Raw genomic sequence first — 57,671 nt, 5'->3', positions numbered from 1 at the left:
ATGTCCTGCTACTGGAGCTGTCACGAAGACAAAAATGATTCCAAGAACCAATCTAGCGCTGAAATAGCTATCAGCAATCCAGAAATACATCAATGCTGCAATCAATATGAACAATACACCAAGTGTGGCGCTCTTGGAGGCTGCGTGACTGCGGCAATATACATCCGGGAGTCTGATTAACCCGATGGTCGTTACTAAGCTTAGAAGAGAACCTAGTAGGACGACAACTCCGATAAAAATACTAATTGTCTCTGTCATACTCGATTATCTCTCCTTTTTGCAAAAACTTAGAAAATGCTACTGTACCAACAAAAGCAATGACCCCTATCAATAGAATGACTTCTAGAAAAGCATCGGTTCTCAAAATGATGGAAGTAATCGCAGTAATGCCAATTAAATTGATGCCAATCGAATCGAGTGCCATGACTCTGTCAGGTACAGAGGGACCTTTAATAACACGATAGACAAGCCCTAGGGTGGAAACGGAAATGATGAATAAACTGATGGTCAGTAAGGCATCGAATGCACTCTCAAACTCCAACATGTTATCTGGTCACCTCCATAATCGCTTTTTCAAAGGTGTTCTTAATTTCAGCCACCGCCTGGTCCGAATCAGGGATGTTCATGGCATGGATATAAAGGATTTTATTATCATCCGAAATATCCATCACCAGTGTTCCTGGTGTCAAGCTGATTAGGAGGGAGAGTAGGGTTATCTCCCATTCACTTTTCAGCTCGGTAGGCATGGCGAAAATTCCTGGTTCGATCGTAAGCTTCGGACGAAGGATGTCACGAATCACTTGGACATTTGCTAAGACCAGCTCCCTTAAGAAAAGGAATAGCAGTTTACCAGCAGCCAGAATCCTTTCAAAGTAGAAGCGTCCGGGGATAAAGCGGCGCATGGTGAAGATAATTACAAGTCCCCAGAAATACCCTACAAAAAAGTCGGCAAAGGCCCATTCGTTCTTCAGAAACATCCAACTGAATGCAATGATTAAGTTTAATAGTATTTGAAAAGCCATGAGAAACTACTCCTTTAAAACTGCTTGGATATAGATGGATGGATCCATCAATGTTTCTGCCGCCTCATATATATACGGATATACGAATTCTGCGCCTAAACCAAGAAATGCAGAAATGGCGATTAATACAACACTCGGATATATCAATCCTTTTGTGGAACCTTTTTCATCTTTTTCTGCTAACACTTCTTCTCTAAAGAAGCAATTCATAAATATTTTCATTACAGAGTACAGAACGAGCAAGCTGGAGAAAAGCATGATTCCGACGAAGACATAATGTCCGGTGTCGAGACCACCTTGAACCAATAGGATTTTTCCTACAAATCCACTTAGTGGAGGTATTCCGGCAAGAGCCAGACATGCTGCAAAGAACATCCAACCAAGAAGTGGATGGCGTTTGATCATACCGCCCATTTTCTTGATGTTATCTGTACCTGTGATGGTGAACATGGCACCTGCCAATAGGAACAATGCCCCTTTGATCACCATATCGTGAATAAGATAATAGATTCCACCGGCATAACCGGTCTCTGTAGCAATAGCTACTCCGTATATGATAACTCCAACAGCTGTAACAATATTGTATATTAAGATCTTCTTAACATCCCAGTAAGCTATCGCTCCAATCGCCCCGATCAGGATTGTGATACCAGCAAGTACAGCAATGATCGAATGGGTAATTTGAGGCTCATGATAGAAAATGAGAGTGAATGTACGATAGATGGCATAGATGCCGACTTTGGTCAATAATGCTCCAAATAGGGCTGTAATAGCATAAGGAGGTGCTTGATAGGATCCAGGTAGCCAAAAGTATAACGGGAATATCCCGCCTTTAAGGCCGAATACCACCAGAAACAGGATTGCCACTACAGTTAGAATATCTTGCTGACCTGCTTGAGCAACTTTATTTGAAACGTCTGCCATATTCAATGTCCCGACAAGTCCATATAAATACGCCAATGCCACAACAAAAAGGGCAGAGGAGATAACATTGACCAGTACATACTTCAAGGATTCACGCAATTGTACTTTTGTTCCCCCAATGACAATCAGAACGTAAGAAGCCATCAGGAAAACCTCAAAGAACACAAATAGGTTGAACAGGTCGCCTGTCAAAAAGGCTCCCATCACACCTGCAATAAGAAACTGGGTAAAGCCATAGTAGTAAAAACTCTCCCGTTCTCGTCCAATGGAGCGGAATGCAAATAGTACACATGTAAAACTGACAATTACTCCGGTAAGTACGAGTAGGCTTGAGAACATATCCGCTACAAGAACAATACCGAATGGAGGTCGCCAACTCCCAACCTCCAATGTCTGTATCCCATCTGTATAAACCATCTGGGCGAGTACAGCCGCGGCAATAGTAGTAAGCGTTAAACTGATGACACTAATCACTTTTTGAAGCTTTATCTTTTTTGGTATCAATAACAAAAGTGTCGCTGTAATTAAAGGGATCAGTATCGGTAATATAACTAGGTTATTCATGATTTTCATTTCCCCTTAATTTATCCATATCGTCTGTCTTCAGCTCCTGGTAAGCTCTGTATGCAAGAACCAGGAAGAAGGAAGTCACCCCGAAGCTGATAACAATCGCTGTTAAAATCAGTGCCTGGGGAAGGGGGTCTGTGTAAGCTTCCGCTTCTTGACCAAGCAGCGGGGCAGCCCCCCTTTTCAATCCGCCCATCGTCAGAAGCAACATATGGGCACCGTGGGCCAGAAGACCAGTACCAACAATAATTCGTAAAATGCTTTTAGATAAGATTAAGTAGGTAGCGGTGGCAATAAGCACACCTGCTACTACTGTCATAATTATTTCCATTATTCACTCTCTCCTATCGTTTGAATAATGGTCATCGCAATACCGACAACAACTAGATATACACCTAAATCAAAAATTAATGTGGAAGCAAGGGCTGTTTCTCCAAGTATTGGAAGTTCCACATAATCAAATGTATGTGTCAAATATGGAACATCGAAAAATAATGCCCCGACACCAGTTAGGATGGAAATCATCAATCCCGCAGCCGCTACCGTCAAAAAATTGAACGGAAAGATGGTATTGATTGTTTTTATATCAAACGCAAGTAATAACAATACAAGGGCTGCAGAAGTCATCAAACCTCCTATGAAACCTCCACCTGGCGTATAATGCCCGGCAAAAAAGAGGTAAATGGAGAAGATGATGATGATAAAAGATAAAAGGGTGGTAACAGTCTGTAAAATTAAATCATTAACTTTCACCTTTTACCCCTCCCTTCTTATCGGTTAGACGCAGCTTGATCATTGCATAAATTCCAAATGCTGCAATGGTAAGTACGGCAATTTCGAAAAGGGTATCCAATCCACGGAAGTCGACGAGAATAACGTTAACCATATTCTTACCGCCAGCTTCCTCATAAGATGCAGCTTCAAAATAGCTTGAAATGGACTCGAACAGTCGTGTGCTGTTTACTGACAGTCCGATAAAAATGACTATCAGTCCGACACCCACCGAGATGACGAAATTCGTCAATCGGAAACGTAATTTGCTAATTTCCTTCGACAGCTCCGGCAGGTGATAGAAGCATAATAGGAATAATGCCACTGAGACAGTTTCCACAATCAATTGCGTAAGGGCAAGATCTGGAGCTCTGAACAGGACAAAGAACAATGACATGGCATATCCTACTACACCAAGGGAAATAATGGCCGTAAGCCTTGATTTTGTGAAAAGAATGGTCAAGGCCGAAATGACCATCACCAATGCAAGGACGACCTCATAGACCCCTACAGGAGCCACATTTGTCAAATTCACATGGAATGCATCAGTTGAGAACAATACAACCCCTAACAGTACAATCATGAAAGCGAAAATCATGACAAGGTAGTCGCGGATAAAGCCTGTCATATGTGATTTGGTAAAAGCGGAAGAACCGCGATCCAATGCTACCAATCCACCATCATATAATTTGTTGAGGGTAAGTCTCTGTGGGAACCATTCATAGAGTTTGCCCCACTTTGCCAAGGTCAGATAAAGAAGAACCCCAACAAGGATGACACCCATTGTCATAAATAGTTCCGTGTTAAACCCATGCCAATGATAAATATCCACTTCCACCGATACTACATCAGAAGGAAGGATGGAGTATAAGGCGGGTTCTATAACGCCTCTTAACACCATTGGGAAGAAACCGAATATAACAACCAAAGAAGCGAGAATGATTGGAGAGATAAGCATTCCAATCGGTGCTTCATGGGGTTTTTTGTCAAGTTTTTCAGGTTGATACTTCCCTGTGAAAGTTTTGAAAACAAGTACCATACTATAGATGAATGTGAACACACTCGCGACCCAAGCAATAACCGGGAAAATCATACCGAGCGTTTCCATATTCCAGGCGCTGATTTCTGTCGCCTGCAACATTCCGGTAAAAAACATTTCTTTACTTAGGAATCCGTTGAAAGGTGGTAAACCGGCCATGGAAAAAGTTCCAATGATAGCAAGGGTAAAGGTAATCGGCATCAGGTTCATCAAACCACCGAGTTTCCTGATGTCCCGTGTACCTGTTTCATGATCGACGATTCCGGCAACCATGAACAGACTTCCTTTAAATGTTGCATGGTTAATTAAATGGAATACTGCAGCAAGTGTAGCTATTGTATAGGCATTTTCATCAATGTAGTTATAGTAGGCTGCAGCACTTCCTACACCTAACAATGACATGATCAAACCAAGTTGGCTGACAGTCGAGAATGCCAAGATCGATTTCAGGTCAGTCTGTTTTACCGCAGAGAAAGATCCCCAGAATAAGGTGACTATTCCGAAGCCGGATACAAGCCAGAACCATTCCGGCGCACCTGCAAAGACAGGACTCATACGTGCAACAAGATAAATACCCGCTTTAACCATTGTTGCGGAGTGCAGGTATGCGCTGACAGGCGTCGGTGCTTCCATTGCATCCGGTAACCAGATGTGAAACGGAAATTGAGCTGATTTTGTGAATGCACCTAGCAAGAACAAAATCAGTGCAGGTACAAAAAACTCGTGACTTGTTACAATATCCACATTCGCAATGGTTTCACGAACACTGAATGTACCAGTAATCAAGTAAAGGAGGATGATACCGGCAAGCATAGCCAATCCACCGAAAACTGTAATCAGCATGGATTTCAGCGCGCCATAACGAGATTTTTCGCGGTGATACCAATAACTGATCAAAAGGAAAGAAGAGATACTTGTCAATTCCCAGAAGGAATACATGACAAGCAGGTTGTCTGATAGCACAACTCCAAGCATTGCTCCCATGAACATGAGTAGATAAACATAGAACGTATTAAGTGCTTCTTTCTCTTTGGAAAGATAATAAATGGAGTACAGGACCACTAAAGCGCCGATTCCTGTAATTAATAAGGCAAAAAGCAGGCCTAACCCGTCCAGATAAACAACAAAATCTATCCCAATGGAAGGAATCCATTTCATTGTGCTTGTGTAAGCTTCCCCGTTCATAGTGGTGCCTAAGTATTGGAGAAAATAAATGAATAAAACGAGTGGCAATATCAGTACAAACCACCCAGTATGTATGCTTTTGAAATACTTATGTGCAAAAGGCACAAGAATCGCCAACAAGAAAGGCGATAGAATCACTAAATGAATCAGTGACAAGACACAAACCTCCTCTGTTTCTTCTATAAATAATAGTCTTCCCTTATAAACATAAGAAAACAACGGCAAATACCACTTTTTTCTAGAGATTTTCACTCTAACTAGTTTGGTACCTGCCTTGTTACATGTCGAAAGGAATAATTATTTGTAAAGAAAAATTACTAAATCAAATTATATACTAAATCATAACCGCTTGCATCCTTGCTGATTGTTAGTATAGACCGATTTTGTCCTGCATATTAAATATGATAGAAACTAGTCAAAAAGCCTTCGAAAAACTTTTTTTCAGTTGCATAAAATGTCGAATTATTAGCCATGCTATACCTAGGTGGTGGTAAATATGGTTAAAAGAAAAGCAGCTATTGCACTTTCCATATTTTCTACTTTATTTGCTGGAGCATGGTGGTTTAATGCGGAGCAAAAAAGGGACTATGTGGAGCATTACCATAATGAGGATTCCTCCATTGTGCTAATCGGTTCAAACCAACATGGAAGCTTGAATGTCATACAGCCATTTAAGCCACGTGAGTATATAAGGATAGTTGTGGCTAAAAAGGAAAAAGAAGAAGTGGAACCGACTTAGAAGCGGACAGTCCTGAAAAAAATGGAAAACGGTTATACACTATGTATAGCCGTTTTCTTATGGAAGTTAGCAGCTTTTGGGTGTGTTGGTCGGTTTTACTTCCTGTAGATTTTCGTTCCAGGTGTTCGCTTTCCGCGGGGCGACCTTGAGCCTCCTCGGGCTGCGCCCTGCGGGGTCTCAAGATTGTCGCTACTCCCCTGCAGGACAAGGAAGGCTACGGCAGCGATACATCGCACGCAGAAAATGCTCGCATTTTCAAGGAGTCTACGCTATTTGCTCCAATCCACAGCTAGAAACAATTAAAAACAATTCGTTTTCAGTTTTTCAGTGCCCTCGCTTTGCCTGCGGGGTCTCAAGTCTACCGCTATCTCCCGCAGGAGTCTCACACCTTGCACTACAATCTACAGGGGATACCACATCACACTGAAGATTTCCGTTCCAGGTGTTCGCTTTTAAGAGGAGAATTTGAGGGGAAATGAAATATTTTAATTGTATCCGCTTACATAAATGGGCAATCCTTGAATTATCGGACGGGATTCTGTAAAGTGAAAATTGGCATGCAAATATGTTTTTGGAGGTTAATTATATGACACATATTCGCTTCGATTATAACAAAGCATTATCATTTTTCGGCGAACATGAAATTACATACTTACGGGATGCGGTGAAAGTTGCCCATCATTCTTTACACGAAAAAACAGGCGCAGGTAACGACTATCTTGGATGGATCGACCTTCCTACGAATTATGACAAAGAAGAGTTTGCACGTATTGTGAAAAGTGCAGATAAAATCAAAAACGATTCAGACATCCTTTTAGTAGTAGGAATCGGTGGTTCCTATCTTGGAGCTCGTGCAGCGCTTGAAATGCTGAACCACTCATTTTATAACGCTTTAACGAAAGAGCAGCGTAAAACACCTCAGGTTGTCTTTGTTGGGAACAACATCAGTTCAACGTACATGAGAGATCTAATGGATCTGTTAGAAGGAAAGGATTTCTCCATTAACGTGATTTCCAAGTCAGGTACAACAACTGAGCCAGCTCTTGCATTCCGTATTTTCCGAAAGCTTCTAGAAGAAAAGTACGGTAAAGAAGAAGCGCGCAGACGCATTTATGCCACTACTGATAAAGCTCGTGGTGCATTAAAGACATTGGCCACAGAAGAAGGCTATGAGTCCTTCATCATTCCTGATGATGTTGGTGGTCGTTATTCTGTCCTTACAGCTGTAGGATTATTGCCGATTGCTGTATCTGGTGCAGATATCGAAGCGATGATGAAAGGTGCTGCAGATGCAAGCGGTGACTTCTCCAATTCGGAATTGGAAGAGAACGCTGCATACCAATATGCTGCGGTGCGTAATGTCCTTTATAACAAAGGAAAAACCATTGAAATGCTGATTAATTATGAGCCGGGCCTTCAATACTTCTCTGAATGGTGGAAGCAATTATTCGGCGAAAGTGAAGGGAAAGACCAGAAGGGAATCTTCCCTGCATCAGCGAACTTCTCGACAGACCTTCATTCCATGGGACAATATGTACAAGAAGGACGCCGCGATCTGTTTGAAACCATTATTAAAGTGGAAACGCCTCGCCATGAACTGAAAGTGGAAGAGGAAGCTTCCGATCTTGATGGATTAAACTATCTTGCAGGTGAAACGGTGGACTTTGTCAATACGAAAGCATACGAAGGAACACTTCTTGCCCATACAGATGGAGGGGTGCCAAACCTTGTGGTTAACATTCCTACAATGGATGCCTACACATTCGGATATCTTGTCTACTTCTTTGAAAAAGCATGTGCGATGAGCGGATACCTGCTTGGAGTAAATCCATTTGACCAGCCGGGAGTGGAAGCTTACAAGGTAAACATGTTCGCTCTACTTGGAAAGCCTGGATTTGAAGAGGTTAAAGCGGAATTGGAAAAACGCCTGAAATAAAGGTTCAGTTAAACACCGCTGTTGATTTCAATAAAATAAAAGAGACCGTTTCCTATACCAAAGGGAGATGGTCTCTTTTTTGTCGTGCATGAAAACCTCTTCATGGGGAAACCTAGCCTTATATATGAATGAATAATAAGGAGGGATTGCCATGATTCCTATTCCATCGAAAATTGAAGGAGCCGAGTTTCAGTTATATAAATTAGAGCAGGAGCTTAAAGCCATCGGGTATTCCATCGGAGGCAACTGGGACTATGACCACGGCTATTTCGATTATAAAATTGATGATGAGGTTGGTTACCAGTTTCTAAGAGTACCTTTTCAGTCTGTTGACGGTCAATTAGACTCTCAAGGGACGACAGTGGAGCTCGGCAGACCGTTCCTGTTAGCGCATAAATACCAGGTAGGATTAGATGACAATGTACATGTATCGAACGCGTCTGCTTCCCTTGACCAGTTTTCTGAGCCGGAAGACCCGGACGCTTCCTTTCCGAAGGAATTCATCGAGCTTGGACATACGCTTGTACATGAACTCGAAGCTTTACTTGGCAGGGATTAGTCTTTTATCACTAGAAGACAGTCATCAGCTTGAATCAAAGTGTAGAGAGGAGGGTTGACCATGGTGTCCCCTCTTCTTTTTATTCCTATCAATAGAATTTTTTTCTGAAGCATCTGGTTGCTAATCGTTTCAAACGTTTCCCCTACAAACCCTCTGTCCGCCTCGAGGTATTTCAGCTTGCTCCCTTTCAACTGGTCAAGCATGCTCAAAAGGGTTCCGGACATTCCATTGGACATCATGCTGTTGGTCATGACATAGCTTGTAAACATATTCGTCTGGATCACCTCATCTGCACCTGCACGCTGAGCATTTTTGACCTGCAAAGAAGTCAGAATCTCGACGATGGTGTACACATCAGGGCTTAATCCTTTTACTGCCAGAAGAGTCAGTACCGAATTCATGTCTGCTTGAACTTCATCCTTGCTTTGGTCTGCTGAAATAACAACAAATGCCGCACCCTTTACATTGGCTCCTAGCAAAGTTTGGTCATAGCAGGGATTTCCTTTAATAAAATGAACGTTTTGGTCATGCAACGGATTCTTTTCTAATGTCTGGTCGATCAAGACGATCGATAACGGTTTTTTACTCATCGAATTAATCTGCCTTAATGTTTCCTTTACCCGCTCATTCCAACCAATGACAATTATATGTTCTGAACCTTTATAATCCACTTTGCCCTCCAAATAATCATTTTGTGTTGCGATGGCACTTGCTGCCAGCGATACAAAATATGTAGTAACAAAACCTGTACCAAATAAAATTAGAATAATGGCTAGAGATCTGCCAGTCACCGTAACCGGTACATAATCCCCATAACCCAAAGTTGCTGTTGTGACAATTGCCCACCAAACCCCGTCGAAAATGGCGGGAAACTCCTCAGGCTCAATAAGATGTATGAATATGCCAAACGTAATATTTATTATGAATATGATGATAAGTATTCTGGCAATCAGTGGCCAATGTACAAACCTGAATATAAGGGAGGTCTGTTGTTTGATTTTTTCCATCTATTTGTCATCCTCTGTGGAGACGAAAGAGAGAACTTCCTTAATGATGGAATTGATTTTCTTGTTCAAAGCATCTTCTCCATATTTCTGTTTCCCGGCTTCAAGTAGCTTGATTACCTCATCACTAAACGAAATGATGGGCTTGTCTTCTTCCGATTCATTATAGAATTCAATAAAACGATCAAGGCTCTCATTCATTTTATCAATTGCTTCACTAAGTTGTTCATTTTCTTCCTGCCGTAACTTCATCTCGTTCACCTCTCTTTTCATTGTTGACAAAATACCGTGAAAATTAAACTTCCAAGGGATAAAATGCCACTGTTTTGGAAAAATAAATGCGAATGTTAGTAATGAATTTTTAATAGGGCAGGAGTGACAACAATGGAAGAAAGACGCGTCAGACAAATATTATCCTCTCCAACAATGATAGATGTAACCTTTGAAGGGACAAAAGTATGGATTGATTCCATCAGCGAGGATGGAAGTACTGCTACGGTTCATTTGCGTGGACCAGGAGAAGAGCGTACGCAAGTATCTGTTTCTGATTTGATGGAAGTGGGCGAATAGTAGTAAGCGTAGGAAGTTCTTACAGGGGTCTTCTTTATGTAGGAAATAAGAAAGGTGGCTCGCATTAAAGGAGCCACCTTTCTCTTATTTTGGAGCTGTAAGTTTGTCTACCGTATTAGCAATGGCACCATCGCCTGTGACATTGCAGGCTGTACCGAAACTATCTTGTGCCAAATAAAGGGCTATCATCAAGGAGACCATGGTGGAATCAAAATCAAGCATGGTCTGTAAAAGGCCAATAGCGGCCATAACGGCGCCTCCAGGTACACCTGGAGCGGCGATCATTGTCACACCAAGCATCATGATGAATGGAAGAACGGTCAATAAAGAGTAGTCCATGCCATTGATAAACATGATGGCCATCGCACAGGAAACAATCGTAATCGTACTTCCTGACAAATGGATGTTTGCCAATAAAGGTACGGTAAAATCGGCTGTTTTCTCTCTTACTCCCATGTTCTTTGTCCGTTGCAGGGTAACAGGGATGGTGGAAGCTGAAGACTGGGTACCAAGTGCCGTAAAATATGCTGCCATCATTGATTTAAGCATAGCAAACGGATTTCTCTTAGATAAGGCACCACTTGCAGAGTATTGTAAAAGCAACATTGTGAAATGTAATAAAATGATAAGAACAAATACTTTAGCAAATACACTTATTATTGTTTGGACTTGTCCTCCGTAGGTCATATTCGCAAAAATACCTAGAATGTGAATAGGCAATAATGGAATAATGACTTTGGAGATAACAAGTTCAATAATAGTTCTAAATTCTATCATGGCAGTTTTTAACGTACTACCCTTGATAGCAGACATCCCAAGTCCCAGTGTGAACGCAATAATCAAGGCGGTCATGACCTCAAATGGTGCTGGAATTTCAAGCTCCAAGAAAGGTTTTAACAAAGCTTCCTCTGGATTTTCCATTGCTCCTGAAAGGCTAGCGCCTTTTAATATGGAGGGATACAAAGAACTTGCTGCGAAATAGGCCAATACTCCAGCCGCAATAGTTGACAGGTAGGCAATGGATGCAGTCAACCCGAGAAATTTCCCTGCTCCTTTCCCGATCTCGCCTATACCAGGCGCGATGAACGCAATAATGATTAATGGAATGGCGAAACCTAAGAAGTTGCCAAATATCTCATTAAAGGTAACGAATATCTTAACAAACCATTCAGGTGCAAAACTCCCTATGGCCACACCCAATAGAATGGCAAGGATAATTCTTGGTAAAAGTCCGAATTTTCTCATGATGTCCTCCCTAAAAAAACAAATGTCTATACATATTGAATATTGTACTATCTTACAAAAACATTTGAAAAAAGAAAAGTACAAAGTGTACTATTTTTTTAAAAATATTTACCAACAACTCTGAACATAATAAATTAATTTTAGCGTAGCAAGAGCTTAACCCTGTTGACTGAAGTGCAAGGTGAGAGACTCCAGCGGCAGGTAGCGGAAGACTTGAGACCCAGCAGGCTTGCCGAGGAGGCTCAAGCACCGCCCTGCGGAAAGCGAACACCTTAAACGGAGAGAAACAATTAACCAGAGAAAAAAATTTCACAAAAATGTTTATAAAAAGTCCCACAATGGGTAAACTACTACAGAAATTCACCATGGTTGCAGCAAATCTTATAAGTCTTCACCCGTAACAAGTACGACTTTATAAATGGAAGTTACTAGCAAAACCAAAAAAAACTTGATTTTTCGTTACATAACCTCTATGATTAAGTTAATTGTTTTTGTTCGGTAAGGCTGATAGAAGGAATTTACTTCAATGTTTTTCGTCTTGAAAGATTATGCAGAGCAAGAATGGTAATACAATTGTGGATTTATCCACTGTAGGAGGAAACATAATGTTAGAAGGTAAAGTAAAATGGTTCAACGCTGAAAAAGGTTTCGGTTTCATCGAAGTAGACGGACAAGACGATGTATTCGTTCATTTCTCCGCTATTCAAGGCGACGGTTTCAAATCTTTAGAAGAAGGTCAAACAGTAACTTTCGAAATCGAGCAAGGCGCTCGTGGACCTCAAGCAACTAACGTTCAAAAGTAATTTTGACGTCAGGAAAAGGCTCTCCATCCGGAGGGCCTTTTTTGCGTACATTTTTTGCTTTCATCTCCAAAATCTCCCGAAATCTTTTTTTCCACCTCCACCAATTCATCATTTTACACACCTCTTAAGTGGTTCCCTACTATACTATATGGAATCTACTAATTGTTACTAGATTTTTATCCGAAACTACCAAACAAAAGAGGGGGAAACATTATGGAAGTAAAAGACTTGTTCGATCTTAAAAATAAGACGGCAATCGTGACAGGTGGAGGCAAGGGGCTTGGAGCTCAGATGGCGAATGCTCTTGCCGAGGCGGGGGCGAACGTTGTTGTGTGCTCTCGTGATCTAGCATCTTGCCAAAAAGTGAGTGAGGCATTGAAACAAAAGGGCGTTAAATCGCTGGCTTATGCATGTGATGTTACAAAAGAAGAAGAGATTCAACATGTCATAGACGAAACGGTAGACCATTTTGGGAAACTGGACATCCTGGTGAACAATAGCGGTACTTCTTGGATGGCGCCAACGTTAGATTTACCTGCTGATAAGTGGGATAAAGTGATGAATGTGAATCTGCGAGGATTATTTTTATTCAGCCAAAAGGCGGCTAGGGTGATGGTGAAACAAGGTAACGGTAAGATTGTAAACATTGCTTCTGTTACAGGTTTAGGAGGAACAGATCCCTCCCTGATGGATACCATTGCTTATAATACGAGCAAAGGTGGGGTTATTACATTTACCAAAGACCTAGCAGTTAAGCTTGCTCCCCATAACATCCAAGTGAATGCAATTGCTCCGGGCATGTTTCCGACTAAAATCACCAAAAGCATTATAGAACATTCTGCTCCTAATCTAAAAGACCAGATTCCCGCAAAACGGTTTGGTGGGGAACACGACCTGAAGGGTGCTGCAGTATTTTTATCTTCTCGGGCATCGGATTACTGTGTCGGTCACATTTTAGTGGTAGATGGAGGAATGACGTCCTTAATTTAAAGTTATGTATTTGAAAATGAGTGAAAGGGTGAACCAGCCATGTTTAATACAGGCGGAAATAAAAAAGAAAGGAACAAACGAATTAAAGTCAAAGCGATACAAGTGGAAAACCAGCTGAATCAGGCGTTAAAGGATGTGCTTAACCGAGAGTCAGTTTTTCGTGTCGTCGGTTTGGAAAGTGAGATCCAAGCAGATAAATTGCGGATGGTTAGAGACCAGGTGGAAGTTTTATCTTTGAAATATAACTTTCCTACAAAAAATGATGTAGCCAACATAGCAAAAATGCTCATTCAGATAGAAGAGAAAATAGATCGATTAGAAGCACAGTTGCATGATGGAAATCTCCAGGAGGACCAAACAGGAAAACAGGACATGAACCAAAAAAAGAAAATGGTAAAAGTATTAATGGAAGATATGGTGCAAAGTCAAGCCATTTTATCAAAATTACCGGGGTATGATGCAAAGGTTGTCCGCTTAAAAGCTGGTGGGCAGGATGGTGGATAATCAATTGGAAACCTGGAAGAAACAGATGATGCATTACAATGAAACGCCATTTAAGGATGGAGTAACGCCAAGGAAACACATTTGGAAAAAGAACAAAGCGACCCTCTGGTATTACAAATCACCTGAGAAGAAATATAACATCCCCATTTTTATTATTTACTCCTTGATTAATCAACCCTTCATATTAGATTTGCAAAAGGGTGGCAGTACAATTGAAGCCCTTGTCCATGAGGGTTATGACGTCTATCTGATTGACTATGGGAAACCCGGGCTTGAGGACAGGGACATGACACTCAATGATTATATTACAAAATACATCCAGTCTGGTGTGAAGGAAGCGATCAAGCACTCTGGTGCAGACCAGATGAGCATAATGGGCTACTGTTTGGGTGGAACGCTTGCAGCCATCTATGCCTCCATTGCAAAAGAACCAATAAAAAACCTTGTCCTGTTTGTTACGCCGATAGACTTCGCTACACCTGCATACTTTGATAAGTGGGTCAATGCTTTGAGAAGAGAGGAAGTGGATAGTTTCAGATATGTGGAGGAGCTTGGAATCATACCTGCTTCACATGTAGAAGCAGGTATACGAATGGTCACTTCCCCTGTTTATTTAACCCCATACCTCTCTCTCCTATTAAATGGCCACGATAAAGCATATGTAGAAAAATGGCATCGGTTCAATACGTGGACAAAGGGGCATATTCCCTTAACAAGTGGGGCCGCTAAGCAGATTACAGAGGATCTGACCAAAGAAAACAAGGTCATAAAAGGCCTTTTTGAAGTTAATGGCCAGAAGGCAAAGCTATCCAACATTAAAGCGAATCTATTGGTGGTTGGAACAGAAGGAGATCGTCTCGTGCCCCTTGATCACATCCTGCCGATAATGGAAAAGGTATCAAGTGTGGATAAACAAACCCATATTCTTCAGGGTGGCCATACTGGTACTTCTGTGCATAACGGCAAGCTGCCAGTCTATCTCCAGAATTGGTTGGCGGAGCGCTCTGATCCGATAGATTCATAAAAAGGGAGGAATTCAATAATGAATGCTTTATGTCAAAATAAGATATGGGAAATCGATCCGTATGTGGAATACATGGGGATAGGTGCAACCGTCTTTAAGCAGTTTTTGTCCTATTTAAAAGAAGAACAATAGAGGAGCTTAATAGCTTTTCTATTTCAGAATGTTGACAAACCTCTAAATACTTTTAAATTTGCATTTAGCTGTTGATCTTCGTTCCAGGCGCTTCGCTTTTCGCGGGCGGTCCGGAAGCCTCCTCGGGCATTCGCCCTGCGGGGTCTTCCTTGTCCCTTCCTCCCGCAGAAGTCTACGCGCCTTCCACTGCGATCAACAAGGTAATCGTATATTCCTAAAGATAAAATAACTTTGTCTTCACACTGCAATAGGGGAGCTTAATAGCTTTTCTATTTTTTTGCCCTAAAAACAAGAGAAGCCATTTGTACATCAGGAGATAAAAATATCGGAAAATCCCACTTGTTTCTGAATATCAATCGCGAAAAAAAACGAGAAGAAAACCTCTAAATTGCAAACCAGCAACTTAGCAATAATATTAAGCTCAAAAGTCCAGAGAAAATTGGACAAAGCCCTATGGTGTTAGTTAGAATGTTAGGTAGAGAGAGTCATTAACAGAATAGTTCAATAATCGAATCCTTTCACTTCACATGAAAGAAATAGATGGAGATTTTTAAAAAGATGAGGCTGTCTATAATAAAATTTTCACATGCACAGGATTTCAGGTACAGATGCAATAATGGAAAATTTAATAATATGCCAACTTCACCTATTTGAAATATCCGTTATATGGGAGGGAATAGAATGGATTCGTTAAGCAATGAATCTTTGCTGGAAGTATATGAAGTAGCTAAGATAAATGATTTGAACGGGGACTTTCTCAAGTTGATATTAGATGAAATTAAGAGGAGAAATATTGAAATACCGTTTGCTCATATATAAAAAGCGCAGATAGTGGCATTTCTTTATGTAAAAAGAAAAAACTAAAAAAGAAGTTTCACAGGATTGTCATGTGTAATAGGAAGTGCCATGGAAGAAGTGTTTTATAATAGAAATAATCATTTTTTTAAGGGAAGGCTGATAGATAATGACAAACACTACTATGGGCAGGTTTAGAATCATGGGATTGATAGAAGGCGGTTCTTTGCTCGTTCTTCTTTTTATAGCAATGCCTCTTAAATATGGACTTGATATTCCTCAAGCAGTAAGTGTGGTTGGAGCATTACACGGCTTTTTGTTTATCACCTATATTCTTTTCATTGCATATATCACATTTAAAATAAGATGGTCCCTAAAGTGGGCTGCTGGTGCTGTGGCTGTAGCTTTCATTCCATTCGGGAATATTGTTTTTGATAACTATTTGAAGAAATCATCTCTTGTGAACTGACTCCGGTAGATTGGGGTCAGTTTTTTTGTGTGTAAGATTTAACGTTTCCCTTCGTAGAGGGATATGTATTTCAGAATATAAAAGATTAATTTTCGCATAACCTCTCATCATTCGTTATAATGAATAGAATCTAGTAAACATACTGAAGGAGTAGTTGCTTTCGTGAAGGTTGGTCGGGTACTTTCGATCGTTGCATTTTTCTCATTATATAATATTTTAATGCTTTATCTTGGTTGGAATGTGCTGGTTTGGCTAAAGGTTATGTTTTCATTTCAACATGAATGGCTCTATTGGTTAGCTATCGCTATTTTTTCCTATTCCTACATTCTTGGTAGAATGGTAAAACCGTTGAACTGGTTATCTGCAATCGGATCGGTATGGTTCGGGGTCATTCAATACGGTCTGCTTTTATTCCCTTTGGCCAATTTTGCAATTTGGGTACTTAGCTTTTCGGGAGTTCCAAGTCAAACAACCATTCCCCTGGTTGGCACATTTACTGCTGTTCTGCTTGCTGTTATTTTCGCCTGTGGTCTTTATAATGCCTATAGTCCGGTGATCAGAAAATATGAAATTAACATACCTAAAAAAAATCAATTTAAAAAACTCCACATTGCTGTAGCCTCTGATATGCATTTCGGTAAACTATCAGGTGTAGCACATGCTAAAAGGCTTGTGAAGACGTTGGAACGTATCAAGCCTGATATCATTCTGCTTCCAGGTGATATTATCGATGACGAGCCCGAACATTTTATCAAAAAAAATATGGGGACTGTTATGAAACAACTCCATGCTCCACTCGGTATTTATGGGGTCCTAGGGAATCATGAATATTACGGTAGAGAAATACCGGCATTTCTGAAAGAGATGGAAAAGGTTAATATCCGTATTTTGATGGACGAAGTAATTCAGGTAGGGGATAGTTTTTATCTGCTTGGTAGAAAAGATAAAACGGATTCAAGGAGACAGTCATTCAAACAACTGGTGTCCAATATGAAACTCGATTCTTCATTGCCTTTGATTGCAATGGATCACCAGCCTGCGGAACTGAAGGAAGCGCAGGAAAACGGTATCGATCTCATCGTATCCGGTCATACTCATAGAGGACAGATGGCACCAAATCATCTTATCACCAGAAAACTGTTCGAATTGGATTGGGGTTATCTGAAGAAAGGTCAGCTGCATGCATTTGTCTCATCGGGCTTCGGTTTTTGGGGGCCACCCCTGCGAATAGGTAGCAGGTCGGAAGTATTGGAGATTGTAGTAGAATTTGAAGAAAAAGAAGGGTACACAAATAATGAATAGAACTTTCCAGAAATTTAATCTTAGCGCAGACATCATCAAGGCCCTGACAAGCCTTAAATATATAAAACCAACAAATGTTCAAGAAGAAGTGATTCCACTTGCATTGGAGAAACGGGATATCATTGTAAAATCACAAACAGGAAGCGGGAAAACGGCTTCTTTTGCTGTGCCACTCTGTGAGCATGTCCATTGGGAGGAAAACAAGCCACAAGCCCTGGTGCTGACCCCAACAAGGGAGCTTGCTGCCCAGGTGAAGGAGGATATAACGAATATCGGCCGCTTCAAACGGATCAAAGCGACCGCCATTTATGGAAAACAACCCTTTCAAAGACAAAAGCTTGAATTGAAGCAAAAATCACATATAGTTGTCGGTACACCAGGCCGGGTACTAGACCACTTGGAAAAAGGTACTTTTGAGGTTGATAAACTGGAGTATCTTGTCATTGATGAAGCCGACGAAATGTTAAATATGGGCTTTATCGATCAAGTGGAGGCAATCATCCAAAAGCTTCCGGATAACAGGGTAACTATGTTGTTTTCTGCTACATTGCCTGAAGACATTGCACATCTTTCCCAACAATACATGAAAGGCCCGGCATTAATAGAAATAATAGATGGTGGTATAACGACAGATAGGATAGAGCATGTATGGTATGAAGTGAAGCAAGATGACAAATTCGCACTGTTGAAGGATATCACCATAGTGGAAAACCCGGACAGTTGTATTGTTTTCTGCGCTACGCAAGATGAAGTGGACAGGCTTTATCGTAGATTGCATCGAGCAGGATATCCTTGTGGAAAGTTGCATGGAGGTTTAGTTCAGGAAGACAGATTTTCTGTAATGAATGCTTTCAAACGTGGCGAGTTCCGTTATCTGATTGCTACAGATGTGGCGTCAAGAGGAATTGATATTGAGGATATAAGTCTGGTCATTAATTATGATATCCCTTCCGATAAGGAACGCTATGTACATCGAACTGGCAGAACGGCAAGAGCAGGGAAATCCGGAAAGGCCATCACCCTTATGACTGCAGGGGAAAGTCACTACCTAGAAGAGGTTGAATCTTATATCGGCTTTAAAGTTTCAAAATCTGAAGCGCCAAGCCGTGAAACAGTTGCAAAGGCTGCGAGTGCTTTTCAGGAGAAAATGGAATACAGACCTAGCAAAAAAGAAGATAAAAACGCCAAATTGGAGCGGGATATCTTGAAGCTCTACTTTAATGGCGGAAAGAAAAAGAAAATCAGGGCGGTGGACTTCGTGGGTACCATCTGCCAGATTGATGGAGTTTCATCTGAAGATATCGGCATCATTACCATCCAGGACAATCAGACTTATGTCGATATTCTGAATGGAAAGGGCCCTCTTGTTTTAAAAGAGATGAGAAATCGCAGCGTAAAAGGAAAACAGTTGAAAGTGCATGAGGCAAGGAACTAAAATATACTTGTAAGCAAAAAAGCTCGCCAATTCCAATTATGGGAAATGGCGAGCTTTTTGTATCTCTAATAAAGTTAAATGAATGCGAAACAGCGGAGTTTAATAGTTCCTTAAAAAAAGAACAAATGCGCTATAAGTGCTGCAACGGGCAATGTGATGATGGTTCGTTGCAGGAAGATGATGAACAGTTCCCAAATGGATAGTGGAATTTTGGATTTTATTAAGAGAATACCGATCTCTGACATGTATATCAACTGAGTCAGTGACATGACAGCAATAACAAATCTAGTAAGCTCCGATTCTATTCCACTCCCGATAACCGCCGGCAAGAACATATCCGCGAATCCTACAATCATCGCAGGTGCAGCAGCCTGGGCTTCCGGAATTTGCAAGAGTTGCAGGAAAGGAATGAACGGATAAGATAAAATGTTGAATACTTCCGTGTATTCCGCCACAACCAAGGCAATTGTTCCAAGGGCCATTACGAGTGGAATGAGTGCCATCCAAATATCTACTACATTATAGATTCCTTTTTGGACAACCTGCTTTGCACTTTTTACCTTTCCAGCTTTTTCTACAGCTTGCTGAAGTCCCCATTTGAAACTCGACACACCGTTTGGAACTTTTTCATCAATTTGTTTACCAACTGCCTCATAATAGGTGTCCTTTTTACGGGAAAGCGGTGGTATTCTCGGACAGATGACCGCCGCAATGATTCCAGTGACGACTACTGTAAAGTAAAAAGGTACAAACATATGATCAATGCCGATGAACTTGGCTATGACAAGACTGAAGGCAATTGATGCAATTGAGAAGTTAGTGGCAACAACGGCTGCCTCTCTTTTCGTATAATAACCAGATTCATATTGTTGTGTCGTCAACAGTACCCCAACCGTCCCGCTTCCCATCCATGAAGCCATTGCATCAATGGATGAACGCCCCGGCAGTTTGAAGAGGGGGTGCATCACTTTTCTGACCAGCGTACCAATAAAGTCCATCAAACCAAACTCCAACAGAAGCGGCATGAACAGACTGGCAAAGAGAAACCAGACGGTTAGAACCGGAATAAGGTCGTAGAGCACAATGACTCCTGTGAATTCAGAAGTAATAACCTCAGGACCGAATTCAGTCAACGTCATAACAGCGAAAGTCGCACCTGAAATCCGCAGTGCAAGCCATAAACCTTCAACATTTAATAATGAATCCAGAAAACTATCTTTTTTAATGAAAGGTATCGGGATGACTTTTACTAGTAGACTACTTAACGCAGAGGCTACTAGAACGAATGTCATGAAGGTTGGGATTGCCCCGCCAAAATTAGTAAGTACCCAATCCGCCATGAAGCCAAGTCCTATGGTTACATTGCCATTGAAGGATAGCGGTATCAGGAAAAGAAGGATTCCGATTAGAGAAGGGATGGCAAATTTCAGTATTTGTGCTGGCGAGTATGATTTTGTGACTGTTTGTTTAGTGTAGGATGTTGTTTTAGCCGATTGTGTACTCATACGTCTTGTCCCCTTTAAAATAAAAGTAAATGATAGAATATAATATTAATAAAAATAACATTATGTGTATTTTTATACAACCCTCTATTTCATAGGCTCTTTTCTCAAAGATTGTTGCTATTCGCTTGTAAAAGTCGGCAATTGGACTTTTTACTGCTTTATCTACTTAAAAATTTGCAGGAAGCCTATTAAGATAGCCAGGAAAAGAGCACGACAGCAAGGATTATAACGGTTGAATGATAAATGCGTAGAAGCAACAAAGTTTAGGAAACAGCCATTTCATATTACCTTTGCCATCGGATTTCAACAGGTGGGAGAGAAGTTTGTAAAGCCAATCTATCAATATGACAACATGAATGCCTGCAGACTCTGGTACCACGATCATGTAATCGGCATTACAAGATTGAACATTTATGCCCTATTCCGGACTTTATGTTTGGCATTGTCATATGCTGGAGCATGAGGATTATGAAATGATACGGCCATATGTGGTGATAAGGTGATTTCATAGATAGGCGGAAATGTGGATGGGTAAAGTCAACAAACAATTGATAGGTGCATGGACACAGGCGATAGGTACGGTGGTTGCTGCCATTGGGAGTACGCCATCCGTGCAAATCGGTGAAAGTGGCAAAAGAGACCTGGGGTTGGTTGGTAATGTACTTCAAGCTACTGGAAATGGGTTAGAAGCGGATGCGCAAAGCGTTCTGACTTTTGGGAAACTCGGGAATGTCATACAAGCAACAGGTAATCTGACAGTCAGTACAGGTCTGGTATTTGATTTTCCAGGGGATGCGGGGGAGCGATTGGTAATAAGTGGTGACCTCATTCAAGCATTGGGGGCTTTAACTGCTCTGGGAAGTGCAAACAAATCATATATAGTTATTGGAAATATTCTTCAGGCGATAGGTAATTCCTTACAGGCAATTGGAGGAGTACGTGAGCTTAAGGAGGAATTTCAATCCGATCTCAGCAATGAGCTTCTTATCGGGATCGGCAGCTGGATTCAAGTCCTTGGTACCATCATATTGGCAATAGGGCTAACGATTGAATGGGTAAAATAATCCCCCATCCGGCGTATATTGATCCGGATGGGGGATGTTTGCGCTCGTGGAATTCTACTTACTTTTATACTCCAATGGATTCGGCTATATTTGTCTGCCTCAGATAGTCCGCCAGCAGTTGTGGTGCCGTCAAAAAGACAAGCCCATTTCCTTCCAGACTCTTTGGATAGCCCAGAGGAATGGTTCTCTTGATGAGCTGGGCATAAAGTTCAGGCTCTGAAAGTGTACGGCCAAATTCTTTTTCGGAAAGTTTCTTTATTAAGGCGAGCGCTCCGGCGACATGGGGAGCTGACATGGATGTACCACTGAAAACGGCATATCTTCCTCCAGGTATGGTGGAAATGATTTTTTCACCAGGTGCTACAAGATCTATTTCGTTATTCGAGTTAGTGAAATAAGAGGATTTGCGTTGAAGATTGATAGATCCGACAGAGATTACTTCCGTATAGGCGGCAGGATAGGAGAACTCTTCGGTATGTTGATTTCCGTCTCCCTCATTACCGGCAGCGCATACGACAAGAATGTTATATTGAATTGCTGATTTGATTGCTTCGTGAAGCTCCGGTACGTCGATAGGACCACCTAGTGACATAGAGATGACATCCACATTTTGTGTTGTGGCATAATTGATTGCGTTGATTATCCATTCATAGGCTCCTGACCCGTTCTTGCCTCCAAGCGCTTTTAGAATAAGGAGCTTTGCTTCCGGTGCTACGCCAATTACACCTGAGCCAGGATTTATCGCTGCAATAGTGCCTGCTACGTGAGTACCATGGCCATTATAATCTGTAAAGTTTTCTGCATCACCATTATCATCGTCCGTGAAATTTCTTCCCCCGATAACCCGTCCTTCAAGGTCAGGATGCTGGACATCGCAGCCGGTGTCAATTACGGCCACCACTATATCTTCCCCTTTGTATCCATCCTGCCAGAGGGCTGGCGCCTGAATGAGTTCAATACCTTCAGGAATCTGATGAGTTTCAAATAGCTGATTTTCCAGTTTGTAAGGGATTAAATGCACTAATTTTTCTCTTTGCATACAAAAACGCCTCCTAATCATTATTTTCAAACAGTGTGAAAAAGAAAGAAGGTGTTGCGTGTAGCAGGTTACTTTCTGAAGATTCTATCAATAAATCTACTATTTCACAAGTGCTTAACCTCCTAAACTTAAAGTAATACATAAAATACATTTTTGGAAATTTATTGAATAAGCTACCAAATGCGTGTGGATGAGTACAATGATACAGTGATTTGAGAAAAATAAGAAATAGGAGGTATGGATTTGGGTTTGTATTCAGAAAGAAGCAGTTCTAGATGCAATGTACCAGGGACAATAAATGTGACTTGTACCAGTTCCAGTACAAGTACGAATGACGGTGGTGGAACTGATGGAGGAGGAGTAGTTCCTGTTGCTGGTCCACAAGGTCCTCAAGGAGAAGCAGGTCCAGCAGGTCCACAAGGTGTGTCTGGTCCAGCTGGGCCGGCAGGAGCGCAGGGTGTAGCTGGACCAGCTGGACCAGAAGGACCAGCTGGCATACAGGGACCTACTGGGCCAGCCGGACCAGAAGGAGCAGTCGGACCAGAGGGGCCAGCCGGACCAGCTGGACCAGAAGGAGCAGTTGGACCAGCCGGACCAGAAGGAGCAGTCGGACCAGAGGGGCCAGCCGGACCAGAAGGAGCAGTTGGACCAGAGGGACCAGCCGGACCAGAAGGAGCAGTCGGACCAGAGGGACCAGCCGGACCAGAAGGAGCAATCGGACCAGAGGGGCCAGCCGGACCAGCCGGACCAGAGGGACCAGCCGGAGCTGATGGACAGAGCGCTATAATTCCCTACTCATCCGGTACACCAGTGGTACTGACAACACTTTTGGGCGACTTAATAAGTACAGGTGCCGCAATCGGGTTCGGAAGCTCATTCGAGGGTGTTAACATTGATGATGACACAATTAATGTATCAGGTGGCGGACCTATCCTTAACTTTGCATTCCCTCTACCTAGAGAAACAACTGTCACAGATATTAGTGCGTACTTCACCGTCACTGCAGAAGTTTCTCTAGCAACTCCAGTTTCAGTAATTGCATCGATTTTCAGTGCACCCCCAGGGGATACTCTATTTTCGGAAACGACCATTACCGTTACATTAGAGCCGGAATTAGATGGTGTAATTACTATAGGAGAGGTCTTAACTGGATCAAATACCGGCCTATCGGAAACCTTCCCACCAGGTACGCGGCTTTTAATGGTTTTTTACACAGAGTCAGACACAGCCTTGGCTTCTGTTGTTACTGGGTTTGCAAGTGCCAGTATTGCAATTAATTAATAGCTTCTAAGCATAGTTGATTTCTGACTATGCTTTTTGTTTGTTTAAGTAACTATGTACGGTCTTATCCTCAATAAGCCCCAAGTCCTATTACAAAATATGGCTCAGGCTCATTATACGAAACCCCAAGCGAAGGTAAGATAAAGACATAGAAGGGAGGAATAACAAATGAAAAAATTTGGTTTGTTTTTAGTAGGTGTCATTGCATTCTTTGTGTTGCTGGCGAATATTGGTCCACTGTTAGGCTTGGCGGTCAGCTTGGTAGTCACCTATTATGCAGTGAAGGAGTTTATGCGCACCGACTCAACTGGTACAAAGATATTGTGGGGATTCATCGCTTTCATTGCCATCGCATTTTCCATTGCCAATGTTCCTGCTGTACTAGCAGTAGTTGCGGCGTACATCTTATATGTCGTCTATAAAAACTGGAACAAGGCGAAAGAAAGCAATGACATTATCGAGGCAGGCGATCCATTCACCAACTTCGAAAGACAATGGAATTCTTTAAACAAATAACCTTTAAAGGAGAGGGATTTTAAAATGGCTAACTTATTTTCAAGAATCAAACAGACGATATCTGCAGACTTTCATGAGGTGTTGGATAAAAAGGAACAGAAAAATCCGATTGCCATGCTGAATCAGTATTTGCGTGATTGTGAGCGGGAAGTGGAGAAGGTCCGCACACTTGTGGAAAGACAGAACTTGCTGAAAGAAGAGTTTGTTAGGGAATACCACCAGGCAAGCAGTTTAGCTGACAAACGTAAATCCCAAGTTGCTATCGCTGAGAAAGCGGGAGAGGTGGAACTGTTGGAGTTTGCGAACCGCGAGCACCAACAATATGAAGAACGAGCACACAATCTGAAGCTTTCTTTAGAGAAGGTTTCCCAGGATCAATCAAGTCTGGAACTAAAATACGAGGAAATGAAACACCGTCTGAAGGATATGTATATTAAGCGGATGGAATTGATGGGAAGGGAAAATGTTGCCCGTGCCACTCACCGCATGAACCAGGTAGTGGATTCCAACAAAGGGGAGCACTCCTACACGAAATTCAATGAAATGGAAAGTTACTTAGATCGCTTAGAACACCAGGTCAATGCCGAATATCATCGCAATACGATCGATGCGCGCATTGCAGTGCTTGAAAAAGAATTTAACCAATCTGAAGAGAAAACTCATTCTCTTTCCCAGTGAAAACTGCTATTCTAAAAAGGCGTGCATGATACGCCTTTTTTGGCTGCATGCATATTACGACCATATAAAGGGAGGTGCAAGGCGCATGTTGAACAGAATGAAATCAGATTACCTTAGTTTCATCATCTTTATGGGAGCTTTCATATTCATCTTGGAGATCCTTTTTTTCAATACGGGCCTTGTGTTTTCCTTTCTCTTTTCCGGGTTTCTTATGTATATCGGGAAGCGGAAATGGCATTGGTTAGTGGGGAAAGTCCTTTTTGTTATTGGCTTGCTCTCCATTTTCTTTACTGTTTTCAATACTATGACTTTTAATTTTCTAATAGTAGCGACGGTATTGTATGTGTTATATCAATACATCCAGGCCAAAAAGAACCCGGTAATGGTGAAGCCGGAAATTGGGCCGGAACGACAGGAGTCCGTAATTAGACAACCACAAAAATGGTTCCAGAATAAATTGTTCGGACTTCAAAAAACACCAGAGCATTCTTATACTTGGGATGATGTCAATATTCAGTGTGGCATCAGCGACACAACAATTGATTTAAGCTACACTGTACTACCAAAAGGGGAAGCCACCATTTTTATTAGAAATGTGATAGGTAACATCCAGATTCTGATTCCTTATGAGGTGGAGCTGAATGTCCAGCATTCCGTTATGGTTGGTTCCACAACCATTCTGGAGCAAGAGGAGAAAAGCATCTTTAATCAGACGGTTCATTTCCATACAGAAAACTATAAAAAAACTACCCAGAAAGTGAAGATTGTCACCTCTGTCTTTGTCGGAAGTTTAGAGGTGAAAAGAGTATGAGTGTATTAATGCGCCAAGTTTTATTTGCAGCACTTATTTCGTTCACTAGCTTCCTTGTGCTGGCTGCTGTAACCTTTTTCTTTTTCCCAGTAATCAGTCTGGAAGCTTTATGGGTTGTCAGAGTGTTGGATCTTCCTTTTGTGTTATTTGTCACGATAGTAAGTTTAGGATTGGGAGTTATCTTCGGTTTATTTTCTGGGTTATTTTGGAAAAAGCAATTAGGCATGGTCTATGATGAATTAAAAGCAGTAGAACAAGGGAAGAGTTTACGGGAAGCAAAAGCTAGCAGTGTACAGGAGATATCTTCCATTGAACATGTAATCTGGAAGTTACAAAGTCAGATTCAGGAACAAACAAAGCTTTCCCAAAAAATCGCAAATGAAAAGGCGGAAGACCTAGAAAAACGCATTCAGGAAATTGTTTCACAGGAAAGAAACCGGCTTGCAAGGGAGCTTCATGATTCTGTCAGCCAGCAGCTTTTTGCCGCTTCCATGCTCATGTCCGCATTGACGGAAACGAGAGAGGGAAAGGATTTGAACGAAACTAAACAACTCCGTCTGGTAGAAGAGATGATTCACCAATCCCAATTGGAAATGAGAGCATTGCTACTACATTTACGTCCTGTTGCTTTAAAAGGAAAAACGTTGCAAGAAGGTGCCGAAGAACTGTTAGTAGAGCTTATGCAGAAGGTTCCGATGAGCATAACCTGGAAAATAGAGAGCTTTTCCATCGATAAAGGGGTGGAGGATCACCTGTTCAGGATTCTGCAGGAAACCCTGTCCAATACACTACGGCATTCCAAAGCAAACACGGTGGAAGTACTTCTTATTCAACGGGAGAACCTGATTATTCTCCGAGTGGTGGATGACGGAATCGGCTTTGATGTCGAACAGGCAAAGGCGGGATCATACGGGTTGCAAAATATGCATGAACGCGCCGTGGAACTTGGCGGTACATTGAAAATAGTCAGTGTGGAAAACGAAGGAACAAGACTTGAAGTAAAAGTTCCAAAACTAGATGTAGAGGAGGCTTGACCCATAATGATTAGAGTGTTGTTTGTAGATGATCATGAAATGGTGAGGATTGGTGTAACAGCTTATTTGACTGCTCAACCTGATATTGAAGTCATCGCTGAAGCGGACGATGGTTCCATTGCAGTAGATCTTGCTCTTGAGCATAGACCGGATATAATATTAATGGATCTAGTAATGAAGGAAATGGACGGAATTGAGGCTACAAGAAGAATTATTGAACAGTGGCCGGATGCGAAAATCATTATTGTCACAAGTTTTCTTGATGATGAAAAGGTCTATCCAGCTCTTGAAGCAGGAGCCACCAGCTATATGCTGAAAACCTCCAAAGCAAGTGAGATTGCCAATGCAGTCCGCTCCACCTATAAAGGACAATCTATCCTAGAGCCAGAAGTGGCGGGCAAAATGATGCAAAAAATGCGCAGAAAGACAGAAATCCTTCCTCATGAGGAGCTGACCAACAGGGAAATGGAAATTCTTCTGCTCATGACTCAGGGAAAATCAAACCAAGAAATTGCCGATGAACTGTTTATTGCTATCAAGACAGTTAAGGTTCATGTAAGCAATATCCTCGCAAAACTTCAAGTGCAGGACCGAACGCAGGCGGTCATCTACGCATTTAAACATTCATTAGTGAACTAATGGGTGTTTTTTGTTCCTTACAGAATTCTCCTTCACTAAGCTTTTTATGATACTATTTAAGGCAGATGTTAAAATACATCAAGGGAGGAACACCAATGAATAAACAACTCATCGTCTACTCAGCCCCTGGCTGCAGGGATTGTGAACTCGTAAAGGAATTCCTTAAAGAACATCAGGTAGCTTTTGAGGTCAGAGATCTCCTTGCAAACAGGGAATACCAACAGGAAGTGGAAAAATTCGGCTTCATGGGAATCCCGGTGACAGCTGTGGGAGACCAAGCGGTAAAAGGATTCAACCCGGGGGAACTAAATAGGCTGATTGATCTTGTGAAGTGAAGGTCGGGGCAAAAAGAGGATGAACGATATTGATAGAGCAAAGCAAGCCGGCATTTATTTATACGTATGCATATAGCAAGGAAGAGCGCTCCCTGTGCCATTTAGAGATGCGTTCTTTTTTTGACAAAGCAACAGATGATAACATTATCAAAAGTACAATAGAAATTGATCCGAGCAGAAGCCCTTTTATCCGTGAAAGAATTGAAGTGGTCCATGAAGGGGCAACATTGCAGGATATTTTGGATCAAGTGAAGGAAATAAAGATGGGGGACCAAACTTTCAAGGTTATTTTCTCAAAAATAAATGACCGTAACGCCCCCCATACGATTGAATATCAAGAGCGTCGAGAGATTGAACGTGCTGTAGGATGGGTTATTGAAGGCGAGGCTGATGTTCATCATCCCGATCATATTTTCGGCATGGCCACTGTCGGTGAACGCTGGTATTTCGGTCATTATTTGAAAAGTGAAGCGGTATGGCTTCAGCATACGAAAAAGCCCAGGGAATATTCAACAGCTTTAAGCACCCGTGTGGCAAGGGCTGTATCCAATATTGCCGTCCCGAATCCTCAGGGAATCAAATCCATAGATCCTTGCTGTGGGATAGGAACTGTTCTTGTTGAAGCGTTATCCATGGGTATTGATATGGATGGAAGAGACATAAACCCGTTGGTGGTAGACGGTTCAAGGGAAAATATTGAACATTTCGGTCTAACAGGAAATGTCACGCTCGGACCTATATCGGAAGTAACAGATAGCTATGATGTGGCAATTATTGATATGCCATACAATCTATATACTCATGCAACTCCGGAAGACCAATTATCCATATTGAAGCATGCACGCCGCTTTGCAAAGAAAGTGGTCGTTATCACCATTGAGACGATGGATAACATGGTGGAGGAAGCTGGATTCAGCATCATCGATCGCTGTGAGACACATAAGGGCTATTTTACAAGAGAAATATTGGTTTGTGAATAACGGGAAAAGAGACCGATTGCGTGGGGCAATCGGTCTCTTTTGCCTGTTTTGTAAACCATGTTATTGGCAATAAAGTATGACCGTTCCTTTTCGCTGCAGTAACTCGCTTTCCGCGGGGCGGTGCTTGAGCCTCCTCGGCAAGCCTGCGGGGTCTCAAGTCTACCGCTACCTCCCGCCGGAGTCGAGTGACTTCCGCTCCAATCCACTCATTTGTCTAAATCTTTCTATAAGTAATAAACTTTGCGAAAACAGCCTCTTCTACTTCAGTAACCTATTTTTGACCAATCAAAAAGTTCCCCGGGGTCGCTTTTACGGACAGGGGCGTATTCGTGGTGGCCGATGATGTGTTCCCTGTCATTCTTGATTCCGGGATTTCTGATTAATATATCTTCCAACAGCTTATTCAAAGCGATATACTGCTCCTCCGTGTATCCCATATCAAGCGGATCGATAGAGTCATAGACTTCTTCAGGTATTGTTGATAGCATTTCCTCTTTCGTTCCAATTGCCAGTAGTTCAATTCCAATCGAATAATCATTAAGTCGGGTACTGTACTCCTGATAGTTTAAAAGGTGTCCTTTTCCCGCATGAAAGGCTGCGCGTTCTTCCGGAACTAAAAGGTAGATATCGCCTTCTCTGTCTATCATATAATGAGCCGATACCTCGTACTCTTCAAAAAGTGCATAGACCTCCTCAATATTATAAGGGTCTTGTGGTGCACGGAGCGCATTATTTATAAAATGGAGCATAATGTGAGTAATCGGGGCCCCTCTCACTCTTGAATTCTTCTTTGGAAGAAGCCATTCTTGCATCTCCAAACTGGATGGTTCGGGAGGAACAACTAACATAGGTTCTATGATTGGGGTTGTTTTATCCAATTGTCTTTCCGTTTGAACAGTCGGTTCTGAACAACCGATTAATAAGAATAAAGAAATAAATAGATAGGTAGTTTTGATCATCTTTTCTCCTTTTTGTGCAAGCTTCTCTTATTGTAATTCTTTTTGGAGCGTAAAAATCCTTCTTTTCCGTTTAATTGCAAGGAGAGGGGGTATTCTAGAAAAATAGAACATATCAATAAAGGAGGAGTGTAAGATGCCTTATGATTCTCTAAAGGACCTGCCGGATGGAGTAAGGGATAACCTACCTAAACATGCCCAAGAAATCTACAAAGAAGCGTTTAACTCTGCCTCAGATCAGTATGATAAAGAGGAAACGGCACACAAGGTGGCATGGAGTGCGGTGAAGGAAAAATATAAGAAAAATGAAAATGATAACTGGGTAAAGAAATAGATCTGGAGAGATACCAGGTCTTTTTTTATGCCACGAAGTATAGTTCAAAATTTTCAAAATAGTTAAAATGTCACACGCACAACATGACAAAATACTACTTTAACAGGACTTATGTGGTATAGACATCTATACGTTTTATTCCATAAACTAGAATAGTAGATAAATGTAAGCCTTTTCAAAAAATACAAAGTGTGAAGGAGGAACTATGAAAAAGAAGACGGTTTCCATCGCGTTAACAGCTGTACTAACCACCTCGCTGCTAGGGGTACCATTAAGCAGCCCCATTTTAGCGGAAGGAGGAAAGAACAAGACAGAAATGAAAGAGTCCAAGATTGGTAGCTCATCAGTACATCCTGCTTTTACTTGGAATAATCCCGGACCTTCATCACCTGTGCTTCATCCTGGTTCTGCCAAGGGAGCTGGGATGTTACAGGCAACGCTGAATAAAATCGATCCGTTGATGGAAGAGATGATACAAGGTCGTGTCATGCCTGGGGCAGTGGCATTGGTGGCAAGAAGCGGACACATTGTCAAGCATGATGCATACGGAGATGCGTATCGCTATACCGATGACCAATTTACGGAATCAGATTCACCGGTTGCAATGGAGAAAAACACCATCTTTGACCTCGCATCCATCAGTAAGATTTTCACCACTACAGCTGCAATGATTTTGTATGAGCAGGGGTTATTTGAATTGGATGATCCTGTAGCTTCACACCTTCCTGAATTTGCAGCCAACGGAAAAGAGGATGTTACGATAGAACAACTTATGACACATACATCCGGATTTACCGCATGGGTTCCTTTATATTCACAGGGAGAAAGCAGAGAGGATAGATTGGCCATTGTCCTGAATCACCGATTGGCAAATGCTCCGGGAACGACCTATACATACAGTGATTTGAACATGATAACATTGGGCGTTCTTATTGAACGGTTATCCGGTCAACGTTTAGATGAATTTGTGAAAGAACACTTAACGGAACCACTCGGAATGAGTGAAACAATGTACAATCCGCCGGCTTCCTTGAAGCATCGTATTGCAGCGACGGAATACCAGCCTGCAATTGGACGAGGACTAGTCTGGGGGGAAGTACACGATGAAAACGCTTGGTCATTGGACGGTGTGGCTGGACATGCTGGAGTCTTTTCCACAGCTGAAGATCTTGCGAAGCTTGCACATATGTTCGTTAAGGATGGGCGCTATGGTGAGCAACAAATTTTACAACCGGAAACAATCAAACTTCTTTCGGAAAATAAAATTCCTGAATTTCCGGGCAATGATCATGGACTTGGCTGGGAGCTGAACCAGGGCTGGTTTATGGATGCCTTATCAAATGAAGGAGCACTTGGGCATACTGGTTACACAGGAACATCCATCGTAATCAATCAGGAAAATGATACGATCGCCATACTTCTAACAAACAGGGTTCATCCTTCAAGGACTACGGTAACCACCAATGTTGTAAGGCGACCTTTTGCAAGACTTGTGGCCGATTCCATCCCAGTGAAAATGGACCGTAAAGAAGAAGCCTGGTTCTCTGGATATGGCGATCAATTAAAACGAAGTCTTATTGCCGAAGTGAGTTTAAATGATGCCGCCACCCTATCCTTTGATACGTGGTACCACATAGAGAACCAATCGGATTACGGCCATATACAAGTATCAAAAGACGGCCAAACTTGGACAGACGTTCAATCCCTGACAGGAACCAAAGAGGAATGGACACAAAAAGAAGTGCATATTCCAGCTAATACAAAATACATCCAGTTTCTATATAAAACGGACGCTACCGTTAATGGTCGCGGCTGGTATGTGAAGGATCTTCAGCTGCTCTCGGAAAATGGGAAAAAGCTGCAAGCCGACTTCACTGGAGAAGGATGGGTACAGAGAAATCATTAATAAATAATGGAGGTTACACGAATGAAGAAGACCTTAAAAACTTTTGGTTTATCGGTTCTCGTCATGGCAATCATCATTTCTGGGATTCCCATGAAAACCGTAAAAGCTGAAAGTGAAATGAAAGATCTGATTCTATATCAAAATGCTCCTCAAGTGGAGTTGAATAATGTTGGTGAAGAGTTCCAATTAAGGGCGCTGAAAGTGTTTGAGGAAGGTCACTACCTGTTTACAAAAGAGAACTTAAGTTGGGATTCATCCAATAAAAACGTCGCCCAAGTTGATGGGGATGGAAATGTAACACTTACGGGAAAGAGAGGGAGAACTTTCATAACAGTGACGGATGGAACTTATTCCGACCGAATTGCTGTTGACTTCAAAGTATCTCCTAAAGATAAAGGAAAGAAAGAACCTAAGGCTGCTCTTGTAAAACAAACTGGAGAGCGTTATGACCTGGTAGGACACGCCATAAGTAAAATGACCCTTGAAGAGAAAATCGGTCAGATGCTTATGCCGGACTTCAGAAATTGGAACGGCCAGAATGTGACGGAAATGCTTCCGGAAATTGAGCAACTCGTAAAAGACTATCATCTTGGCGGAGTAATTCTTTTCCGTGAAAATGTCGTTACAACCGAACAAACGACAAGACTTGTTGCAGACTACCAGGAAGCGGCAGAAAAATATGGCCTTCTGATGACGATCGATCAGGAAGGTGGAATCGTTACTAGACTTCAATCTGGTACAGATATGCCAGGGAACATGGCCCTTGGAGCAACAAGGTCCCCGGAAATCGCCCATAATGTCGGGAAAGCAATCGGGGAGGAGCTTCACTCTCTTGGAATCAACATGAACTTTGCACCGGTTATGGATGTTAATAATAATCCGGACAACCCGGTAATCGGGGTTCGCTCCTTTGGAGAAGACCCTGAATTAGTAGCACAAATGGGTGTTGCCTATACAGAAGGTCTTCAATCCACAGGTGTGGCAGCAACAGCGAAACACTTCCCAGGACATGGGGACACAGCGGTAGACTCTCATCTTGGTCTTCCTGAAGTCCCTCATGACAAAGAACGCCTAATGGAAGTGGAACTGTATCCGTTCCAAAAAGGAATGGAGGCTGGTATTGATGCCATCATGACGGCTCATGTTACCTTCCCGAAAATTGATGGATCAAAAGCCATTTCCAGAAAAACCGGGGAAGAGATTGCGATTCCTGCTACTCTCTCTCATACCGTGTTGACGGAATTGATGAGAAATGAAATGGGCTATGAAGGAATCATCACGACAGATGCGATGAACATGGCTGCCATTGCCGATCACTTCGGGCCTGTGGATGCTGCTGTCAAAGCAGTTCAAGCGGGAACCGATATCGTTCTTATGCCGGTAGGACTAAGTGAAGTAAGACAGGGACTTTTACAGGCTGTTGATAATGGGGACCTGACAGTGGAAAGAATTGAAGCATCTGTGGAGAGGCTCCTATCATTGAAAATTAAGCGTGGAGTAATCAAAGAGGAAACACCAATGCCGATTGAAGAAAAAATCGCGAACGCTCAAGCTGTTGTAGGTTCTGCTGAACACAAGCAAGTGGAAAGAGAAGCGGCAGAACGCTCCATCACACTTGTGAAGAACGACCAGACACTTCCGCTGAATCCAAGCGCGGAAGAAAACATAGTGGTCGTAGGGAGAACGAACCTTTCTGAGTTAAGCCAAGCTGTCAGGCAGCAACATGAAAATACTACAGTAGTGGAGGTGGCAGCAAACTTCCGTTTAACAGATGCGCAGCTTGAGCAGGTGCGAAATGCAACGGCCGTCATTGTGGGAACCAGTACGTTTAATGTGTCTGGAAGATCTCCGCAAAATGCCCAAATGCAACTTGTTCAAACGTTGACGGTTGAAACGGAAGCACCGGTCATCGCGGTGGGAATCCGGAATCCGTATGACATCATGGCCTACAATGAAGTGGATGTATACCTAGCCCAATACGGTTTCAGACCGGCGAGTTTTGCCGCAACTGCAGCAACAATCTTTGGTGAGAATGTACCAGGAGGCCAGCTTCCGGTTACGATTCCTGGGTTTGATGGCGGTGTATTATACGAGTATGGGCATGGGTTGACTTATTAAGTGTATGCTCTGTTAAAGAATATCTTATATTTCGGTAGATTCCACAGCTGTTGATTGAAGCATTGGGCGAAGACTCCACAGGCATAGCGAGGCCACTGAAAAACTGAGAAACATATAGTATTTAATGGTCCCTAGCTGATGATTGGAGCAAATGGCGTAGACTCCAGCGGGGGAGTAGCGACAATCTTGAGACCCCGCAGCGTAGCGAGGAGGCTCAAGGTCGCCCCGCGGAAAGCGAAGCCATTTGCGGAGATCAACAGCGGTGTTTAACCAAATCCTAGAATTAAGTACTTTTTCAGTGGCACAGGCATAGCGAGGAGGCTCCGCAAGCGCCCCGTGGAAAGCGAAGCCCGGTGCGGAAATCAACAGCGGTGTTTAACAAGACCTAAGATTAAAAAGCGGGAGGGGAAAAAGATTGAAAAAATGGTTGATAACTTTATTAACAGCGGTTTTGGTTCTATCTTCGTTGTCCGCGGTTTTTGCAGACAATGGAAACGGCAAAAGCAATGGCAAAGGTAAAGGAAAGGGGAAGAAGTTCGAGCTTGGTGTGGAAGTTCTGTTAAATGAAGAAAAGCATCTGATTGAAGGGAAACGTGTGGGGCTAATTACAAACCCTACAGGAGTCGATCAGGAGCTGAACAGTATTGTAGACACGTTGCATAATGATCCTGATACTGAGTTGACAGCCCTTTATGGACCTGAGCATGGGGTGCGTGGAGATGCCCAAGCAGGTCAATATGTTGACTTCTATATCGATGAAAAAACAGGTCTTCCGGTGTACAGCCTATACGGACCGACAAGAAAGCCGACTCCGGAAATGCTGGAGGATATCGACGTATTACTTTTTGACATTCAAGATGTCGGAACCCGTTTCTACACGTATATCTACACAATGGCATATGCGATGGAAGCTGCACAGGAAAACGACATTCCTTTCGTAGTATTGGATAGACCGAATCCATTAAGTGGATTAAAAGTAGAGGGACCAGTGCTTGATATGAAGTATGCTTCCTTTGTAGGGAACTATGCCATTCCATTAAGACACGGAATGACAGTAGGGGAACTGGCAAAATTGTTCAATGAAGAATTCGGAATTGGTGCAGACTTAACGGTTGTAGAAATGAATGGTTGGAAACGAAACATGTATTACGATGATACGCCACCTGAGTTTGTAATGCCATCGCCAAACATGCCAACCTTAGATACTGCACTGGTATATCCTGGAGGTGCACTTATCGAAGGGACGAACGTATCTGAGGGACGTGGTACTACTAAGCCATTTGAACTGATTGGTGCGCCGTTCATGAATGCGGATGATGTGGCGAGTACGTTAAATGACTTAGAGTTGGAAGGAGTGACCTTCAGAGCAGCCTCCTTCACACCAACATTTTCAAAACATGCAGGAAGCCTGTCACACGGGATTCAAATTCATATAACGGATAGAGACGACTTCAAACCGGTGGAAACAGGATTGCACATCGTCAAAACTATCCATGACATGTATCCAGAAGATTTCGCATTCCGTGCAGAAAACAGTGCCGGTATCTCTTTCTTCGACAACCTGATCGGGAACAGTTGGATCCGTAAAGGAATCGAAGAAGGAAGGTCCGTAGAAGACTTAGTCTCCCAATGGCAGGGTGAATTGAGTGAGTTCAATAAAGTTCGCAAACAATACCTAATCTACAAATAATAGAAGCAGGGAACTTGAGGTGGAAAAGCCTCGAGTTCTTTTCCCTTAATATGAAAAATCAACAGCGATGTTCAACAAAACCAAAAAATAGATAACTAGACCACTAGGCATGTACTAATGTCGTAAGCGATTACATATTCTTTATTAAATCAGAAGAAAAGAGGTGCTTATTCATGTTTGGTTTTTTACAAAAAATAGGTAAATCACTAATGCTTCCTATCGCGATTATGCCTGCAGCTGCCTTGCTCCTACGTTTAGGACAAGAGGACTTATTAAATATTCCTTTTATCTCTGCAGCAGGAAATGCTGTATTTGGAAATCTTGCATTATTATTTGCCATCGGAGTCGCAATCGGGTTCTCAAAGGATGGTAGTGGAGCGGCGGCACTCGCTGGAGCAGTAGGTTATTTCGTACTGACCAATGGTGCCGCTGCCATAAATGAATCTATTAATATGGGAGTGCTAGGTGGAATCATCTCGGGAATAATAGCAGGTCTTCTCTATAATAAATACTATAATATCAAACTCCCGGACTGGCTTGGGTTCTTTGGTGGCAGACGATTTGTACCAATCATCACCTCTCTCGTCATGCTGCTCCTTGCCTTTTTATTCGGTTATCTATGGCCACCTGTTCAGTTATTCATCGATAGTATCGGAGAATGGATTATTGGTGCAGGTGCAACGGGAGTGGGGATTTTCGGATTCTTGAACCGATTGTTGATTCCATTAGGACTTCATCACATCCTTAATACTATCGTCTGGTTTGAATTCGGGGAATTTACCAATGCAGCCGGAGAGGTAATAAAAGGGGATCTTTGGCGATTCCTTGCCGGTGACTCGTCTGCAGGCATTTTTATGGCCGGATTCTTCCTTATCATGATGTTCGGTCTTCCAGGGGCAGCCCTTGCAATGATTGCAGCAGCCAAAAAAGAACGAAGAAAAGCGATGACTGGAGCCCTGATCGGCTTGGCATTTACTTCCTTCTTAACAGGGATTACCGAGCCAATCGAGTTTTCGTTCATGTTCTTATCTCCAATTCTCTACCTGATACATGCATTCCTGACAGGTACAGCGATGTCAGTAGCCTATCTGCTTGATATCCACCATGGATTTGGTTTCTCGGCAGGGGCCATAGATTATCTGTTAAACTTCGGAATTGCCCAAAAGCCTATCCTTCTTGCAGGTGTGGGTCTATTGTACGGAGGGCTGTACTTTGTCATCTTCTATTTCCTGATCAAAAAGCTCGACTTGAAAACGCCGGGACGTGAAGATGAAGTGGCAGGAGAATTTACACAAAGTGCTACAAAAGGGAACTACGCGGAACTTGCTGATGGTTATCTGGCAGCACTGGGTGGAAAAGAAAATGTCTTAGAAATCGATAATTGTGTTACCAGACTCCGCCTGAAAGTAAATGATTCCTCATCAGTTGATGAAGCAAAGCTAAAGGAACTTGGAGCGAAAGGAATCGTCAAACTGAGCAAAACAAACATGCAGGTCATCGTTGGAACGGATGTAGAGTTCCTGGCTGATGAGCTGAGGAAGAAATAAGCAAAGCAATTGTGCCTAAACGAGTTACTCTCTTTCATGAGGACTTGTTTGGGCATTTTTAGTTGCTTCATGAATTTTTTTATATACATAGCATTTTTCTGTTAATATAGTAGCAATGAAAACTGCGGGAGGATTCACGTATGTTGAAAAAGTTGAGACTGAGGCCTCTCATTATATTGCTCGTTTGTCTGGTTGTCGTGTTATCTCTATTAATAACGGATATATTGGTAAATCAGCATGTAACCAAAACAATAAAGGAAGATCAAGAAGAAAAAGCTAAAATAATAGCCAGGATGGTGGCAAAAGATGATAGGGTAAGGCAGGGGCTGATATCTGAAAAAGAAGCTTCCGATATACAGCCCTATACTGCAGAGGTTTTGGAGACGACAGGAGTATTATTTATTGTCGTAATGGATATGGATGGTATCCGGAAGTCGCATCCAAATGAAGAGAATATTGGCCTTCCTTTTGAAGGTGGAGACGAAAAAACGGTACTCGAGGGGAAAGAAAGTACGTCCATTTCCAAAGGGACAATGGTGACTTCTTTGAGAACCTTCACTCCTGTTTATGATGCACAAGGGAGTCAGGTTGGTGCTGTAGCAGTTGGAATCTCACTTGAAAAGGTGGAAGATTCAGTTTTTGCAAGTCATTTGAAACTACTTATCGGTTCTTTCATCGGTTTAATGGCCGGATTGATTGGTGCCATATTGATTGCAGCCTATATTAAGAGGACATTATATGGCTTGGAGCCATTTGCCATAGCTAAAATCCTGCAGGAAAGGGACACGATGCTCCAATCTGTACGGGAAGGGGTTATTGCTGTAGATAATGAGGCCAGGATTGTTCTCGTCAATAAATCTGCTCTTGCTATATTCCAAAAGGCAGGACTTGAAGGAAATCCGGTGGGAATGAAAGTAAGTGAGTATATGCCGAGTTCCCGTCTTGATAAAATACTCGACTCTGGAACGCCTGAATTCGACGAAGAACTGGAAATAAACGGGGTATCATGCCTGGTCAACAGGGTTCCACTCATAGTGGACGGTCATGTAGTAGGTGCCATTTCAACCTTCCGTGATAAAACAGAGGTGAATTTCCTTGCTGAACAACTGACAGGTGTTAAATCATATGCGGAGGCTTTACGGGCTCAATCCCATGAATTTATGAATAAGTTGCAAGTCATTTTGGGCATGGTGAGAATGAAAAATTATGACCAACTCACAGGCTTTATTAATGAAACGGTTCAAAACCGCCATAAGGAAATCGGCGTTGTCACGACCAAGATTGATAATCCGGTGCTATCAGGCTTCATTCTTGGCAAGCTAAGTTATGCCAGGGAATGTGGAGTGCAACTGACAATAAACACCGAAACGTCGATTCCGGAACCTGTACAATCAAATACCATTCATGAACTGATTACAATACTCGGAAACTTAATCGATAATGGCATCGAAGCGCTCAAAAGTAGTGAAGTTAAGAAAATAAATGTCGGGCTATCTCTTAAAGAACAAAGACTTACCATTGTTGTGGAGGATTCCGGTACCGGAATAAGGGACATGGTTCTTAAAAATATCTTTTCAAAAGGATATTCAACAAAAGGGCCGAACCGTGGATACGGGTTATTTCTCGTGAAAAAAAGCGTCGATAAATTAGGTGGGACGCTTGTAGTGGATACGTTCCAGAACAAAGGAACAGTATTTCATATAGAGATACCATTGGAGGTGAACAGCAATGATTAAGGTATTAATTCTGGATGATGATCCAATGGTAGCGGAATTCAACAAACGATACCTTGAAGAACTGGACGGCTTTATTTTGGTGGACATTGTTCACACGCCTGATGCAGCCCAGGAAGTTTTGCAGAATAAAGAAGTGGATCTCATCTTGCTTGATAATTTCATGCCCGGGCAAACCGGTCTGGAATTATTGCGGAATTTAAGAGTAATCCAAGCCCGGACGGACGTCATTTTTATAACAGCTGCATCTGATGCTCAAACAATTCAGTCGGCTTTAAACTATGGAGCTTTCGATTATCTCATCAAACCTTTTGAATTTGATAGATTCAAGCAGGCTCTTCTAAGATATAAAGAGAAATGGACGCTTTTATCCGAACAAAAGGTTTTTAGCCAAAAAGAACTTGATCAGCAGATACTCCACCAGCAACATCAAGCTATGGAAATGGATAATCTCCCCAAAGGATTGACAAAGGCGACCTTAAAAGTGGTGATGGATGCAATACAACTAAAAAAATACGATTCCTTTTCCACGGAGGATATTGCAGAAATCACCCAAATATCGAGAGTTTCCATCAGAAAATATTTAAAATTCCTAAAAAGTATCGGTGTACTTGGTGAAAGAATGACCTATGGCACCATCGGCAGGCCCATCTATCAATACGTCTACAAGGAAATGAATGTGGATATTCTTTCAAAGTACTATTAAGAAGTGACCAAACATGGTCACTTTTTTTAATTACAAAACTCATATATTAGTTTATTAATCTATGAATAGCCAATCTTTCCAAGTAGGATGAAAAAAAGTGAAAGCGATTTCTTAAAGGAGAGATGGAAATGAAGGGAACAAATTTGAAAGAGAAAGCTCTGAATCTACACCGTGAGCACGCTGGAAAAATAGCTGTTGTAAGTAAAATAGACATCCATACAGAGGATGACTTGAGTTTAGCTTACACACCTGGTGTAGGAGACGTCTGCAAGGAGATTGCAAAGGATCCAAGTAAGATAAATTCATTGACATCACGAGGTAACATGGTTGCCGTTGTGACAGATGGTACTGCAGTGCTTGGTCTCGGAGATATCGGTCCTAAAGCTGCGATGCCGGTAATGGAAGGGAAAAGTATCCTGTTCAAGCAGTTCGCAGATATTGACGCATTTCCCATCTGTTTGGATACAAAGGACGTGGATGAAATCGTCTCTATCGTTAAAGCACTTCAGCCAACCTTTGCGGGTATCAATTTGGAGGATATTGCAGCACCAAGATGCTTCGAAATTGAAGAAAGACTTAAAAAAGAGCTGGACATTCCTGTATTCCACGATGATCAGCATGGTACCGCAATCGTTGTATTAGGTGGTTTGATTAATGCATTAAAGCTAGTAAAGAAACCGATGGAAACGACTAAAATCGTCATTAACGGAGCTGGTGCTGCCGGAATTTCCATCGCAAAGCTGCTGCTGACAGCCGGATTTGCCGATATCACCCTTGTCAGCTTGGAAGGAATTGTTTGTGAAGGGCTGGATTGGTTGAATGATAGTCAAGCTGATATATCTAAAAGAACCAATCTGCATCAAATTAATGGAACGCTTAATGAAGCAATTTCAGGTGCAGATGTATTCATAGGTGTTTCCGGTCCCGCAGCTTTGAATCAGAGCCATATTATGAAAATGGCAAAAGATCCGGTTGTCTTTGCTCTTGCAAATCCTATACCTGAAATCTATCCGGAAGAGGCACTTGCTGCAGGGGCTGCCGTGGTTGGCACCGGGCGCTCTGATTATCCTAACCAGATTAATAACTTATTGGCTTTTCCAGGTATATTCAGAGGAGCTATTGATTCCGGAGCTACCAATATCACAGAAGAAATGAAAATTGCTGCTGCATATGCCATTGCAAAAATGATCCCTGAAAAAGAATTACGCGCAGACAATATCATTCCAAGAGCATTGGATAAGCAAGTGGCAGTGGAAGTATCAATGGCTGTCGCAAATATTGCAAACAAGAAATCCGACCGGTCAAGTTCTGTATCCTAATTGATACAGAACTTGATGCTCAATAATTTGAAAAAGGGAGTTGTTTTAAATGGAGCAAGCTGTAAAAAAGACCACAGAAACTCTATCTTCCAAAAACGATACCAAAATCTATTCCATTCCCCAAAAACAAGGTGTAAGCATTTTTAATATACCCATTCTTTGGTTCGGGGTATTCCTTGTTCTGACAGCTCTGGCTGTGTACACGGATAATCTCCCAACTGGTATGATAGGTGCTCTTCTAGTCATGGTAGTGTTTGGTGAAGCTTTGGGATGGATCGGCGACCGTCTGCCCATCATCAAGACTTTCCTCGGCGGAGGAGCCATTGTAGCCATTTTTGGTTCCGCTTACATGGTCTATAGCGGTTTGTTACCTGAAAGTGTTTCTACTTCCATCAATGGCTTTATGACAACAGGTGGATTCCTTGATTTTTATATTGCAGCCTTGATTACTGGAAGTATTTTAGGAATGAACTCCCAAATGCTTGTAAAGGTAGGCGTTCGATTCTTCTTACCGATTATTGGTGCGGTGCTTGGCGCAATGGCTATCGCCGCGATGGTCGGAATGATGGTCGGATTCACACTCCAAGAAGCGGTGTTAGTGATTACCTTGCCAATCCTTGGAGGGGGAATGGGTGCAGGAGCAGTACCTATGAGTCAAATCTATTCAGAACTTTTAGGAAACAGTCCGAGCTATTATATATCTATTCTAGTGCCAGCATTAGCCCTCGGTAATGTATTTGCCATTGTACTTGCAAGCGCATTGAATGTTTTGGGGAACAAGTTGCCAAGTCTCTCAGGTAACGGGGTCTTAATGAAAGGTTTTACGTATGAAAAGACGACACCAAAATATGAAATAGGTAAGATGGGTGCCGGAATGGCTGCAGCACTGACTTTCTTTACAATCGGGTACTTGCTTGATGTATGGATGCCGTTACATCCATATGCTATCATGATTATTTTGATTGCCATCGTAAAAATAGCAAACCTTCTTCCATCATCGGTTGTAGAAGGAGCGAGCCAATGGTATCAATTTGTCGCAAAAAACTGGACCTTGGCATTACTATTTGGTATTGGTGTAGCATACACAGACCTTGATGCAGTTCTAAATGCACTGAGCGTACAATACATTCTGATTGTAGCAGGTGTCGTGGTTGGAGCTGTCATCGGAGCGGGAATTCTAGGGAAACTGGTAGGGTTCTATCCAATCGAATCAGCGATCACCGCCGGCCTATGCATGGCAAATATGGGCGGAACAGGGGATGTTGCAGTACTATCAGCTGCAAAGAGAATGGAACTGATGCCATTTGCTCAAATCTCTTCAAGGCTTGGAGGAGCGTTGATACTTCTTGGTGCTGGATTGATTATTCCTTTGTTTTTATAGTAATGAAGAAAAGCCCGGATGAAGATCGCCGGGCTTTTTTCATCTATTTACTCTGAATTGTAAAGTTTTTTTAAAAAAAGAGTACGGATTGATGTTATTTTGAAAGAAAGTGTAGTATAATCAAATAAATAATTCTTTATAAAGAACGATAAGAGGGGTGAAGGAGAGGGATAAATTGTAAAATAGAATGGAAATTTATTTTTTTTTAGCATAATGTTCTTTATAACGAATAATGTATGTGGATATATAGCAAGGGAGATGCCAAAGGGTTTGATTTATACAGATTCAAGTAAACTGTTTTAGGAGGATATTATGGACGATAGAATGAACCTGAAAAAATTTATTCAAGTTTTAAAACGGAGATTCAAAACGATTATAGTAACTTTCCTTTGCCTTTTTTTACTCACAACAATTGTATCTATATTCATTGTTAAACCAACCTATGAAGCTACCTCTACCATACTTGTCGGAAAACTGGAGAGAGAAGGAGGGGCACAGGGAGAAATCAATATGCTTCTGGCTTCGACAATGGACTTGCTGAAAAGTCCCATTGTACTGAATGAAGTAAAAACTAAAATGAACCTTACAACCGACCTTGAGGAAGAGGTTTCCTTACAAAATAATAAGAACTCGCAGATCATCAATGTGCTTGTGAGGGATCACGATCCGGAAATGGCGAAAAAAATTGCGACCAGTATCTCTTCAACAGCAGTGACGCTCATGATGGAGTCCTTCAATGTAGCAGATATTCAAGTATTGAACGCAACAGAGATAGAGCCCGAAGAGGTGGGGAGCCTTACTTTGAACCTGGGAATCGGCTTTGTAGTCAGTGTCTTCTTAGGAGTGGGGATGGCAATGCTTCGCGAAGATCTTGATGATGCCATCAAACATTCCAAAGAAGTGGAAGAAATGATAGGCATTCCAGTTCTGGGAACAATCAATTTAAAGCAGAAAATGCGAATTCCTTTAGTGGTGGATGAGAGAGGCCAAACTAGAAAATTAGTGAAATCGAAAAGCAGGAGGGAAGTACGTGTTTAAAAATAGATGGGGCAAAAAACTATCACTGAAGGAAAACATGATAAGTACGGATCAGATTAGAATCATCCGGACCAATATTGAAGATGAATTGGAGAAGGACAGTATATTACTGACAATAACTTCTCCCAATCTGGAAGAGCAGAAGGCATTGATTTCTGCCAAATTGGCAATTTCATTTGCTGAATTGGGTAAGAAGGTACTTTTGGTAGATGCCAATATAAGAAGGCCCTCCCTCCACAAGTACTTCAATGTCTACAATTCCAGTGGATTGGTAGATGTCATTAAGGAAAAAGGGAGTATCAACTTATTTGCTAAAATGACTTCAACACCCGGACTTTTCCTTCTGCCGGCAGGCGCATCTAAAGAGAACGTTTCCAATACCGGTCTCCTTAATAGAGCGGGAGAGCTGATGACGGACTGGAGCCAATTTTTCGATGTAATCATACTTGAAGCTCCCTCTTTCTTAAAGTCATCCGATGCCCATATCCTATCCAGAAAATGTGATGGCGTCATCCTTGTGATAAAAGAGCACAGTACTAAAAAGGATGATGCACTTCAAACGAAGCACTACCTTGAAAGGTCGAACAAAAAAATTGTAGGTGTGATCTATCAAACAGCTTAGTGGCAGAAAAGCTGTGACCATAAGGGGCACAATAAGATGAAACAAAAAGGTAACTCCATCTCGACCAATATCTTTCACTTGTTCTACAGCACAGCCCTTAGCAGTGTACTGAATGCAGGGGCACTTATCATACTTGCCTACTACCTGCAATCCTATCATTATGGATTATTCAGTGTGGTATTGGCGTTCGCGATGATTATGTCATATTTCACGGATGCGGGATTGAGTGATATCGTGCTGAGGGAAGGTTCAGTAAAAGGGGCGGATGTCTCTGTTGTCATTTCCTCCTACATAAAAATGCGCGCAGGGTTGTTAATAGTGACTTTTGCTGTAGGTTTTCTATTGATAGAGATCCTGCATGGCAACAACGCAGAATTAATACGGACCGCTTACTTTCTTGTGCTTCCCATGGTTACCGGAGTTGCCATGCAAAGTATTGGTATTACCTATTTTCAATTGAAGGAAAAGATGCAATATTGCGGACTGATCCGTATTATCTCAGCTATATGTTTAGTCAGTTCCATACTAATCGGAATGCTCTTTTCGTTGAGTCCTGTTACCATCTCTTCCCTTTATGGTTGTTCTTACTTGGCAGGCGGGCTATTCGGGATAGCGATGCTTATAAAAAGCATGAAAATTAACTTTAGGGGTAAGTTCCATAAAGGACTACTACAGAATCTAGGTTCGTTCACTCTTGGAGGACTATTATTTGTCCTACTTCCCCATCTTGGTCCTCTTGTTTTAGAAAGAACACTTACGTTGCAGGAAGTTGGTTTATTTGCTGTTGCGTATCGGATTCCGCAAGCACTGCAACAGATTCCTTTCATTGTGGCGGGTGCCTATTATCCGGTTTTATTCCAACATTTCAACCACCAACGATTAAAAGAACACCTATCTCTGTTGATATCTCAGACCAAGATCATGGCTTTGATAGGCATGGTGATGACTATTCCTTTTTACTATTTGTCAGAGATTATTATTGGTCTATTGTTTGGGGAGAATTGGCTGGAGGCGGTCTTGCCTTTGAAAATACTTTCCATCCTGTTAACTCTGCAAGCAGTTAATATCTCGCTTGCAGATGGACTGACTACTAGAGCCCGTCAACTTTATCGCACTTCTGTTCAATTGGTCGCTGTGATTATAGGGATTATTCTTTATGTATTTTTCAGCAGTCAATTTGGCTTAATTGGAGCAGCCTTTGCCGGAATCACCATTGAACTTGTTACACTTATTGGGTTTTGGCTATTTACAGCAGAAAGAGGGGAGGTGGCCAGAAAGGTATTAGTGCCATACTTGACCTTATTCATGGTATTACTTGTCCTTTTCGAGTATTTCTTGCACATCTATCCAATCCTAGCCGTGATTTTGCACCTTGTCAGTTTATTTTCGTTTCTTATCCTAGATAAAGAACTAAAAGAGAAGCTGAAGCTTTTTATAAAAATTGCACTTCAAAAGAAATGGAAGAAGCAGCATGAAAATGAAAGGGGGATGGAAAATGGATAGTAGTCTTCAAATAAAATCTCAACCGTACCGGTTCACTATTTTTTTGATGATACTGCTAGTTACTTTGGCGAGATATAGTATTCCATTAGGCTTTTCATTAAAGCCTTATATGGTTTTTCTATTAATATTCATTTTTATCCATCTGTCATCTTTCTATTTTCAGCGTCTGCAATCTTTTGAGGTGGCGATGCTACTCTTTTATTTCATCTATTGCTATTCGGGAGCTTTTGCTTTACATCCTGAATCCAGTCTAAGAATAATATTGGGAATCACGCTTTATTTAACATGTTATTTCATCATGAAATCCATATTGAGCTATTCCAGTCCCAAAGTGATTGAAGAGGGAATATCCTATGCAGGAATTATCTTCAACGTTGCAAGTCTGATCTTTTACGTATTAGGAATTAGAAGTGCAAACGTGGAATTTGAGGGTGAAAGGGTATTAGAATTTGGAGTGATGGTAGACCGGAGCTACCCTAGGTTAATCGGGCTGTTGGAAGATCCCAACTTTTTTGTATTCTATAATACTCTCTTTTTTGCCTACTATATATGTAATCCACACACTTGGAAGAACAGATTAGGATTAATGCTGTGTATTACAGCAAATCTTCTTACTTTTTCAAGGGGGGGATTAGTGGCGTTGGTAATCATGTTTATCATATACCTAGTATTGAACAAGCCGGTAAAACAGATCAAAATTCTGTTAGGTTCCCTTCTATCGTTAAGTCTGTTGGCATACATCGTCATAGTTCAACTGAAATTCGACATGTTGGGAATAATCGATTCAAGGTTTGAAGATTTTGCAAATGATGGAGGAAGCGGTAGATTCGAATTATGGGAGAGGGCATGGGATTTCTTTTCCAACAATATGATTTTGGGAATAGGAGCCTTCAATTTTTCGAACTACAATCTTTTTCACCATAATGATACGCTGACAGTCCATAATACATTTCTGGATATTTTATCTGAATCCGGACTTGTGGGTATTTCTTTTTTCCTAGTATTTATTTACTTGGTTTTTATTCAATTATGGAGATTCAATGTTCACCGGGTAAAACAATATTTATTCTTAGCATATATCGGTTTTGTCCTTCAAATGATGTTTTTATCCGTCATTATCAATGATATGTTTTTCATGTATATTGCTATTCTTTCGACCTTTCTGCATTCCATTCAACGAGAAAGGTCCAATAAAAAGGATGATATCAAACATCAATTAGAGGCTTATCCACCCTTGAATAAACGTATCAGTTAGTAAAAGGAGGTGTGAAAAATGAATGTACTAATTGTCACAGATAAGCTGATTATGGGTGGTGCGGAAAATTATTTTTGTAAGTTGGAGAATGAGCTCTCCCACCCTCATTTAAACTTCTACTATGCTTCAGCCACTGGAGAGCTTTACAAGAACATTCAGGAGAAACAAAGATTTACTTTGCTGCATAAAAAAAACCACTTTCGAAATCTATGGATATTGTGGAAATTAATGAGGAAAAAGAATATCAAAATCTATCATGCAAACAGTTTGAGGATGTTATTCTATGCTGCTGTATTAAGTTGGATTATCAAAAGTAAGATCAGCATTATTTATACAAAGCACAATGTGACTTTGCTGGAAAAATACTTTCCATTATTCTTTAGAAAGTTTCTTAATAAGTACACCAGTAAAATAATCACTGTAAGTGATTTTGAAAAGTATCAGTTAATAGATCTTGGTATTGAAAGCAGAAAAATATGTACGGTCTACAATGGCGTTGATCTGAAACAGTTTGATTATCGCCGTAAAAAAAACCTCCCTCATAAAAAAGTTGGTATTCTCGCAAGGATTTCAAAGGAAAAGAACCATGACTTCTTTTTGGAAGTGGCAGATGCTTCCCGCAATCATCCCAATATAACTTTCCACATTGCAGGGGATGGGCCGGATGCCCATGTGCTGCAGCTACAGATCGAAAAGCTGGGCCTACAGAAAAAGGTACAGATGCTAGGAGCGGTTAATTACCCTGCAGAGTTTCTTTGGGATATGGACATTCTTTTGGTTACGTCGCATAGAGAGGTTTTCCCCATGGTGGTTCTCGAAGCGATGGCTGTAGGTACCCCGGTCGTATCTATTGATAGAGGCGGAATAAATGAAGCGATTGAAAATGGCAAAAGCGGTTACTTGGTTTCAACACATTCCAAGGAAGAGTTTTGTAACAGAATAGAGTATTTACTTGCCAATGAGTTGATAAGACTGCAACTAATTAAAGAGGCACGAAAAAAAGTGGAGTTGAATTTTTCCTTAAATAAGATGATAGAGTGCACTTTGGAAGTGTATTTACAAGTCGCTGGAGAGAAAATCGACAGCCAACCAAAAGGATTGTCCACTCAAATAAAAAAGCGCTCTATGGTTATGGAGGTGCCGAACCATGATGGATAAAAGAAAAATGATTCGCTTTGCTATAACCATGAAAGGAAATTGTCTCGAACATTGGAAGTTGGATTGTATCAAACTATTAATGACCATGCCGGAAGTGAAGCTTGCCATGATAGTAGAAACTCCGGAAAAGCCTGTTGTAAGAAAGCAGTCTCCGCTTTACAAGATGTATCATTCGTTTGTCAGATTAAGAAGCAAGTTGTTTAAGAGGGTTCCACCTCCAGATAATTTTGGAAAGGTTCCCAAGATCCATTGTACAAACTTTGCAGACCTTGAAACCCCCTACAGTAAAGAGGATGTGGAATTCATAAAGGGGATGGACCTCGATTTCATTCTTCATTTAGATGAAACAGGGATTGATGGAGAACTCCTAAACGTGACCAGATATGGTGTTTGGACATTCCGGTATGGCCAATCCGAGAGATGTCCAAAAGTTCCTGGAGGTTGGCGGGAAATAAGGAATAATGAACCTGTCACTGAGGTAGGCCTCTATCGATTAACTGGTAATCCGCAGGAATGGATTCCTTTGAGGAAGGGATACTTCGCCACTGTATTCCATTCTTTTCGAAAAAACAAAGAAATGCTTTGTCAATCTATATTAAATTGGCCTGCTCTTGTATGCAAAGAAATTTTTGATTATCCAAGTCAACACAAGGAAAAAAGCATCCAAGTAATCCCAACAACGATATCAGAGAATGAATACCTTACATCAACAGTTGAAACAGTCAAATTTATTGCTGCTACTTGGAAACATAAAGCTTGGAAATTGTATAGGAAGCTCTTCTGTTATGAGTTTTGGAATGTTGGTATTGTGCATAAGCCAATCCATTCGTTTCTAAACGATAAGCATCCCATTATTGACTGGTTAGTCCCTGAGAATAATTGTTACTTTGCAGATCCGTTCGGATTGAAAGATGAAGACGGTATCCATATTCTAATGGAGGAAGTTGATCATAAAGTGGTCAAGGGCTATATTTCCGGCGTCAGTATGAAAGGGGAAGTCAGAGGAAGAGTTGCTCAAGACTGGAGCCGTTCTGTGATGAAACTTGAAAGCCATATGTCCTATCCGTATTTATTGGAGTACGGTGGGGAAGTGTACTGTATTCCGGAAACATCCGAAGCAAGGGAAGTCGCGGTATATAAGAAGGTGAACGGAAAATGGGTAAAATTCAAGACAATTCTTAAGGAGTTTGCGGCTGTGGATTCCACGATTATTCATCATGGTGATTACTGGTGGTTATTTTGTACAAAGGCAGGTTCAAGCCCGCAAAGTGATAATAGTGAACTACACATCTATTTTGCAAAAGAACTATTTGGAGACTGGAATCCACATCTTTCTAATCCGGTTAAAGTGGATATTCGTTCAAGCAGACCAGCAGGGACGCCATTTTTACATGACAAACAAATAATACGTCCAGCCCAGGATTGTTCAAAAACCTATGGTGGGAGAATTGTACTTAATAAGGTCACTGCCCTGACAATTGATAAGTTTGAGGAAGTTACCGTTTCCCCTGTGGAGCCTAGAGACGATAGCATGTATCCCGATGGTGTCCATACTATTTCATCGGTCGGTGATATAACCGTATTGGATGGGAAGAGGTTTGACTATAGCATGTTTCATCTTTTCAAGAAGCTCTATAAATACAAACCGATGAAGGAAGTGTCATAAGGAAAAATATTTAACTTCGCGTTCGTTATTGAGCACAAAATGATCCTTTTTCGATAATTAAAATGAATTATTATTGTACAGAATCTCCCCTCATGTAAAGAAAGGAGTTTAGTGAAATGAATATCCATTTCAGTAAACGATTAGAGAAAACGCTATTGATTGGGATGGATGTATCCATATTGTATTTTGGGTACTTCCTTGCTGCATATTTCTATCAACAATTAACCGGTTTTGAGCCGAACTCCAATCATACCTTTTTGTTAACTACATTATGTATCCTTACCTTCTACTTGTTCGACCTGTATTCAGACTGGAAGAGGAAAAGCTCGAGTAATCTATTATTCACTATTTTCCTTGGCATGATGGTCTTCACCTTTTCAACATGGATGTTTACATTTTTTCTTCCACACGTGGTGGACGCAAATGTATTGTTGACTGCTTCGTTTCTTCAATTTTTTTTAATAGTGACTGCAAGAATTAGTCTTTGGAATTTTAATAAGGTCAGATATGGGAAGAAAAATGTATTAGTAGTTTCCAAATCTAATATGGATGGACAAAAGGTGGCAGAAAAATTCCGTCATCATCACAAAGGGTGGTTTCAAGTGTTGGAAATTGTCACAACCCAAAATAAAGGCTCAATCAAAAAATATCTAAGCCAAATTGATGTTGTAGTTATCAGCCCAGAGGTGCCAAGAAGCATGCAAGCCAGTGTTACCAATTTGTGTATGAGACATGGAAAAGAAGTATTGATTGTCCCCGAGATGTTTGAGTTTGTTTTGATGGATGCTCAAATGCAGCAAGTGGACGATATGATGGTATTTTCGATACCTTCCACCAAGATCAATGGTATCCATAAATTTTTTAAGCGAAGCATGGATATTGTTATTTCTATTAGCATGCTGCTGTTTTTTAGTCCTATTTTGTTGACATTGTACCTCCTGATTCCTTTTACATCAAAAGGACCAGCTTTCTTTATACAGGAAAGAATCGGAAAGGATGGAACACCGTTTCGAATTGTAAAATTCAGGAGCATGATCGAAAATGCTGAAAAAATTACCGGACCAGTATTGGCATTGGAAAAGGATCCTAGAATCACACCTCTTGGAAGGAAGATCCGGGCTCTTAGGCTAGATGAACTACCGCAATTGCTGAATGTTTTAAAAGGAGAAATGAGCCTTATCGGACCAAGACCCGAAAGGTCATTTTTCATCAATCAATTTAAAAAGGAAGTTCCTGAATACGTGGAACGATTTACAGTGAAACCGGGAATAACCGGTCTTGCACAGGTAAATGCATACTATAGTACGACGGTGGAGGATAAGCTTCGATACGATTTAATGTATGTCAGGAATAGCTCCATTATCCTCGACATGAAAATACTATTGCAGACTATCCGTGTTGTGCTACAGCGAAAACAAGCCATGGGTGTCACTGTGAAAGCGGGAGTGGAACGTAAATCGAGTTACAGTGGTATTACGATAGCAAAGCATAATTGATCGTAATTGGAATCATAAAATATGGAGGAAGAGGGATTAGAGATGAAAACAAATTCAAAGGATTTAGTTTCTATTGTCACCCCAACCTACAATGCATCTAAGTATATACTTGATACCATACGTTCTGTCCAAGCTCAAACTCATACAAATTGGGAAATGCTTATCGTGGATGATTGTTCCAAAGATAATACCAAAGATATCATTCGCGAAAAGATGAAGGGGGATTCCCGGATCAAGCTTATTGAATTATGGAAAAACGGTGGACCAGCGCATGCCAGAAACACTGCCATAAATGCATCGGAAGGGGAGTATGTCGCATTCCTTGACAGTGATGACTTGTGGCACCCAAGCAAGCTTGAACGGCAACTGATTTTCATGAAGAAACACGATAGCGCCTTTTCTTATACCGCCTACCGTATCATGAAAGAGGATGGAGAAAGGACGGATGTGGTTTTTCCAGCCCCTCCATCCATCAACTACAGAACGTTACTGATGAATACGGCAATCGGGACCTTGACAGTAGTTCTGAATAAGACGAAGTTGGGCTACTTCCAAATGCAATTGTTCAGGGATTGTTCAGAAGATTACGGGCTTTGGCTTTCCATCTTGAACAAAGGAGTTACTGCCCATGGGTTGAATGAGGAGCTAGCAGTTTACCGAAAATGTGAAAACTCTTTATCGAGCAACAAAATCAAATCCGCCAAAAAGACATGGAACACCTATCGAAAGATTGAAAAGAAGAATGTTGTCGCATCATTCTGGTATTTGATGAATTATTCATTCCATGCCGTCAGAAAGCATTCCAAAACAATTTAGAGTCACGTACCACAGAGGAGGATCCGAAAAATGGCAGCATCAGAAAAAGGTAGAAAACTTTCCATTTTACAAGTTGCTAGAGTCTGTGCCATTTTGCTTGTTGTAATCGGTCATGTGAATGTGTTGTTTTATCGTAATTTTGAATATGACTGGTTTGGACTGGGACGTTGGGAGAGGCTCGGCGGGGTGGATTTCTTCTTTGTGGTTACGGGATTTATGATCTATTATATTTACCATCGTCATTTTGGAGTAGAGGGGAAGGCTAGGGAATTCCTCATAAAGAGGGTTATTCGAATCTTTCCCTTATACGGGCTGTTCACCATAATTCTATTTGGTCTTGCCTTGCTATTCCCGATGTTACATGAACCATACAGCTGGGAACAAATATGGAAATCATTGATACTCTTTCCATCCCAGCCCATTCTTACTTCCGCTTGGTCTTTGAGTCACGTAATCTTTTTCTATTTTATGTTCAGCCTTGTGATAGTAAAGCCAAAAATATTTAAACCTATTATTGGTATATGGGTGCTCACCACCATTCTGTTAAAATCAGACCTCTTTTTTCAATGGGAAACGTTCTTGTTCAGTTTTTCTACTTTGGAAATAGTTGCCGGCACTTTTATCGCTTATGTGTCCATTCTCTATAACATGAAGCAATACGCCAACACATTTCTTACTGTCGGTGTAATTGGTTACTTCGGAATATGGGTAAATCATATCTATAATTGGTTTTCTTTTTATACTCCTATCTTCTATTGCTTCTTTGCTTTGTTGATAGTTTTGGGAATAGCAATTAAAGATCGTATAGAACGAAAAATCCCACCGAGTCTTCTCTTCTTAGGTGATGCCTCATATTCGATATATATTGCCCATGGACCGTTTCTCGTTTTTTACATGCTTTTGTTCAGAGAAACACTTCTTATCCACTTACTTGGATACACTTTGTCAATGGTAATTATCACTACCATGACAATAGTTTCTTGTAGCTTCGTCTTTGTTTGGATTGAAAAGCCGATGAATGGTTATTTAAGAAAGGTGATGATAAAGGAGCGGGAAGAGGGTGCGGTAAGCGTGGGGAAGCAAGAACGGAAGGGAGCCTGAATGGAATAAAGTATATAATTAAAGGTTAAGCGCATAGAAAAAGGCACCACTACAAAGTAGTGGTGCCTTAATTATGGAGCGGATGGGATTCGAACCCACGACCCCTTCGCTGCCAGCGAAGTATTCTCCCACTGAACTACCGCCCCAGTAAGACTGAATTCATTTTACCAAAAAATCTTTCTTTTGCAAACAATTTTAAAAATGTTTTTAATCCATGTTTTCCACTTCGGCCTGGATGACACCTGTTAGTGACTTCAGTTCATAGTAGACATCTGTGGTGTACACGATTTTCTTGGTTGTGATGATGCAAGTTAGAACAATATCGTCTTTTTCCTCTTTTACCTTGACTCGTTTAATCGCCAAGTTTTTATAATGGATTTCCTTCATGACTATGGTCAGATCGACATCTTTTTCGAGGTAGATCTTCACTTTAATTTCTTTTTCTTTCAGTTTCTTCGGTCCGATCTTATCAAAAAGAGAAGGGATGACCTTCACACCAAGGATGATAAAGATAACACCGAAAGCACCTTCGATGAAGAATCCTGCGCCGATTGTAATTCCCAATGCTGCGGAAGCTAATACCAATGCCGCTGTGGTCAAGCCGGAAATGGCTTCATTACTTCTGCGGAGAATCACGCCTGCTCCCAAAAATCCAATACCGCTAATTACATATGAAGGAATACGTCCTGGATCCATCGGTCTGGAATATTCCTTGGAGTAGAGGAATGCGGATTCATAGGAAACAATCGTCAAAAGGCAAGCCATAACCGAAACAATGACACAGGTTTTTAATCCGAGAGGTTTGCCTTTCAATTCCCGTTCCAATCCTATAATAATTCCAGCTACAGTCGCGAAGATCAATTTTACTACGAAATCGTATTTGTATATATATTCTAAGAATAATTCCATAACGCCCCTCCTGAAAAAATACTATAAAATTACTTTAATAATAAATTATATGTTAGAAAATTATAGCAATATTCTGTACAATTAGAAAGTATAATTGAAAAACTCTGATACTGTGGGTGAAGGTTAATGAACAAGTGGTTTAATCCATACGTTGCTCTCGCGGTAGGTGTGGTTACTGTTTCCACATCCGCAATTTTTGTCAAACTGGCGGATGCCCCTGCGGGAGTAATAGCTTTCTATCGATTACTTTTTTCTGTGATAATTTTATTACCCATATTTTTATATAAATATGTGGGGGAGCTGAAAAATATTACGAAACGGGATTGGCTTTTCTCAGGTCTGGCCGGTGTGTTTCTGGCGTTTCATTTTATTTTATGGTTTGAATCCCTGAACTATACTAGTGTAGCAAGTTCGACTGTACTTGTGACCCTTCAGCCTCTGTTCGCCTTTATTGGAACCTATTTATTTTTCCAAGAAAGACTTAGCAAGAAAGCTATAATTAGTGGAATTATGGCGATAGTTGGGAGTGTCGTAATCAGTTGGGGAGATTTTCGAATAAGTGGAATGGCTCTTTTTGGTGATATTCTGGCATTGGTAGCATGTGCGCTTGTAACAGCATATCTTCTGTTTGGGCAGGATGTCAGGAAAAGGCTCTCTTTAATCACCTATACATTTATTGTTTATGGATTTAGTAGTGTTACTTTATTCTTATATGTACTGGTCATGGGTGATTCCTTCACAGGATATGCCTCATCAGACTGGGGTTGGTTCATCATGCTTGCTATCTTCCCGACTTTGTTGGGGCATTCTTTTTTCAATTGGGCAGTCAAATATATCAGCACCAATGTCATATCCATGAGCATTCTGTTCGAGCCAATCGGTGCTGCTATTCTTGCATATTTTGTATTGAGTGAAATAGTGACCTGGACGCAATTTTCAGGAGGAATGCTTGTAATGCTAAGTGTTGGTTATTTCTTAAGAGATAATCGTAAAAACAACCAGGTGGAAATGGTTTTGCCTAAATTGATAAAAGGGGAGGAATAGTATTGGAGATAAGATTAGCGGCACCTGGAGATGAATCTGCTATTGCACATGTTCACGTGGAAAGTTGGAGAACTACCTATAGGGGAATCATTGAAGATAGCTATTTACAAGATATATCTAAGGATAGAAGGCAGCAAATGTGGAAAGGTGCCATTGAACAGGGGTATGAGAAAAGCTGCCTGTTTGTTGCGGTGGACGAAGGGGAGATAGTTGGATTTGCCAATGCAGGACCAGAAAGAACAAATGGTTATGGAATAGATACAGAACTTTTCGCAATCTACCTTCTCAAAGACTATCAAAAGAAAGGGATAGGTAGAAAGCTTGTTGAGCAGGTCGCTAGGTTTCTACAGGAAAAAAACTATCAGTCCATGCTTGTGTGGGTCTTGACGGACAATCCTGGTCGGCAATTCTATCTTTCTCTTTTGCCGGAAAAAGTGGAAACTAAACTGATAGGTATCGGTGGAGAGCACTATGAAGAAATTGCATTCGCTTGGAGGGACCTTAAAGAGTTACTCTCCAAGTTAGATAAGTAAACAAGCCGACATTAATGATCGGCTTTTTTTACTATGTATTTTTCAGTGGAGCCTGGTGGCCATGATCGCAAAAAACATCGCAAGAGAAACACTCGCAATGAAACCTTCTCCACGTATCTTTCCTTCTTCATTACTTATACGCAAACCTTCAAAGTATGAAAATAAAAACAGACCGAGCGAAGTTAACAAAGCTACTGAAAATGCTGCGTATTTTATCATATCCATATTTTATCCCCCTGCTTTATTAATTAGGCTCTGTTAAAGCAGAATGTTAATAATTTAGACATTTTAGTTGTTGATTGTAGCACAGGGCGAAGACTCCGGCGGGAGGTAGCGCTTAGGGGAGACCCCGCAGGCTTGCCGAGGAGGCTCCACAAGTGCCCCGCGGAAAGCGAAGCCCAGTGCGAAAATCAACAGTGACGGTTAACAGAGCCATTAATTAATAGATTATATGAGACTGTTTAATAGAACATTCTAGTATTTTTACACATTAAAAAAAGCTGACCATGGTGGCCAGCTTAAGCAATGGAATTATTAAAGGTGAATATACGTGGTACTGTTTTAATTAATAAGACCGTCACAATAGTTGCAATAACAAAGCTAGGCAGCATGAATGATCCATTATAAAGTAATGAATAAAGCCATACTGGCTGTCCGTCCGGTGCGAGATATCCGAAATAAATTACTCCTGCGGCATAATGAGCTATGAATCGAAGAAAGCATCCAATAAAGGAAGCAATAGTTACATAAATTACAAGCTTCTTTAGATTGTTTTCTTTCGCAGAGGTTACAACTTGTTTTGCTAAGATTCCAGCAAATCCAAGCGAAGTGAATGCTACTACATAATCAAGGAAAATTTGCACCGGATTAATTCCCAAAAATGTACCGGTTACAATCTGAAGTAGCCCTAGAATAAATCCGGATAAAAGGCCACCTTTCATTCCCCAGCGAAATGCCATAATAAATACTGGCACCATGGAGATAGTTATTGCACCACCTTGCGGCCAAATCTGTAATGATAAGACTCCGGCCAACAAGTCTAGTAAATAGCCAAGTGCTCCAAAAATGGCAACTTCTACAAGAAATAACGTGTTATTTTTCTTCATGATAATCCCCCTAAAAAATACAAAATAAAAAAAGCAATAAAGGAGGGCTCCTTTATTGCTTAAGTAGAATAAGTAATAAATACGCCACATCCCTACGATAGTACTAACTAACAGGTTCAAAGGGTCAGAACATCAAGTTCACTCTCAGCCATAAAGGCTCCCCTCGTGGAAAAAATTCGTTTGTCACTTATCATCATACATAAACTTGTATTAAACGACAACCTTTTTCAACCTATGCTATTATCCTGAAGTCTCATAAGGAGCATAACAATTACCTGCAGGGAGGGCTGATAGAAGTCAGCTTTCTTCTATGTTATTATTAGAAATGAAAATTCTAACTTTAATTAGATTCTCTAACTTGAAAACATTTCAGAAAAAGTATTGCAATATAGTTGTTGGGATGGTATATTTAATCTTGTCGCTTCGAGCAGTCGACGTTGATATAGCAACAAAGCACTTCTAAAAATAATTAAAAAATCGCTTGACTTTAAATGTACAAGTTGTTATGATTAGGAAGTCGCTTTTAAGCGAAACTTGTAAAAAAATGATCTTTGAAAACTAAACAAAACAACAGCGTCAAACGTTGATCCTACGGGATTAACAAATGAACGAAAAGTAAGACAAGCTAGCAAATTTTGAGCAAAAGCTCAAACTCTTTATTGGAGAGTTTGATCCTGGCTCAGGACGAACGCTGGCGGCGTGCCTAATACATGCAAGTCGAGCGGACTTCTTAAAAGCTTGCTTTTAAGAAGTCAGCGGCGGACGGGTGAGTAACACGTGGGCAACCTGCCTGTGAGACTGGGATAACTTCGGGAAACCGGAGCTAATACCGGATAA

The 57,671-nt window shown here is 41.3% G+C and carries 58 protein-coding genes, 1 tRNA gene, 1 rRNA gene and 1 riboswitch (1 of these 61 running past the window's edge); of the genes, 43 read left to right on the top strand and 17 right to left on the bottom strand.

The features are described 5' to 3' along the window. The 7 genes in view from mnhG to AB685_RS06760 are tightly spaced (at most 6 nt apart) and all read right to left on the bottom strand, a layout consistent with a single transcriptional unit that may run on beyond the window. Window positions 1–258: the 5' portion of a monovalent cation/H(+) antiporter subunit G gene (mnhG, locus tag AB685_RS06790; RefSeq protein ID WP_047969844.1), read on the bottom strand. It extends 114 nt beyond the left edge of the window; only the first 258 of its 372 coding nucleotides appear in the window; its start codon is at window positions 256–258; its stop codon lies off the left edge, out of view. Beyond that, on the bottom strand, window positions 242–544 hold the full coding sequence (locus tag AB685_RS06785) for a Na(+)/H(+) antiporter subunit F1 (RefSeq protein ID WP_047969843.1): 303 nt from the start codon (window positions 542–544) through the stop codon (window positions 242–244). The genes mnhG and AB685_RS06785 overlap by 17 nt, the downstream gene beginning before the upstream one ends. Window position 545: 1 nt before the next feature. Further along, window positions 546–1,022, bottom strand: a complete 477-nt coding sequence (locus AB685_RS06780) for a Na+/H+ antiporter subunit E (protein ID WP_047969842.1) — start codon at window positions 1,020–1,022, stop codon at window positions 546–548. 6 nt (window positions 1,023–1,028) lie between these two features. Next, the gene (locus tag AB685_RS06775; RefSeq protein WP_047969841.1) at window positions 1,029–2,510 is read right to left on the bottom strand and encodes a Na+/H+ antiporter subunit D; all 1,482 of its coding nucleotides are present in this window, start codon (window positions 2,508–2,510) and stop codon (window positions 1,029–1,031) included. Continuing rightward, on the bottom strand, window positions 2,503–2,844 hold the full coding sequence (locus AB685_RS06770; protein WP_047969840.1) for a Na(+)/H(+) antiporter subunit C: 342 nt from the start codon (window positions 2,842–2,844) through the stop codon (window positions 2,503–2,505). Before AB685_RS06770 ends, AB685_RS06775 begins: the two co-directional genes overlap by 8 nt. Continuing rightward, window positions 2,844–3,266, bottom strand: coding sequence for a Na(+)/H(+) antiporter subunit B (locus AB685_RS06765; RefSeq protein ID WP_047969839.1), 423 nt, complete (start codon window positions 3,264–3,266; stop codon window positions 2,844–2,846). Before AB685_RS06765 ends, AB685_RS06770 begins: the two co-directional genes overlap by 1 nt. Continuing rightward, window positions 3,256–5,664: a Na+/H+ antiporter subunit A gene (locus tag AB685_RS06760; RefSeq protein WP_047969838.1), complete on the bottom strand. Its 2,409-nt coding sequence runs from the start codon at window positions 5,662–5,664 to the stop codon at window positions 3,256–3,258. The genes AB685_RS06765 and AB685_RS06760 overlap by 11 nt, the downstream gene beginning before the upstream one ends. A 340-nt stretch (window positions 5,665–6,004) precedes the next feature. Here AB685_RS06760 and AB685_RS06755 point away from each other — a divergent pair, with 340 nt between their 5' ends. From AB685_RS06755 to AB685_RS06745, 3 genes are all read left to right on the top strand, one after another. Then, complete coding sequence (locus AB685_RS06755; protein WP_047969837.1) at window positions 6,005–6,247, top strand: hypothetical protein; 243 nt, start codon at window positions 6,005–6,007, stop codon at window positions 6,245–6,247. Between the two features lie 586 nt (window positions 6,248–6,833). Next, window positions 6,834–8,183, top strand: coding sequence for a glucose-6-phosphate isomerase (locus tag AB685_RS06750; protein WP_047969836.1), 1,350 nt, complete (start codon window positions 6,834–6,836; stop codon window positions 8,181–8,183). Window positions 8,184–8,334: 151 nt separating this feature from the next. Next, the gene (locus tag AB685_RS06745) at window positions 8,335–8,742 is read left to right on the top strand and encodes a YugN-like family protein (RefSeq protein WP_047969835.1); all 408 of its coding nucleotides are present in this window, start codon (window positions 8,335–8,337) and stop codon (window positions 8,740–8,742) included. Here the strand turns inward: AB685_RS06745 and AB685_RS06740 are convergent. Together AB685_RS06740 and AB685_RS06735 are read right to left on the bottom strand one after the other, a co-directional pair. Beyond that, window positions 8,739–9,749, bottom strand: a complete 1,011-nt coding sequence (locus AB685_RS06740) for a potassium channel family protein (protein WP_047969834.1) — start codon at window positions 9,747–9,749, stop codon at window positions 8,739–8,741. The genes AB685_RS06745 and AB685_RS06740 overlap by 4 nt on opposite strands. Then, window positions 9,750–9,998, bottom strand: coding sequence for an atypical membrane-integrating protein (Mistic protein) (locus AB685_RS06735; RefSeq protein WP_053073744.1), 249 nt, complete (start codon window positions 9,996–9,998; stop codon window positions 9,750–9,752). 132 nt (window positions 9,999–10,130) lie between these two features. On the opposite strand from AB685_RS06735, the gene AB685_RS06730 reads away from it, so the two are divergent. After that, window positions 10,131–10,316 (top strand): H-type small acid-soluble spore protein, encoded by a 186-nt coding sequence (locus AB685_RS06730; RefSeq protein ID WP_047969832.1) that lies wholly within the window; start codon window positions 10,131–10,133, stop codon window positions 10,314–10,316. Between the two features lie 84 nt (window positions 10,317–10,400). Here AB685_RS06730 and AB685_RS06725 read toward each other — a convergent pair whose 3' ends face one another. After that, a complete protein-coding gene (locus AB685_RS06725; RefSeq protein WP_047969831.1) occupies window positions 10,401–11,561 on the bottom strand; it encodes a dicarboxylate/amino acid:cation symporter in 1,161 nt (386 codons plus the stop codon). 605 nt (window positions 11,562–12,166) lie between these two features. Here AB685_RS06725 and AB685_RS06720 point away from each other — a divergent pair. From AB685_RS06720 to AB685_RS06685, 8 genes are all read left to right on the top strand, one after another. Beyond that, on the top strand, window positions 12,167–12,364 hold the full coding sequence (locus AB685_RS06720; RefSeq protein WP_047969830.1) for a cold-shock protein: 198 nt from the start codon (window positions 12,167–12,169) through the stop codon (window positions 12,362–12,364). A 213-nt stretch (window positions 12,365–12,577) separates the two neighbouring features. Continuing rightward, window positions 12,578–13,354 (top strand): SDR family oxidoreductase, encoded by a 777-nt coding sequence (locus tag AB685_RS06715; protein ID WP_047969829.1) that lies wholly within the window; start codon window positions 12,578–12,580, stop codon window positions 13,352–13,354. 39 nt (window positions 13,355–13,393) lie between these two features. After that, a complete protein-coding gene (locus tag AB685_RS06710; RefSeq protein ID WP_047969828.1) occupies window positions 13,394–13,858 on the top strand; it encodes a hypothetical protein in 465 nt (154 codons plus the stop codon). Further along, window positions 13,848–14,882, top strand: a complete 1,035-nt coding sequence (locus AB685_RS06705; RefSeq protein WP_047969827.1) for an alpha/beta fold hydrolase — start codon at window positions 13,848–13,850, stop codon at window positions 14,880–14,882. The genes AB685_RS06710 and AB685_RS06705 overlap by 11 nt, the downstream gene beginning before the upstream one ends. Window positions 14,883–15,695: 813 nt before the next feature. Beyond that, window positions 15,696–15,833 carry a sporulation histidine kinase inhibitor Sda gene (sda, locus tag AB685_RS06700; RefSeq protein WP_047969826.1) on the top strand — a complete coding sequence of 46 codons (138 nt, stop codon included), beginning with the start codon at window positions 15,696–15,698 and terminating at the stop codon, window positions 15,831–15,833. A gap of 145 nt (window positions 15,834–15,978) precedes the next feature. Beyond that, complete coding sequence (locus AB685_RS06695; protein ID WP_047969825.1) at window positions 15,979–16,278, top strand: DUF3817 domain-containing protein; 300 nt, start codon at window positions 15,979–15,981, stop codon at window positions 16,276–16,278. Between the two features lie 219 nt (window positions 16,279–16,497). Beyond that, window positions 16,498–17,580, top strand: coding sequence for a metallophosphoesterase (locus tag AB685_RS06690; protein ID WP_047970339.1), 1,083 nt, complete (start codon window positions 16,498–16,500; stop codon window positions 17,578–17,580). After that, the gene (locus AB685_RS06685) at window positions 17,570–19,015 is read left to right on the top strand and encodes a DEAD/DEAH box helicase (RefSeq protein WP_128755831.1); all 1,446 of its coding nucleotides are present in this window, start codon (window positions 17,570–17,572) and stop codon (window positions 19,013–19,015) included. The genes AB685_RS06690 and AB685_RS06685 overlap by 11 nt, the downstream gene beginning before the upstream one ends. 110 nt (window positions 19,016–19,125) lie before the next feature. On the opposite strand, the gene AB685_RS06680 is transcribed toward AB685_RS06685, so the two are convergent. After that, window positions 19,126–20,520, bottom strand: coding sequence for a YjiH family protein (locus AB685_RS06680; RefSeq protein WP_082153540.1), 1,395 nt, complete (start codon window positions 20,518–20,520; stop codon window positions 19,126–19,128). A 232-nt stretch (window positions 20,521–20,752) separates the two neighbouring features. On the opposite strand from AB685_RS06680, the gene AB685_RS32045 reads away from it, so the two are divergent. Next, complete coding sequence (locus AB685_RS32045; protein WP_047969823.1) at window positions 20,753–20,983, top strand: hypothetical protein; 231 nt, start codon at window positions 20,753–20,755, stop codon at window positions 20,981–20,983. A 64-nt stretch (window positions 20,984–21,047) separates the two neighbouring features. Further along, window positions 21,048–21,584, top strand: coding sequence for a hypothetical protein (locus AB685_RS06670; protein WP_047969822.1), 537 nt, complete (start codon window positions 21,048–21,050; stop codon window positions 21,582–21,584). A 64-nt stretch (window positions 21,585–21,648) separates the two neighbouring features. Here the strand turns inward: AB685_RS06670 and AB685_RS06665 are convergent, their stop codons facing one another. Further along, the gene (locus AB685_RS06665; protein WP_047969821.1) at window positions 21,649–22,623 is read right to left on the bottom strand and encodes a S8 family peptidase; all 975 of its coding nucleotides are present in this window, start codon (window positions 22,621–22,623) and stop codon (window positions 21,649–21,651) included. A gap of 243 nt (window positions 22,624–22,866) precedes the next feature. On the opposite strand from AB685_RS06665, the gene AB685_RS06660 reads away from it, so the two are divergent. From AB685_RS06660 to AB685_RS06625, 8 genes are all read left to right on the top strand, one after another. Then, window positions 22,867–23,904 carry an exosporium glycoprotein BclB-related protein gene (locus AB685_RS06660; protein ID WP_053073743.1) on the top strand — a complete coding sequence of 346 codons (1,038 nt, stop codon included), beginning with the start codon at window positions 22,867–22,869 and terminating at the stop codon, window positions 23,902–23,904. Window positions 23,905–24,072: 168 nt separating this feature from the next. After that, window positions 24,073–24,420: a hypothetical protein gene (locus AB685_RS06655; RefSeq protein WP_047969820.1), complete on the top strand. Its 348-nt coding sequence runs from the start codon at window positions 24,073–24,075 to the stop codon at window positions 24,418–24,420. A 24-nt stretch (window positions 24,421–24,444) separates the two neighbouring features. Next, window positions 24,445–25,098 carry a PspA/IM30 family protein gene (locus AB685_RS06650; RefSeq protein ID WP_047969819.1) on the top strand — a complete coding sequence of 218 codons (654 nt, stop codon included), beginning with the start codon at window positions 24,445–24,447 and terminating at the stop codon, window positions 25,096–25,098. An 85-nt stretch (window positions 25,099–25,183) separates the two neighbouring features. Beyond that, window positions 25,184–25,909, top strand: a complete 726-nt coding sequence (gene liaF / locus AB685_RS06645) for a cell wall-active antibiotics response protein LiaF (RefSeq protein ID WP_053073742.1) — start codon at window positions 25,184–25,186, stop codon at window positions 25,907–25,909. Further along, complete coding sequence (locus AB685_RS06640; protein WP_047969817.1) at window positions 25,906–26,943, top strand: sensor histidine kinase; 1,038 nt, start codon at window positions 25,906–25,908, stop codon at window positions 26,941–26,943. Before liaF ends, AB685_RS06640 begins: the two co-directional genes overlap by 4 nt. A 6-nt stretch (window positions 26,944–26,949) precedes the next feature. Beyond that, window positions 26,950–27,582, top strand: coding sequence for a response regulator transcription factor (locus AB685_RS06635; RefSeq protein WP_047969816.1), 633 nt, complete (start codon window positions 26,950–26,952; stop codon window positions 27,580–27,582). A 95-nt stretch (window positions 27,583–27,677) separates the two neighbouring features. After that, window positions 27,678–27,917 (top strand): glutaredoxin family protein, encoded by a 240-nt coding sequence (locus tag AB685_RS06630; protein ID WP_047969815.1) that lies wholly within the window; start codon window positions 27,678–27,680, stop codon window positions 27,915–27,917. A 29-nt stretch (window positions 27,918–27,946) separates the two neighbouring features. Next, window positions 27,947–28,897, top strand: coding sequence for an RNA methyltransferase (locus AB685_RS06625; RefSeq protein ID WP_047969814.1), 951 nt, complete (start codon window positions 27,947–27,949; stop codon window positions 28,895–28,897). Between the two features lie 263 nt (window positions 28,898–29,160). Here AB685_RS06625 and AB685_RS06620 read toward each other — a convergent pair whose 3' ends face one another. Then, window positions 29,161–29,856 (bottom strand): N-acetylmuramoyl-L-alanine amidase, encoded by a 696-nt coding sequence (locus AB685_RS06620; protein WP_047969813.1) that lies wholly within the window; start codon window positions 29,854–29,856, stop codon window positions 29,161–29,163. Window positions 29,857–29,989: 133 nt separating this feature from the next. On the opposite strand from AB685_RS06620, the gene AB685_RS06615 reads away from it, so the two are divergent. The 18 genes from AB685_RS06615 to AB685_RS06530 all read left to right on the top strand — a co-directional run bounded on the left by AB685_RS06615 (window position 29,990) and on the right by AB685_RS06530 (window position 53,242). Continuing rightward, window positions 29,990–30,187 carry a ChaB family protein gene (locus AB685_RS06615; protein WP_047969812.1) on the top strand — a complete coding sequence of 66 codons (198 nt, stop codon included), beginning with the start codon at window positions 29,990–29,992 and terminating at the stop codon, window positions 30,185–30,187. A 205-nt stretch (window positions 30,188–30,392) separates the two neighbouring features. After that, the gene (locus tag AB685_RS06610) at window positions 30,393–32,093 is read left to right on the top strand and encodes a serine hydrolase domain-containing protein (RefSeq protein ID WP_047969811.1); all 1,701 of its coding nucleotides are present in this window, start codon (window positions 30,393–30,395) and stop codon (window positions 32,091–32,093) included. Window positions 32,094–32,114: 21 nt separating this feature from the next. Beyond that, a complete protein-coding gene (locus tag AB685_RS06605) occupies window positions 32,115–34,211 on the top strand; it encodes a glycoside hydrolase family 3 protein (protein ID WP_047969810.1) in 2,097 nt (698 codons plus the stop codon). Window positions 34,212–34,626: 415 nt separating this feature from the next. Continuing rightward, on the top strand, window positions 34,627–35,901 hold the full coding sequence (locus AB685_RS06600; RefSeq protein ID WP_047969809.1) for a DUF1343 domain-containing protein: 1,275 nt from the start codon (window positions 34,627–34,629) through the stop codon (window positions 35,899–35,901). 173 nt (window positions 35,902–36,074) lie between these two features. After that, on the top strand, window positions 36,075–37,448 hold the full coding sequence (nagE, locus tag AB685_RS06595; RefSeq protein ID WP_047969808.1) for an N-acetylglucosamine-specific PTS transporter subunit IIBC: 1,374 nt from the start codon (window positions 36,075–36,077) through the stop codon (window positions 37,446–37,448). 140 nt (window positions 37,449–37,588) lie between these two features. After that, entirely contained in the window at window positions 37,589–39,184 is a 1,596-nt protein-coding gene (gene dcuS / locus AB685_RS06590; protein WP_047969807.1) for a DcuS/MalK family sensor histidine kinase, read from the top strand. Continuing rightward, on the top strand, window positions 39,177–39,887 hold the full coding sequence (locus tag AB685_RS06585; RefSeq protein ID WP_047969806.1) for a response regulator: 711 nt from the start codon (window positions 39,177–39,179) through the stop codon (window positions 39,885–39,887). The genes dcuS and AB685_RS06585 overlap by 8 nt, the downstream gene beginning before the upstream one ends. A gap of 128 nt (window positions 39,888–40,015) precedes the next feature. Beyond that, on the top strand, window positions 40,016–41,206 hold the full coding sequence (locus AB685_RS06580) for an NADP-dependent malic enzyme (RefSeq protein ID WP_047969805.1): 1,191 nt from the start codon (window positions 40,016–40,018) through the stop codon (window positions 41,204–41,206). Between the two features lie 49 nt (window positions 41,207–41,255). Continuing rightward, window positions 41,256–42,587 (top strand): 2-hydroxycarboxylate transporter family protein, encoded by a 1,332-nt coding sequence (locus AB685_RS06575; RefSeq protein WP_047969804.1) that lies wholly within the window; start codon window positions 41,256–41,258, stop codon window positions 42,585–42,587. 312 nt (window positions 42,588–42,899) lie between these two features. Next, on the top strand, window positions 42,900–43,625 hold the full coding sequence (locus tag AB685_RS06570) for a Wzz/FepE/Etk N-terminal domain-containing protein (RefSeq protein WP_047969803.1): 726 nt from the start codon (window positions 42,900–42,902) through the stop codon (window positions 43,623–43,625). Then, window positions 43,618–44,247, top strand: a complete 630-nt coding sequence (locus tag AB685_RS06565) for a CpsD/CapB family tyrosine-protein kinase (protein WP_047969802.1) — start codon at window positions 43,618–43,620, stop codon at window positions 44,245–44,247. The genes AB685_RS06570 and AB685_RS06565 overlap by 8 nt, the downstream gene beginning before the upstream one ends. Window positions 44,248–44,283: 36 nt before the next feature. Beyond that, window positions 44,284–45,750: an oligosaccharide flippase family protein gene (locus tag AB685_RS06560; protein ID WP_047969801.1), complete on the top strand. Its 1,467-nt coding sequence runs from the start codon at window positions 44,284–44,286 to the stop codon at window positions 45,748–45,750. Then, a complete protein-coding gene (locus AB685_RS06555; RefSeq protein WP_047969800.1) occupies window positions 45,743–47,005 on the top strand; it encodes an O-antigen ligase family protein in 1,263 nt (420 codons plus the stop codon). Before AB685_RS06560 ends, AB685_RS06555 begins: the two co-directional genes overlap by 8 nt. Window positions 47,006–47,023: 18 nt before the next feature. After that, the gene (locus tag AB685_RS06550; protein ID WP_082153537.1) at window positions 47,024–48,163 is read left to right on the top strand and encodes a glycosyltransferase family 4 protein; all 1,140 of its coding nucleotides are present in this window, start codon (window positions 47,024–47,026) and stop codon (window positions 48,161–48,163) included. Next, window positions 48,153–49,829 carry a hypothetical protein gene (locus tag AB685_RS06545; protein ID WP_047969799.1) on the top strand — a complete coding sequence of 559 codons (1,677 nt, stop codon included), beginning with the start codon at window positions 48,153–48,155 and terminating at the stop codon, window positions 49,827–49,829. The genes AB685_RS06550 and AB685_RS06545 overlap by 11 nt, the downstream gene beginning before the upstream one ends. Before the next feature lie 116 nt (window positions 49,830–49,945). Then, window positions 49,946–51,325, top strand: coding sequence for a sugar transferase (locus AB685_RS06540; protein ID WP_047969798.1), 1,380 nt, complete (start codon window positions 49,946–49,948; stop codon window positions 51,323–51,325). 42 nt (window positions 51,326–51,367) lie between these two features. Continuing rightward, window positions 51,368–52,141 carry a glycosyltransferase family 2 protein gene (locus AB685_RS06535; RefSeq protein ID WP_128755814.1) on the top strand — a complete coding sequence of 258 codons (774 nt, stop codon included), beginning with the start codon at window positions 51,368–51,370 and terminating at the stop codon, window positions 52,139–52,141. A gap of 30 nt (window positions 52,142–52,171) precedes the next feature. After that, on the top strand, window positions 52,172–53,242 hold the full coding sequence (locus tag AB685_RS06530) for an acyltransferase (protein WP_047969796.1): 1,071 nt from the start codon (window positions 52,172–52,174) through the stop codon (window positions 53,240–53,242). A gap of 74 nt (window positions 53,243–53,316) precedes the next feature. On the opposite strand, the gene AB685_RS06525 is transcribed toward AB685_RS06530, so the two are convergent. Together AB685_RS06525 and AB685_RS06520 are read right to left on the bottom strand one after the other, a co-directional pair. Beyond that, window positions 53,317–53,388, bottom strand: a tRNA-Ala gene (locus tag AB685_RS06525). A gap of 61 nt (window positions 53,389–53,449) precedes the next feature. After that, window positions 53,450–54,151: an MgtC/SapB family protein gene (locus AB685_RS06520; protein ID WP_047969795.1), complete on the bottom strand. Its 702-nt coding sequence runs from the start codon at window positions 54,149–54,151 to the stop codon at window positions 53,450–53,452. 126 nt (window positions 54,152–54,277) lie between these two features. On the opposite strand from AB685_RS06520, the gene AB685_RS06515 reads away from it, so the two are divergent. Beyond that, window positions 54,278–55,195, top strand: a complete 918-nt coding sequence (locus AB685_RS06515) for a DMT family transporter (protein WP_047969794.1) — start codon at window positions 54,278–54,280, stop codon at window positions 55,193–55,195. 2 nt (window positions 55,196–55,197) lie between these two features. Then, a complete protein-coding gene (locus AB685_RS06510; RefSeq protein ID WP_053073741.1) occupies window positions 55,198–55,728 on the top strand; it encodes a GNAT family N-acetyltransferase in 531 nt (176 codons plus the stop codon). A 42-nt stretch (window positions 55,729–55,770) separates the two neighbouring features. Here the strand turns inward: AB685_RS06510 and AB685_RS06505 are convergent, their stop codons facing one another. Both AB685_RS06505 and thiT read right to left on the bottom strand, forming a co-directional pair. Next, a complete protein-coding gene (locus AB685_RS06505; RefSeq protein ID WP_047969792.1) occupies window positions 55,771–55,953 on the bottom strand; it encodes a hypothetical protein in 183 nt (60 codons plus the stop codon). 293 nt (window positions 55,954–56,246) lie between these two features. After that, window positions 56,247–56,834 carry an energy-coupled thiamine transporter ThiT gene (gene thiT, locus AB685_RS06500; protein WP_047969791.1) on the bottom strand — a complete coding sequence of 196 codons (588 nt, stop codon included), beginning with the start codon at window positions 56,832–56,834 and terminating at the stop codon, window positions 56,247–56,249. A 72-nt stretch (window positions 56,835–56,906) separates the two neighbouring features. Then, window positions 56,907–57,008: riboswitch (TPP riboswitch) on the bottom strand. Between the two features lie 482 nt (window positions 57,009–57,490). Between thiT and AB685_RS06495 the strand changes: the two genes are divergently transcribed. Beyond that, window positions 57,491–57,671 (top strand): 16S ribosomal RNA (locus AB685_RS06495); the annotation flags it as partial.

It is taken from the genome of Bacillus sp. LL01 (assembly GCF_001037965.1).
This window is presented reverse-complemented; position numbering and strand designations above follow the sequence as displayed.

Coding starts and splice junctions, on each gene's coding strand:
- AB685_RS06535 (WP_128755814.1), top strand. CDS start 51,368: ATGAAAACAAATTCAAAGGATTTAGTTTCTATTGTCACCCCAACCTAC.
- dcuS (WP_047969807.1), top strand. CDS start 37,589: ATGTTGAAAAAGTTGAGACTGAGGCCTCTCATTATATTGCTCGTTTGT.
- AB685_RS06585 (WP_047969806.1), top strand. CDS start 39,177: ATGATTAAGGTATTAATTCTGGATGATGATCCAATGGTAGCGGAATTC.
- thiT (WP_047969791.1), bottom strand. CDS start 56,834: ATGAAGAAAAATAACACGTTATTTCTTGTAGAAGTTGCCATTTTTGGA.
- AB685_RS06655 (WP_047969820.1), top strand. CDS start 24,073: ATGAAAAAATTTGGTTTGTTTTTAGTAGGTGTCATTGCATTCTTTGTG.
- AB685_RS06705 (WP_047969827.1), top strand. CDS start 13,848: ATGGTGGATAATCAATTGGAAACCTGGAAGAAACAGATGATGCATTAC.
- AB685_RS06785 (WP_047969843.1), bottom strand. CDS start 544: ATGTTGGAGTTTGAGAGTGCATTCGATGCCTTACTGACCATCAGTTTA.
- nagE (WP_047969808.1), top strand. CDS start 36,075: ATGTTTGGTTTTTTACAAAAAATAGGTAAATCACTAATGCTTCCTATC.
- AB685_RS06515 (WP_047969794.1), top strand. CDS start 54,278: ATGAACAAGTGGTTTAATCCATACGTTGCTCTCGCGGTAGGTGTGGTT.
- AB685_RS06575 (WP_047969804.1), top strand. CDS start 41,256: ATGGAGCAAGCTGTAAAAAAGACCACAGAAACTCTATCTTCCAAAAAC.
- AB685_RS06540 (WP_047969798.1), top strand. CDS start 49,946: ATGAATATCCATTTCAGTAAACGATTAGAGAAAACGCTATTGATTGGG.
- AB685_RS06605 (WP_047969810.1), top strand. CDS start 32,115: ATGAAGAAGACCTTAAAAACTTTTGGTTTATCGGTTCTCGTCATGGCA.
- AB685_RS06665 (WP_047969821.1), bottom strand. CDS start 22,623: ATGCAAAGAGAAAAATTAGTGCATTTAATCCCTTACAAACTGGAAAAT.
- AB685_RS06580 (WP_047969805.1), top strand. CDS start 40,016: ATGAAGGGAACAAATTTGAAAGAGAAAGCTCTGAATCTACACCGTGAG.
- AB685_RS06555 (WP_047969800.1), top strand. CDS start 45,743: ATGGATAGTAGTCTTCAAATAAAATCTCAACCGTACCGGTTCACTATT.
- AB685_RS06730 (WP_047969832.1), top strand. CDS start 10,131: ATGGAAGAAAGACGCGTCAGACAAATATTATCCTCTCCAACAATGATA.
- AB685_RS06710 (WP_047969828.1), top strand. CDS start 13,394: ATGTTTAATACAGGCGGAAATAAAAAAGAAAGGAACAAACGAATTAAA.
- AB685_RS06680 (WP_082153540.1), bottom strand. CDS start 20,520: ATGAGTACACAATCGGCTAAAACAACATCCTACACTAAACAAACAGTC.
- AB685_RS06570 (WP_047969803.1), top strand. CDS start 42,900: ATGGACGATAGAATGAACCTGAAAAAATTTATTCAAGTTTTAAAACGG.
- AB685_RS06740 (WP_047969834.1), bottom strand. CDS start 9,749: ATGGAAAAAATCAAACAACAGACCTCCCTTATATTCAGGTTTGTACAT.
- AB685_RS06610 (WP_047969811.1), top strand. CDS start 30,393: ATGAAAAAGAAGACGGTTTCCATCGCGTTAACAGCTGTACTAACCACC.
- AB685_RS06640 (WP_047969817.1), top strand. CDS start 25,906: ATGAGTGTATTAATGCGCCAAGTTTTATTTGCAGCACTTATTTCGTTC.
- AB685_RS06690 (WP_047970339.1), top strand. CDS start 16,498: ATGCTTTATCTTGGTTGGAATGTGCTGGTTTGGCTAAAGGTTATGTTT.
- AB685_RS06505 (WP_047969792.1), bottom strand. CDS start 55,953: ATGGATATGATAAAATACGCAGCATTTTCAGTAGCTTTGTTAACTTCG.
- AB685_RS06530 (WP_047969796.1), top strand. CDS start 52,172: ATGGCAGCATCAGAAAAAGGTAGAAAACTTTCCATTTTACAAGTTGCT.
- AB685_RS06715 (WP_047969829.1), top strand. CDS start 12,578: ATGGAAGTAAAAGACTTGTTCGATCTTAAAAATAAGACGGCAATCGTG.
- AB685_RS06550 (WP_082153537.1), top strand. CDS start 47,024: ATGAATGTACTAATTGTCACAGATAAGCTGATTATGGGTGGTGCGGAA.
- AB685_RS06635 (WP_047969816.1), top strand. CDS start 26,950: ATGATTAGAGTGTTGTTTGTAGATGATCATGAAATGGTGAGGATTGGT.
- AB685_RS06545 (WP_047969799.1), top strand. CDS start 48,153: ATGATGGATAAAAGAAAAATGATTCGCTTTGCTATAACCATGAAAGGA.
- AB685_RS06780 (WP_047969842.1), bottom strand. CDS start 1,022: ATGGCTTTTCAAATACTATTAAACTTAATCATTGCATTCAGTTGGATG.
- AB685_RS06670 (WP_047969822.1), top strand. CDS start 21,048: ATGGGTAAAGTCAACAAACAATTGATAGGTGCATGGACACAGGCGATA.
- AB685_RS06720 (WP_047969830.1), top strand. CDS start 12,167: ATGTTAGAAGGTAAAGTAAAATGGTTCAACGCTGAAAAAGGTTTCGGT.
- AB685_RS06695 (WP_047969825.1), top strand. CDS start 15,979: ATGACAAACACTACTATGGGCAGGTTTAGAATCATGGGATTGATAGAA.
- AB685_RS06750 (WP_047969836.1), top strand. CDS start 6,834: ATGACACATATTCGCTTCGATTATAACAAAGCATTATCATTTTTCGGC.
- AB685_RS06520 (WP_047969795.1), bottom strand. CDS start 54,151: ATGGAATTATTCTTAGAATATATATACAAATACGATTTCGTAGTAAAA.
- sda (WP_047969826.1), top strand. CDS start 15,696: ATGGATTCGTTAAGCAATGAATCTTTGCTGGAAGTATATGAAGTAGCT.
- AB685_RS06745 (WP_047969835.1), top strand. CDS start 8,335: ATGATTCCTATTCCATCGAAAATTGAAGGAGCCGAGTTTCAGTTATAT.
- AB685_RS06630 (WP_047969815.1), top strand. CDS start 27,678: ATGAATAAACAACTCATCGTCTACTCAGCCCCTGGCTGCAGGGATTGT.
- AB685_RS06755 (WP_047969837.1), top strand. CDS start 6,005: ATGGTTAAAAGAAAAGCAGCTATTGCACTTTCCATATTTTCTACTTTA.
- AB685_RS06560 (WP_047969801.1), top strand. CDS start 44,284: ATGAAACAAAAAGGTAACTCCATCTCGACCAATATCTTTCACTTGTTC.
- liaF (WP_053073742.1), top strand. CDS start 25,184: ATGTTGAACAGAATGAAATCAGATTACCTTAGTTTCATCATCTTTATG.
- AB685_RS06725 (WP_047969831.1), bottom strand. CDS start 11,561: ATGAGAAAATTCGGACTTTTACCAAGAATTATCCTTGCCATTCTATTG.
- AB685_RS06735 (WP_053073744.1), bottom strand. CDS start 9,998: ATGAAGTTACGGCAGGAAGAAAATGAACAACTTAGTGAAGCAATTGAT.
- AB685_RS06770 (WP_047969840.1), bottom strand. CDS start 2,844: ATGGAAATAATTATGACAGTAGTAGCAGGTGTGCTTATTGCCACCGCT.
- AB685_RS06775 (WP_047969841.1), bottom strand. CDS start 2,510: ATGAATAACCTAGTTATATTACCGATACTGATCCCTTTAATTACAGCG.
- AB685_RS06620 (WP_047969813.1), bottom strand. CDS start 29,856: ATGATCAAAACTACCTATCTATTTATTTCTTTATTCTTATTAATCGGT.
- AB685_RS06650 (WP_047969819.1), top strand. CDS start 24,445: ATGGCTAACTTATTTTCAAGAATCAAACAGACGATATCTGCAGACTTT.
- AB685_RS06615 (WP_047969812.1), top strand. CDS start 29,990: ATGCCTTATGATTCTCTAAAGGACCTGCCGGATGGAGTAAGGGATAAC.